This window comes from Pseudomonas sp. 18.1.10 (genome assembly GCF_024655625.1).
Taxonomy (GTDB): Bacteria; Pseudomonadota; Gammaproteobacteria; order Pseudomonadales; family Pseudomonadaceae; genus Aquipseudomonas.
On sequence record NZ_JANLGL010000023.1, the window covers coordinates 1 to 48,617 of the forward strand.

At 61.3% G+C, this 48,617-nt stretch carries 46 protein-coding genes, 1 other RNA gene and 1 riboswitch; of the genes, 13 read left to right on the forward strand and 34 right to left on the reverse strand.

Features of this window, described 5'->3' with window-relative positions; all coding sequences use genetic code 11:
• Nucleotides 1-147: 147 nt before the first annotated feature.
• From lpxC to rsmI, 18 genes are all read right to left on the reverse strand, one after another.
• A complete protein-coding gene (gene lpxC / locus NUV89_RS06360) occupies nt 148-1,059 on the reverse strand; it encodes a UDP-3-O-acyl-N-acetylglucosamine deacetylase (protein ID WP_003171886.1) in 912 nt (303 codons plus the stop codon).
• A 112-nt stretch (nt 1,060-1,171) separates the two neighbouring features.
• Complete coding sequence (ftsZ, locus tag NUV89_RS06365; RefSeq protein WP_017738690.1) at nt 1,172-2,368, reverse strand: cell division protein FtsZ; 1,197 nt, start codon at nt 2,366-2,368, stop codon at nt 1,172-1,174.
• A gap of 66 nt (nt 2,369-2,434) precedes the next feature.
• Nucleotides 2,435-3,697, reverse strand: a complete 1,263-nt coding sequence (gene ftsA, locus NUV89_RS06370) for a cell division protein FtsA (protein ID WP_017738691.1) — start codon at nt 3,695-3,697, stop codon at nt 2,435-2,437.
• A gap of 15 nt (nt 3,698-3,712) precedes the next feature.
• A complete protein-coding gene (locus tag NUV89_RS06375; protein ID WP_257780665.1) occupies nt 3,713-4,582 on the reverse strand; it encodes a cell division protein FtsQ/DivIB in 870 nt (289 codons plus the stop codon).
• A gap of 5 nt (nt 4,583-4,587) precedes the next feature.
• Nucleotides 4,588-5,544 (reverse strand): D-alanine--D-alanine ligase, encoded by a 957-nt coding sequence (locus tag NUV89_RS06380; protein ID WP_257780666.1) that lies wholly within the window; start codon nt 5,542-5,544, stop codon nt 4,588-4,590.
• The gene (murC, locus tag NUV89_RS06385) at nt 5,541-6,989 is read right to left on the reverse strand and encodes a UDP-N-acetylmuramate--L-alanine ligase (RefSeq protein WP_257780667.1); all 1,449 of its coding nucleotides are present in this window, start codon (nt 6,987-6,989) and stop codon (nt 5,541-5,543) included. Before murC ends, NUV89_RS06380 begins: the two co-directional genes overlap by 4 nt.
• Nucleotides 6,982-8,052: an undecaprenyldiphospho-muramoylpentapeptide beta-N-acetylglucosaminyltransferase gene (gene murG, locus NUV89_RS06390; protein ID WP_257780668.1), complete on the reverse strand. Its 1,071-nt coding sequence runs from the start codon at nt 8,050-8,052 to the stop codon at nt 6,982-6,984. The genes murC and murG overlap by 8 nt, the downstream gene beginning before the upstream one ends.
• On the reverse strand, nt 8,042-9,265 hold the full coding sequence (gene ftsW / locus NUV89_RS06395) for a putative lipid II flippase FtsW (protein WP_122487584.1): 1,224 nt from the start codon (nt 9,263-9,265) through the stop codon (nt 8,042-8,044). Before ftsW ends, murG begins: the two co-directional genes overlap by 11 nt.
• The gene (gene murD, locus NUV89_RS06400; RefSeq protein WP_257780669.1) at nt 9,262-10,608 is read right to left on the reverse strand and encodes a UDP-N-acetylmuramoyl-L-alanine--D-glutamate ligase; all 1,347 of its coding nucleotides are present in this window, start codon (nt 10,606-10,608) and stop codon (nt 9,262-9,264) included. Before murD ends, ftsW begins: the two co-directional genes overlap by 4 nt.
• A gap of 6 nt (nt 10,609-10,614) precedes the next feature.
• Complete coding sequence (gene mraY / locus NUV89_RS06405) at nt 10,615-11,697, reverse strand: phospho-N-acetylmuramoyl-pentapeptide-transferase (protein ID WP_017738698.1); 1,083 nt, start codon at nt 11,695-11,697, stop codon at nt 10,615-10,617.
• Nucleotides 11,697-13,067, reverse strand: a complete 1,371-nt coding sequence (murF, locus tag NUV89_RS06410) for a UDP-N-acetylmuramoyl-tripeptide--D-alanyl-D-alanine ligase (RefSeq protein ID WP_257780670.1) — start codon at nt 13,065-13,067, stop codon at nt 11,697-11,699. Before murF ends, mraY begins: the two co-directional genes overlap by 1 nt.
• A complete protein-coding gene (locus NUV89_RS06415) occupies nt 13,060-14,523 on the reverse strand; it encodes a UDP-N-acetylmuramoyl-L-alanyl-D-glutamate--2,6-diaminopimelate ligase (protein ID WP_257780671.1) in 1,464 nt (487 codons plus the stop codon). The genes murF and NUV89_RS06415 overlap by 8 nt, the downstream gene beginning before the upstream one ends.
• On the reverse strand, nt 14,523-16,265 hold the full coding sequence (locus tag NUV89_RS06420; RefSeq protein WP_257780693.1) for a penicillin-binding protein 2: 1,743 nt from the start codon (nt 16,263-16,265) through the stop codon (nt 14,523-14,525). Before NUV89_RS06420 ends, NUV89_RS06415 begins: the two co-directional genes overlap by 1 nt.
• Nucleotides 16,265-16,558: a cell division protein FtsL gene (gene ftsL / locus NUV89_RS06425; protein WP_017738702.1), complete on the reverse strand. Its 294-nt coding sequence runs from the start codon at nt 16,556-16,558 to the stop codon at nt 16,265-16,267. Before ftsL ends, NUV89_RS06420 begins: the two co-directional genes overlap by 1 nt.
• Nucleotides 16,555-17,502, reverse strand: a complete 948-nt coding sequence (rsmH, locus tag NUV89_RS06430) for a 16S rRNA (cytosine(1402)-N(4))-methyltransferase RsmH (protein WP_026137039.1) — start codon at nt 17,500-17,502, stop codon at nt 16,555-16,557. The genes ftsL and rsmH overlap by 4 nt, the downstream gene beginning before the upstream one ends.
• Nucleotides 17,499-17,954, reverse strand: a complete 456-nt coding sequence (gene mraZ, locus NUV89_RS06435) for a division/cell wall cluster transcriptional repressor MraZ (protein WP_003171868.1) — start codon at nt 17,952-17,954, stop codon at nt 17,499-17,501. Before mraZ ends, rsmH begins: the two co-directional genes overlap by 4 nt.
• Before the next feature lie 355 nt (nt 17,955-18,309).
• Nucleotides 18,310-18,663, reverse strand: an RNA gene (rnpB, locus tag NUV89_RS06440) — RNase P RNA component class A.
• Nucleotides 18,664-18,759: 96 nt separating this feature from the next.
• On the reverse strand, nt 18,760-19,665 hold the full coding sequence (gene rsmI, locus NUV89_RS06445; RefSeq protein ID WP_257780672.1) for a 16S rRNA (cytidine(1402)-2'-O)-methyltransferase: 906 nt from the start codon (nt 19,663-19,665) through the stop codon (nt 18,760-18,762).
• Nucleotides 19,666-19,830: 165 nt separating this feature from the next.
• Here rsmI and NUV89_RS06450 point away from each other — a divergent pair, with 165 nt between their 5' ends.
• The 4 genes from NUV89_RS06450 (at nt 19,831) to NUV89_RS06465 (ending at nt 23,277) form a co-directional block, all read left to right on the forward strand.
• Nucleotides 19,831-21,642 carry a penicillin-binding protein activator gene (locus tag NUV89_RS06450; protein ID WP_257780673.1) on the forward strand — a complete coding sequence of 604 codons (1,812 nt, stop codon included), beginning with the start codon at nt 19,831-19,833 and terminating at the stop codon, nt 21,640-21,642.
• A complete protein-coding gene (locus NUV89_RS06455; protein ID WP_257780674.1) occupies nt 21,642-22,013 on the forward strand; it encodes a YraN family protein in 372 nt (123 codons plus the stop codon). Before NUV89_RS06450 ends, NUV89_RS06455 begins: the two co-directional genes overlap by 1 nt.
• Before the next feature lie 92 nt (nt 22,014-22,105).
• On the forward strand, nt 22,106-22,699 hold the full coding sequence (locus tag NUV89_RS06460) for a phosphoheptose isomerase (protein ID WP_017738708.1): 594 nt from the start codon (nt 22,106-22,108) through the stop codon (nt 22,697-22,699).
• Nucleotides 22,696-23,277, forward strand: a complete 582-nt coding sequence (locus NUV89_RS06465; RefSeq protein ID WP_257780675.1) for a BON domain-containing protein — start codon at nt 22,696-22,698, stop codon at nt 23,275-23,277. Before NUV89_RS06460 ends, NUV89_RS06465 begins: the two co-directional genes overlap by 4 nt.
• Nucleotides 23,278-23,345: 68 nt before the next feature.
• On the opposite strand, the gene NUV89_RS06470 is transcribed toward NUV89_RS06465, so the two are convergent.
• The 7 genes from NUV89_RS06470 to NUV89_RS06500 form a co-directional block, all read right to left on the reverse strand.
• The gene (locus NUV89_RS06470) at nt 23,346-24,113 is read right to left on the reverse strand and encodes an OmpA family lipoprotein (RefSeq protein WP_026137042.1); all 768 of its coding nucleotides are present in this window, start codon (nt 24,111-24,113) and stop codon (nt 23,346-23,348) included.
• Nucleotides 24,114-24,344: 231 nt separating this feature from the next.
• Nucleotides 24,345-24,989: an MBL fold metallo-hydrolase gene (locus NUV89_RS06475; protein ID WP_257780676.1), complete on the reverse strand. Its 645-nt coding sequence runs from the start codon at nt 24,987-24,989 to the stop codon at nt 24,345-24,347.
• Nucleotides 24,990-25,076: 87 nt separating this feature from the next.
• Nucleotides 25,077-27,806 (reverse strand): LuxR C-terminal-related transcriptional regulator, encoded by a 2,730-nt coding sequence (locus NUV89_RS06480; protein ID WP_257780677.1) that lies wholly within the window; start codon nt 27,804-27,806, stop codon nt 25,077-25,079.
• Between the two features lie 255 nt (nt 27,807-28,061).
• Nucleotides 28,062-29,426, reverse strand: a complete 1,365-nt coding sequence (locus NUV89_RS06485; RefSeq protein ID WP_257780678.1) for a DUF1329 domain-containing protein — start codon at nt 29,424-29,426, stop codon at nt 28,062-28,064.
• Between the two features lie 28 nt (nt 29,427-29,454).
• A complete protein-coding gene (locus NUV89_RS06490) occupies nt 29,455-31,395 on the reverse strand; it encodes a DUF1302 domain-containing protein (protein ID WP_257780679.1) in 1,941 nt (646 codons plus the stop codon).
• A 332-nt stretch (nt 31,396-31,727) separates the two neighbouring features.
• On the reverse strand, nt 31,728-33,410 hold the full coding sequence (locus NUV89_RS06495) for a fatty acid--CoA ligase (protein ID WP_257780680.1): 1,683 nt from the start codon (nt 33,408-33,410) through the stop codon (nt 31,728-31,730).
• A 259-nt stretch (nt 33,411-33,669) separates the two neighbouring features.
• Nucleotides 33,670-34,302, reverse strand: coding sequence for a LysE family translocator (locus tag NUV89_RS06500; RefSeq protein WP_124527445.1), 633 nt, complete (start codon nt 34,300-34,302; stop codon nt 33,670-33,672).
• An 86-nt stretch (nt 34,303-34,388) separates the two neighbouring features.
• Between NUV89_RS06500 and NUV89_RS06505 the strand changes: the two genes are divergently transcribed.
• The 3 genes from NUV89_RS06505 to NUV89_RS06515 all read left to right on the forward strand — a co-directional run bounded on the left by NUV89_RS06505 (nt 34,389) and on the right by NUV89_RS06515 (nt 37,228).
• Complete coding sequence (locus tag NUV89_RS06505; RefSeq protein WP_257780681.1) at nt 34,389-35,354, forward strand: 2-hydroxyacid dehydrogenase; 966 nt, start codon at nt 34,389-34,391, stop codon at nt 35,352-35,354.
• A gap of 30 nt (nt 35,355-35,384) precedes the next feature.
• A complete protein-coding gene (locus NUV89_RS06510; RefSeq protein ID WP_257780682.1) occupies nt 35,385-36,383 on the forward strand; it encodes a class I SAM-dependent methyltransferase in 999 nt (332 codons plus the stop codon).
• Nucleotides 36,384-36,434: 51 nt separating this feature from the next.
• Nucleotides 36,435-36,554: riboswitch (yybP-ykoY riboswitch) on the forward strand.
• 89 nt (nt 36,555-36,643) lie between these two features.
• Nucleotides 36,644-37,228: a TMEM165/GDT1 family protein gene (locus NUV89_RS06515; RefSeq protein WP_016974259.1), complete on the forward strand. Its 585-nt coding sequence runs from the start codon at nt 36,644-36,646 to the stop codon at nt 37,226-37,228.
• 141 nt (nt 37,229-37,369) lie between these two features.
• Here NUV89_RS06515 and NUV89_RS06520 read toward each other — a convergent pair whose 3' ends face one another.
• The 4 genes from NUV89_RS06520 to NUV89_RS06535 form a co-directional block, all read right to left on the reverse strand.
• Nucleotides 37,370-38,188 (reverse strand): M48 family metallopeptidase, encoded by an 819-nt coding sequence (locus NUV89_RS06520; protein WP_257780683.1) that lies wholly within the window; start codon nt 38,186-38,188, stop codon nt 37,370-37,372.
• A gap of 106 nt (nt 38,189-38,294) precedes the next feature.
• Nucleotides 38,295-38,915: an SOS response-associated peptidase gene (locus NUV89_RS06525; RefSeq protein ID WP_257780684.1), complete on the reverse strand. Its 621-nt coding sequence runs from the start codon at nt 38,913-38,915 to the stop codon at nt 38,295-38,297.
• Nucleotides 38,916-38,951: 36 nt separating this feature from the next.
• Complete coding sequence (locus tag NUV89_RS06530) at nt 38,952-39,212, reverse strand: putative signal transducing protein (RefSeq protein WP_124527451.1); 261 nt, start codon at nt 39,210-39,212, stop codon at nt 38,952-38,954.
• Between the two features lie 11 nt (nt 39,213-39,223).
• Nucleotides 39,224-39,406, reverse strand: a complete 183-nt coding sequence (locus NUV89_RS06535; RefSeq protein ID WP_257780685.1) for a CPXCG motif-containing cysteine-rich protein — start codon at nt 39,404-39,406, stop codon at nt 39,224-39,226.
• A gap of 132 nt (nt 39,407-39,538) precedes the next feature.
• Here NUV89_RS06535 and NUV89_RS06540 point away from each other — a divergent pair, with 132 nt between their 5' ends.
• Complete coding sequence (locus NUV89_RS06540) at nt 39,539-40,702, forward strand: 1-acyl-sn-glycerol-3-phosphate acyltransferase (RefSeq protein WP_257780686.1); 1,164 nt, start codon at nt 39,539-39,541, stop codon at nt 40,700-40,702.
• Nucleotides 40,703-40,841: 139 nt separating this feature from the next.
• On the opposite strand, the gene NUV89_RS06545 is transcribed toward NUV89_RS06540, so the two are convergent.
• Nucleotides 40,842-41,099 (reverse strand): hypothetical protein, encoded by a 258-nt coding sequence (locus NUV89_RS06545; RefSeq protein ID WP_257780687.1) that lies wholly within the window; start codon nt 41,097-41,099, stop codon nt 40,842-40,844.
• A gap of 183 nt (nt 41,100-41,282) precedes the next feature.
• Here NUV89_RS06545 and NUV89_RS06550 point away from each other — a divergent pair, with 183 nt between their 5' ends.
• Entirely contained in the window at nt 41,283-41,492 is a 210-nt protein-coding gene (locus NUV89_RS06550) for a hypothetical protein (protein ID WP_017738736.1), read from the forward strand.
• A gap of 56 nt (nt 41,493-41,548) precedes the next feature.
• Here the strand turns inward: NUV89_RS06550 and NUV89_RS06555 are convergent, their stop codons facing one another.
• Nucleotides 41,549-42,133, reverse strand: a complete 585-nt coding sequence (locus tag NUV89_RS06555; protein ID WP_257780688.1) for a YajG family lipoprotein — start codon at nt 42,131-42,133, stop codon at nt 41,549-41,551.
• A 193-nt stretch (nt 42,134-42,326) separates the two neighbouring features.
• Here NUV89_RS06555 and NUV89_RS06560 point away from each other — a divergent pair, with 193 nt between their 5' ends.
• Both NUV89_RS06560 and mqo read left to right on the forward strand, forming a co-directional pair.
• Entirely contained in the window at nt 42,327-42,560 is a 234-nt protein-coding gene (locus NUV89_RS06560) for a hypothetical protein (RefSeq protein WP_257780689.1), read from the forward strand.
• 727 nt (nt 42,561-43,287) lie between these two features.
• Nucleotides 43,288-44,796: a malate dehydrogenase (quinone) gene (mqo, locus tag NUV89_RS06565; protein ID WP_257780690.1), complete on the forward strand. Its 1,509-nt coding sequence runs from the start codon at nt 43,288-43,290 to the stop codon at nt 44,794-44,796.
• A gap of 69 nt (nt 44,797-44,865) precedes the next feature.
• Here the strand turns inward: mqo and NUV89_RS06570 are convergent, their stop codons facing one another.
• The 3 genes from NUV89_RS06570 to NUV89_RS06580 all read right to left on the reverse strand — a co-directional run bounded on the left by NUV89_RS06570 (nt 44,866) and on the right by NUV89_RS06580 (nt 46,446).
• The gene (locus NUV89_RS06570) at nt 44,866-45,153 is read right to left on the reverse strand and encodes a PA4642 family protein (RefSeq protein WP_257780691.1); all 288 of its coding nucleotides are present in this window, start codon (nt 45,151-45,153) and stop codon (nt 44,866-44,868) included.
• A gap of 192 nt (nt 45,154-45,345) precedes the next feature.
• Nucleotides 45,346-45,825 carry a hypothetical protein gene (locus NUV89_RS06575; protein WP_257780692.1) on the reverse strand — a complete coding sequence of 160 codons (480 nt, stop codon included), beginning with the start codon at nt 45,823-45,825 and terminating at the stop codon, nt 45,346-45,348.
• A gap of 63 nt (nt 45,826-45,888) precedes the next feature.
• A complete protein-coding gene (locus NUV89_RS06580) occupies nt 45,889-46,446 on the reverse strand; it encodes a hypoxanthine-guanine phosphoribosyltransferase (RefSeq protein ID WP_017738742.1) in 558 nt (185 codons plus the stop codon).
• A gap of 164 nt (nt 46,447-46,610) precedes the next feature.
• Between NUV89_RS06580 and upp the strand changes: the two genes are divergently transcribed.
• On the forward strand, nt 46,611-47,249 hold the full coding sequence (gene upp / locus NUV89_RS06585) for a uracil phosphoribosyltransferase (protein WP_017738743.1): 639 nt from the start codon (nt 46,611-46,613) through the stop codon (nt 47,247-47,249).
• Between the two features lie 2 nt (nt 47,250-47,251).
• Entirely contained in the window at nt 47,252-48,526 is a 1,275-nt protein-coding gene (locus NUV89_RS06590; protein WP_017738744.1) for a uracil-xanthine permease family protein, read from the forward strand.
• Nucleotides 48,527-48,617 lie beyond the last annotated feature (91 nt).

A 48,617-nucleotide genomic window follows, 5' to 3' on the forward strand; every position in this document is an offset into this window, starting at 1 on the left:
TGGTGACTGATCCACCGCATTCGCGAGCAAGCCCGCTCCCACACAAGCCCGCTCCCACATTTTTTGATCTTCATAGGCCTGAACCGCAGGCATAAAAAAAGGCCACCCGAAGGCAGCCTTTCAAAACTAAAGAAAGAGAGTTGTTACTTACACCGCCGCAACGGGACGCATGTAAGAGATCGGTGCGGTGCTGGCATCTTCGAAGGTCACGACTTCCCAAGCGTCTGTCTGCTCAATCAACTTGCGCAGCAGCTGGTTGTTAAGGGCGTGGCCCGACTTGAAGCCTTTGAACTCGCCTATCAGGCTATTGCCCAGCAGGTAGAGGTCACCGATTGCATCGAGGATCTTGTGCTTCACGAATTCGTCTTCATAGCGAAGGCCGTCTTCGTTCAGTACACCATCCGCGTCGACCACAATGGCATTTTCAACGCTGCCGCCGAGTGCGAGGTTGTGCTTGCGCAGGTACTCGATGTCACTCATGAAACCAAAGGTACGGGCGCGGCTGACTTCTTTTACGAACGAAGTGCTGGAAAAATCCACGCTTGCACTTTGGGTGCGGTCACGGAATACCGGGTGATCGAAATCGATCTCAAAGCTCACTTTAAAGCCTTCGAACGGGACGAAGGTGGCGCGCTTGTCGCCGTCTTCTACTGTCACTTCCCGCAGAATGCGAATGAACTTCTTGGCTGCGTCCTGTTCTTCCAGGCCGGCAGATTGAATCAGGAATACGAAAGGTCCAGCGCTACCATCCATGATCGGGACTTCAGACGCGGAGAGCTCGACGTAGGCGTTATCGATGCCCAGGCCAGCCATGGCCGAGAGCAAGTGCTCCACCGTGTCCACTTTGACGTCACCGTTGACCAATGTGGTCGACATGGTGGTTTCGCCAACGTTTTCCGCGCGAGCAGGAATCTGCACCACAGGGTCCAGGTCGGCACGAACAAACACGATGCCGGTGTCGACAGGTGCAGGTTTGAGGGTCAGGTATACCTTCTCCCCGGAGTGCAGACCTACACCTGTGGCACGGATAATATTCTTCAGGGTGCGTTGTTTAATCATGGCTTGGACCGCTTGAGCGCAAATTGCGAACTGGTATCAACAAAGGCTGGCGATAATAGCAGACCAGACCTTTGCTGAACACCAATCACCTTCATAGCCCTGATACATTCCATCAATCGGCCTGACGACGCAGGAATGCCGGGATGTCCAGGTAGTCCAGATCATCTTGCGGATTCGGGCTACGGGACGCCGCAGCACCGGCCTGAGCCTGGTTGCGCATCACGGTCGGACGGTCCAGGTCACGGTAGTTCACCGACGGCAGTTCCTGGCGCGAAGGCGCTGGAGCCGCAGCCGCTTGGCTGACCTGGCTGGTGTGCAGGGTGTTGTCGATGACCTTCACAGGTTTCTCGATCTTGGCACCCAGGCCGGTGGCAACCACGGTCACGTGCAGTTCGTCGCGCATGTCCGGGTCGATAACGGTGCCGACCTTGACCATGGCGTGCTCGGACGCGAAGGCTTCGATGATGCTACCCACGTCGGAGTACTCACCCAGGGACAGGTCAGGACCGGCGGTGATGTTCACCAGGATGCCGCGAGCGCCTTGCAGGTTCACGTCTTCCAGCAACGGGTTGCGGATGGCCGCTTCAGTGGCTTCACGTGCACGGTTCGGACCGCTGGCGCAGCCAGTGCCCATCATCGCCATGCCCATTTCGCTCATCACGGTACGTACGTCGGCAAAGTCGACGTTGATCATGCCCGGGCGCTTGATGATGTCGGAGATACCGCGAACGGCACCGGCCAGTACATCGTCAGCCTTGGCGAATGCGGACAGCAGGCTCGCGTCCTTGCCCAGGATGGTCAGCAGCTTCTCGTTGGGAATGGTGATCAACGAGTCGACGCTTTCAGACAGCAGACGGATGCCTTCGTCGGCGATCTGCATGCGCTTGCGACCTTCGAACGGGAACGGACGGGTCACGACAGCGACCGTCAGAATGCCCATTTCCTTGGCCACTTCGGCAATGATCGGCGCTGCACCGGTACCGGTACCGCCGCCCATGCCCGTGGTGATGAACACCATGTTGGTGCCTTGCAGCACTTCGGCAATACGCTCGCGGTCTTCCAGGGCGGCTTGACGGCCGACTTCCGGGTTGGCGCCAGCGCCGAGGCCTTTGGTCACCGCGGTGCCCAATTGCAGGATGGTCCGCGCGCCGATGCTTTTCAGCGCCTGGGCATCAGTGTTGGCGCAGATGAATTCAACGCCTTCAATGTTGCTCTTGACCATATGGTTGACAGCGTTGCCGCCGCCACCGCCGACACCGATCACTTTGATGACCGGGCTTGCGGGGATGTTGTCTACGAGTTCGAACATGTTCCCTCTCCTTTCGTTTTCTCTAGTTTTTTCGCCTACTGCTTCCAGCGGTGTTGCGGTAAAGCTTTAAAAATTGCCTTTGACCCACGCCTGCAACCGCTCGAACAACGGCGCTTTCGCTTCGTCGTCACTGCGGTAGCTGTCGCGGATGCTCGGGCCCGACAGGGAAATGCCGTCGGTCTGCTTTTGCAGGCCGTACAACAGCAAGCCCACGCCAGTCGAATAAATCGGGTTGCGCACCACGTCGCCCAGGCCTTTGACGCCATGGGGCACGCCCAGGCGCACCGGCATGTGGAAGATTTCCTCGGCCAGTTCGACCGCGCCTTCCATCTTCGAGGTGCCACCGGTCAGCACGATGCCGGCCGGGATCAAATCTTCGTAGCCGCTGCGACGCAGCTCAGCCTGGATCAGGGTGAACAGCTCGTCGTAGCGCGGCTCGACCACTTCGGCCAGGGCCTGGCGCGACAGCTCGCGCGGTGGACGGTCGCCCACGCTCGGCACCTTGATGGTCTCGCCGGCGCCGGCCAGTTTGGCCAGGGCGCAGGCGTAGCGGATCTTGATTTCTTCGGCGTACTGGGTCGGTGTGCGCAGCGCCATGGCGATGTCGTTGGTCACCTGGTCACCGGCAATCGGGATCACGGCGGTGTGACGGATCGCACCTTCGGTGAAGATCGCGATGTCAGTGGTGCCGCCGCCGATATCCACCAGGCACACGCCCAGTTCTTTTTCGTCGTCAGTCAGCACGGAGTAAGCCGATGCCAGCTGCTCCAGGATGATGTCGTCGATTTCCAGGCCGCAGCGGCGCACGCATTTTTCAATGTTCTGTGCGGCGTTGACGGCGCAGGTCACCACGTGAACCTTGGCTTCCAGACGTACGCCCGACATGCCCAGGGGTTCGCGGACGCCTTCCTGGTTATCGATCACGTAGTCCTGCGGCAGGGTGTGCAGCACGCGCTGGTCAGCCGGGATCGCCACGGCCTGGGCTGCGTCGAGTACACGTTCAAGGTCGGCGGCGCTGACTTCACGGTCGCGGATCGCCACGATGCCGTGGGAGTTCAGGCTGCGGATATGGTTGCCCGCCACGCCGACGAACGCCGAGTGGATCCGGCAACCGGCCATCAGCTGCGCTTCTTCGATGGCGCGCTGGATCGATTGCACGGTGGACTCGATGTTCACCACCACGCCCTTCTTCAGGCCCCGGGACGGATGCGTGCCGATACCGACGATCTCGATTACGCCGTCTTCTCCGACCTCGCCGACCAGCGCCACCACCTTGGAGGTGCCGATATCGAGACCGACGATCATTTTGCCGCTTTGCACGTTTGCCATGGGTCCTGCCTCTTCTTAATTCTTCGCGACAGCGGGTTGCGCTGCCGTGGGCGCAGCCGGTTCACGCCAGCCGACGGCAAGGCCGTTGGCGTAACGCAGGTCGACGCTCGCAATGTTCGTAATCTGTTCTTTCAAGGTCTTGTCATAGATGGCAATAAAGCGGCGCATCTTTTCCACCAAGCGGTCGCGTCCGAGCAACAACTGGATGCCCGGGCCGGAACTGCCGGCCCCGGTGGTCAAAAACCAGCTGCCCCGTTCACGCAGTTCCAGGCGTGCAATGGAGAAGCCCATGGGCCGCAGCATCTGGCTCAAGGCCTGGTACTGCTGCATCACTTGCTGCTGCGCCCGCTGCGGCCCGAACAACTGCGGCAGGTGCTCGTAGTTGGCCAGTTCACGCGGGGTGAACGCCTGCCCCTGGTTGTTCAACAGCGCTTCGTCGCCCCAACGGGCCACGGGCAGTTGTTCTTCCAGGCGGATCGTCACCTGGTCCGGCCAGACGCGGCGGACTTCGGCGTGGGCGATCCACGGCATCTGTTCCAGCTCACCGCGCATCCCGGCCAGGTCGATGGTAAAGAAGCTCGCCGCCAGGTACGGGCCGATGCGCTGCTGTACCGCCTGCTGGCTGATGTAGCTCAAGTCGCCCTGCACGCTGATCTTGGTGATCGGCCGGTCGGCATACGGCAACAGGCGCTGCGCGCCCTCGTAGGTACCGAAGCCCAGCACCACCAGCAACACCGGCCAGAACAGCGCCTTGAGAAAACCAAAGTTGGCTTTCGGCAGGCGCGCCGACATCGGCTCTTTAGCCACCATGCGGCTGGCACCCCGTGGCACCGGCTTGCGGCCGGGTGCTGGGGGTTGCGGATGTCGAAGCGATGCGCCGTTCATGTCTGTCAGCCTCTAGGCTCAATGCTTGCTGCAAGGATCGCCAGCACCAACTGCTGGAAGTCCAGGCCCGCTGCACGAGCAGCCATGGGGACCAGGCTGTGATCGGTCATGCCGGGAGCGGTGTTGACTTCCAGGAACCAGAAATTCCCTTGGTCATCCTGCATCACGTCTGCCCGCGCCCAACCGGCGATACCCAGCGCCTCACAGGCTTTCGCCGTGAGGTCCATCAATTCCTGTTCCTTGGTTGCGTCGAGGCCGCACGGGATCCGGTACTGGGTATCGGAAGCCACGTACTTGGCGTCGTAGTCGTAAAAGGTGTGGGGCGTGCCCAATGCGATAGGCGGCAACACCTGGCCACGCAGGGTGGCGATGGTGAACTCGGGACCTTGAATCCACTGTTCCACCAACACTTGTGAGTCGTAGGTACTTGCCGCTTTCCATGCGTCGATCAATTCGGCGGCCGAGTTCACTTTGGCCATGCCGATACTGGAGCCTTCATGGGCAGGTTTGACGATCAAAGGCAGGCCCAGTTCCTTGGCTGCAGAAATACAATCGTCTTCGCTGCACAAAACGCTGTGACGCGGGGTTGGAATGCCCAGGCTGTGCCACACCTGCTTGGTGCGCAACTTGTCCATGGCCAGCGCGGAAGCGAGGATGCCACTGCCGGTGTACGGGATGCCGGCGCACTCCAGCAGGCCCTGCATGCTGCCGTCTTCACCGCCACGACCGTGGAGGATGATGAAGGCGCGGTCGATCTTCTCGGCCTGCAGGCGGGCGAGGAAATCATCGCCCACGTCGATGCCGAACGCGTTCACACCGGCACTTTGCAGGGCTTCAAGCACGGCATTGCCGGACTTGAGCGACACTTCGCGTTCAGCGCTTTTGCCGCCGAACAATACGGCGACGCGACCGAAGTCAGCCGGTGCGATTGTGGAAAACAGGGAGGCGTAGTCAGTGGTCATTTCGACTTCCCCTTTTCGGCAGCGGCAAACAATGGGCTCGCCAGCAATTTCGGGGCAAGGCCGCCAATGTCACCAGCGCCCTGGCACAGCAGGATGTCACCGGCACGCAGCAGCGGCTTGACGATCGGCGCCAGGTCTATGCCACGCTCAATGTAGATCGGGTCCAACTGGCCACGCTGACGGATGCTGTTGCACAGCTTGCGGCTGTCGGCCCCCGGGATCGGTTCTTCACCGGCCGGGTACACCTCCATCAGCAGCAGCACGTTGGCATCGGCCAATACATTGACGAAGTCGTCGTACAGATCGCGGGTACGGCTGTAGCGGTGCGGCTGGTAGACCATCACCAGGCGGCGCTCCGGCCAGCCACCGCGTACGGCCTTGATAACGGCCGCGACTTCGGTCGGGTGGTGACCGTAGTCGTCCACCAGCATCACGTCGCCGCCGTCTACCGGCAGTTGGCCGTAGACCTGGAAGCGCCGGCCCACACCGGCAAAGCGCGACAGGCCTTCGACGATGGCTTCATCGCTGACGCCTTCGTCGCTGGCGATGCAGATGGTCGCCAGGGAGTTCAGCACGTTGTGGTTGCCCGGCATGTTCACCGACACATCCAGCGGCTCGCGATCAGGACGCAGCACGGTAAAGAAGGTTTGCATGCCTTCCTGGCGCACATTGATCGCGCGCACGTCGGCGTCTTCGCTGAAGCCGTACGTCACGGTCGGGCGCTTGACCTGGGGCAGGATTTCACGCACCACCGGGTCGTCCAGGCACACCACGGCCAAACCGTAGAACGGCAGGTTGTGCAGGAACTCGACGAAGGTTTTCTTCAACTTGTTGAAGTCACCGTCGTAGGTGGCCATGTGGTCTTCGTCGATGTTGGTAACGACGGCGACCAGCGGCTGCAGGTGCAGGAAGCTCGCGTCACTTTCATCGGCTTCGGCGATCAGGTAACGGCTGGTGCCCAGTTGTGCATTGGTGCCGGCTGCATTCAGGCGGCCACCGATGACGAAGGTCGGGTCCAGGCCACCGGCGGCGAACACCGAGGCGATCAGGCTGGTGGTGGTGGTCTTGCCGTGGGTACCGGCGACGGCGATGCCGTGGCGATAACGCATCAGCTCGGCCAGCATCTCGGCACGTGGCACCACCGGAATGCGGCGCTCAAGGGCGGTGGCCACTTCCGGGTTGGAGGTGTTCACGGCGCTGGACACCACCAGCACATCGGCTTCGGCGGCGTTCTCGGCACGGTGGCCGATAAAGATCTGGGCGCCAAAGCTTTTCAGGCGATCGGTGACCGGCGACTCTTTCAAGTCCGAGCCGGACACCTGGTAGCCCAGGTTCAGCAACACTTCGGCAATGCCGCACATGCCCACGCCGCCGATACCGACGAAGTGGATGCGACGGATGCGGCGCATCTCCGGTTGTGGCATGGCTTTTTGATTCTCAACCATGGGCCACCTCCAGGCAGATATCGACCACGGTGCGGGTTGCGTCAGGTTTGGCCAGGCGGCTTGCGGTGCTCGCCATGCTGTTGAGTCGTTCCGGTTGCATCAAAACCTCGGTCAGGCGTGCGGCCAAATCGGCGGCGCCAGTCGTTCTTTGCGGCAGCAGGAAGGCAGCGCCCTCCCCGGCCAAATATTCGGCGTTGCGGGTCTGGTGATCGTCGATTGCGTGGGGCAAAGGCACCAGCAAGGACGGCAGACCGGCGGCGGCCAGTTCACTGACGGTCAGCGCGCCGGAGCGGCAGACCACCAGGTCGGCCCAGCCATAGGCTTGGGCCATGTCTTTGATGAAGGGCTGTACGTTCGCCTCGACACCGGCTTCGCGATAACGCTCGGCGGTGACTTCACCGTGATCCTTGCCGGCCTGGTGGAAGACCTCCGGGCGCAATTCCACAGGGAGTTGCGCCAGGGCTTGCGGCAGCAGTTTATTCAAGGGCTCGGAGCCCAGGCTGCCGCCCATAATCAGCAGGTGCGCCTTGCGCCCGCTCAGTGCTTCGCGCGCAATGTCCATGAACAGTTCGGTGCGCACCGGGTTGCCGGTGGTGCGCAGCTTGTCCGATGCATCGAACGTCTTCGGGAAGGCCTCGCACACCCGTGCAGCCAAAGGCACCAACAGGCGGTTGGCGGTCCCGGCCACGGCGTTCTGCTCGTGCACGATCACCGGCACGCCGGCGAGCTTGGCGGCGACGCCACCCGGGCCGGTCACATAACCACCAAAGCCCAGCACACACACCGGCTGCAATTCGCGAATCACCTTGCGCGCCTGCCACACCGCCTTGAGCAACACGAACGGCGCCTTGAGCAGGGACAACTTGCCCTTGCCACGCAGGCCGCTGACGTTAATCAGGTGCAACGGCAAACCGGCATTCGGCACCAAGTCGTTTTCGATACCGCGCGGCGTGCCGAGCCAGTGCACGCTGTAGCCACGGCTCTGGAACTCACGCGCACAGGCCAAGGCCGGGAACACATGGCCCCCGGTGCCGCCCGCCATAATCAGCACGTTAGCGTCCATGGGTTGGCTCCTCGGCAAAATCGCTTTCACTGAATTCCATCTCTTCGCTGCCCAAGTGGGTTCGACTCTCCCACTCGATGCGCAGCAACAAGCCCAGGCAGATACAGCAAATGACCAATGAACTGCCGCCGTAACTGAGGAACGGCAGGGTCAGGCCCTTGGTCGGCAGCCGCCCGATATTCACCCCGACATTAATCAGGAACTGGCCGATCCAAAGAAACGCCAACCCATAAGCAACGTACGCGGCGAAGAACTGCTTGGCTTTCTCGGCCCACAGGCCTATGTACAGCGCACGCACGCAGACAAATACAAACAGCGCGACCGTGCATAACGAACCCACTACGCCAAGCTCTTCGGCAAGTACCGAGAATACGAAGTCAGTGTGAGCTTCCGGCAGGTAAAACTGCTTCTGCACACTGTTGCCCAGCCCTACCCCCAACCAACCGCCTCGACCAAAGGCGATCAGCGCCTGGGTCAATTGGTAGCCGGAGCCGAACTGGTCGGACCAGGGGTCGGTAAAGGTAATCAGACGGGCCATTCGATAGGGTTGCGCCAGTACCAGCAGGTAAACCGCCACCACCGCCAGCACAACCATCAAGGCAAACCTCAGCAGCCCAACACCACCGAGAAACAACATCGCCGCCGCCGCGCCCATCATTACAACCGTGGCACCGAAGTCGGGCTCCATCAGCAACAGGCCGGCCATGGGCAGCAGCACGATGAACGGTTTGAAGAAGCCCATCCAGCTTTCGCGGACTTCTTTCTGGCGGCGCACCAGGTAACCGGCGAGGTAAATCACCACGAACACCTTGGCAATTTCCGACGGCTGCACGTTGAACGCGCCGAAGCCGATCCAGCGCATCGAACCGTTCACCTCACGGCCGATGCCGGGCAGGATCACCATTATCAGCAAGCCGAACGCGCCGATCAGCATCAGCCAACCCAAGCGCTGCCAGGTGGCGATGGGGATCATCATGGTGACGACGCACGCACCAAGGCCGATCACCAGGTACACCAGGTGACGGATCATCATGTACAGGGTGTTGCCCGACTGCACGGCGGCCACTTCGGACGATGCCGACGTAATCATCACCAGGCCCAGGCCCAGCAGCGCGAGGCAACCGGCGAGCATCGGGAAATCGAGGTCGATACCGCGCCCGGTGATGATCGGCGACGGGTACGGCTTGATGATGTTTCTCAGACCGAGGCTCATACCAACGCCTCCACGGCGCGGGCGAACAACTGGCCGCGCTCTTCGTAGTTCTTGAACATGTCGAAGCTGGCGCACGCCGGCGACAGCAACACCGCGTCGCCCGGCTGGGCCAGGGCCTTGCACTGGGCAATCGCGTCGTCCAGGGACGTGGCGCGCACTTGCGGCACCGCGTCACCGAGGGCGGCGGCAATCAGGTCGGAATCGCGCCCCATCAACACCACGGCACGGCAATGTGCAGCGACCGGGCCTTTAAGGTCCTTGAAGTCGGCACCCTTGCCGTCGCCACCGGCAATCAGCACCAGCTTGCCGTCGATATCGGCACCCAGGCCCTCGATGGCAGCCAGGGCCGCACCGACGTTGGTGGCCTTGGAATCGTTGTAGTAGTTGACGCCATCGAGGTCGCGCACCCACTGGCAGCGGTGCTCAAGGCCACCGAAGCTGCGCAGGGCCGACAACATGGCATCGAACGGCAAGCCCACGGCATGCCCGAGTGCCAGCGCCGCAAGGGCATTGGACTGGTTATGGGCGCCACGGATTTTCAGCTCGCGCACCGGCATCAGGTTCTGGAATTCGAAGGCCAGGTATTTCTCGCCATTCTCTTCACGAATGCCAAAGGCCTTGAAGTCGGGTTTGCCGAGGCCAAAGGTCCAGCAAGGCATGCCCTCGCCCATCAGCGGACGGCTCAGGGCGTCCTGGCGGTTGACCACAAATTGCCTGGCGCCACGGAAGATCCGGTGCTTGGCCAGGTGATAGGCCGGCAGGCCGCTGTAGCGGTCCATGTGGTCTTCACTCACGTTCAACACGGTAGCCACTTCGGCGCCGAGGTCGTGGGTGGTTTCCAGCTGGAAGCTCGACAGTTCCATGACGTACAACTCGACATCGTCGCTGAGCAGGTCCAGCGCCGGCACACCGAGGTTGCCGCCCACGGCGACGCGCTTGCCGGCCGCAGCCGCCATCTCGCCGACCAGGGTGGTCACGGTGCTTTTTGCATTGGAGCCGCTGATGGCCACGATCGGCGCCTTCGCGTTACGCGCGAACAGGTCGATGTCACCGGACAGCTTCACGCCACGGGCGGCGGCAGCTTGCAAAGCCGGTGTCGCCAGGGCCAGGCCGGGGCTCACGTAGAGCTCGTCGGCGCGGCACAGAAACTCGACATCCAACTCGCCACAACGCACTTCCACGTGCGGGTAGTCACGGCGCAGCGTGACCAGCTCCGGTGGATTTTCCCGCGTATCGGCGACGGCAAACGACGTGCCCCGGTTCGCCAGGAAGCGAACCAGGGACATGCCGCTCTTGCCGAGGCCGACAACGATGCGGAAGTGGTCTGAAGCGATCAGGGACACTCGTTTCTACCTCAGTTTCAGGGTGGCAAGGCCGACCAGCACGAGAATCACAGTGATGATCCAGAAACGGACAATCACACGCGGCTCAGGCCAGCCCTTGAGTTCAAAGTGGTGGTGAATCGGCGCCATGCGGAACACGCGGCGCCCGGTCAACTTGAAGGAGGCCACCTGGATGACCACCGACAGGGTTTCCATCACGAACACACCGCCCATGATGAACAGCACGATTTCCTGGCGCACGATCACGGCGATGGTGCCCAGGGCTGCGCCCAGCGCCAGTGCGCCGACGTCGCCCATGAACACTTGTGCGGGGTAGGTGTTAAACCACAGGAAGCCCAGGCCGGCACCGATCAGCGCACCGCAGAACACAATCAGCTCGCCCGCGCCCGGCACGTATGGGATCAGCAGGTATTCCGCGAACTTCACGTTACCCGACAGGTAGCAGAAGATGCCAAGCGCGCCGCCCACCATCACCGTCGGCATGATCGCCAGGCCGTCGAGGCCGTCGGTGAGGTTCACCGCGTTGCTGGAGCCGACGATCACGAAATAGGTCAGCACCACGAAACCGACGCCCAGGGGAATGCTGGCGTCCTTGAGCATCGGGATTATCAGGGTGGTTTCCACCGCACTTGGCGCGGTCATGAACAGGAAAATCGCTGCGCCCAGGCCAAACACCGACTGCCAGAAATACTTCCAGCGGCTTGGCAGGCCTTTCGAGTTTTTCTCGATCACCTTGCGGTAGTCATCGACCCAGCCAATGGCGCCGAACAACAGGGTCACCAGCAACACCGTCCACACGTAGCGGTTGTGCAGGTCGGCCCAGAGCAAGGTGCTGATGCCGATGGACGACAGGATCAACGCGCCGCCCATGGTCGGGGTGCCGGATTTGGACAGGTGCGACTGCGGGCCGTCATTACGAACCGATTGACCAATTTGCAGGTTCTGCAGGGTGCGGATCATCCACGGCCCCAAAAACAGCGACAGCGACAGCGCGGTCAGCACGCCCAGGATCCCGCGCAGGGTCAGGTACTGAAAGACCGCGAAGCCTTTGTGGAACTGTTGCAGATACTCAGCCAGCAGCAGCAGCATTAATGTTTCTCCGTACTTGAGCCACACAAGGCCGCGACGACGTTTTCCATCACCGCGCTGCGCGATCCCTTGATCAAAATAGTGGTTTGTTTGTCTTGTTCGGCCGCCGCCAGCGCCTGGATCAGCTCGGCCTGGGTGGCGAAATGCCGCGCGCCCGGGCCGAAGGCGTCGACCGCGTGGGCCATGTTCGTCCCCACGGCGTACAGTGCGTCGACCTTGCCAGCGGCATAGGCGCCGACTTCACGATGGCCTTGTTCAGCCCAGTCGCCCAGCTCGCCGATATCGCCCAGCACCAGCACCTTGCGCCCGGCAAAGCCCTTCAGCAGATCGACCGCGGCATTAATGGAGGACGGGTTGGCGTTGTAGGTGTCATCGATCACACGCATGCCATTGGTCGCCAACTGCGCCACGGTGCGGCCCTTGACCGGCTGCACCGCCCCCAGGCCGGTAGCGATACCAAACAGCGACACGCCCAGGGCGTGAGCGGCGGCGGCGGCGGCCAGTGCATTGGCGACGTTGTGGTTGCCCAGCAGGTTCAACTGCACCTGCTCGCTGCCTTGTGGCGTGTGCAAGGTGAAGGACGGGCAACCACGGGCATCAACGGTGATGTTGGAAGCATGGAAATCAGCCGCGGCATTGAGCACGGCAAACGTCAGCACCTTGCGACCGGCGGCGCGTACACGCCAGGTCTCGAAGGCCTTGTCGTCCAGATTCAATACAGCAGTGCCCGATGCATCGAGGCCTTCAAGGATCTCGCCCTTGGCTTCGACGATCTTCTCCGGGCCGCCGAACTCGCCGACATGGGCGGTACCGGCGTTGTTGATGATCGCCACGTGGGGCTTGGTCAGCGCCACGGTGTAGGCGATCTCGCCAATGCGCGACGCGCCCAGCTCGATGACGGCCGCCGTGTGTTCCGGGGCCAGTTCGAGCAGGGTCAGCGGTGCGCCGAAATCATTGTTCAGGTTGCCACGGGTGGCGAGCACCGGGCCGCGCGTGCGCAGGATACCGGCCAGCAGCTCCTTGACCGTGGTCTTGCCGCTGGAGCCGGTGATGGCTGCCACGGGCTTATCAAATGCGGCACGGTTCAGCGCGCCCAACTGGCCGAGGGCCAGGCGGGTATCGGCGACCAGCAATTGCGGCAACGTGGACTCTGCCACTTCGCGTTGCACCAAGGCGCCCACGGCACCTTTGGCTGCGACGTCATTCAGGTAGTCGTGTCCATCGAAACGCGGGCCCGCCAAGGCGACGAACAATTGGCCCGGTTTAATGTTGCGACTGTCGATACTGACACCGTCGAAGCGGCAATCGCTCGACAGCACACGGGCCGCCAGGGCCTGGGTCAGTTCGCTGAATGTCATCGCCTTAAGCATGGGCGACCTCCCAGGCGGTCAAGGCGTGATCGGCCTCGACCAGATCGGAGAAGGCATGGCGTTCGCCGTTGATTTCCTGGTAGTCCTCGTGGCCTTTACCGGCCAGCACCACCACATCGTCAGCACTGGCGCTGGCAATCAATTGGGCAATGGCAGCGCCACGGCCGGCGACGAAGGTCGCCTTGGACGCATCGCTGAAGCCCGCGCGAATGTCGTCGAAAATCTGCTGCGGGTCTTCGCTGCGCGGGTTGTCGTCGGTGACGAGCACGCCATCGGCCAGACGTTCGACGATCTCGGCCATCAACGGACGCTTGCCGCGATCACGGTCGCCGCCGCAGCCGAACAGGCAGAGCAATTTGCCCTTGGCATGGGGACGCAGGGCAACCAGGACTTTTTCCAGGGCATCCGGGGTGTGGGCGTAGTCGACCACCACCAGCGGCTGCGAACCGCCACCCAAGCGCTGCATGCGCCCGACCGGGCCTTCCAGCTTGGGCAGCACCCGCAAGATTTCGTCGAGGGCGTAATCCAGGCCGAGCAACGCGCCAACGGCGGCGAGGACGTTGCTCAGGTTGAAGCGACCGAGCAGGCTGCTCCGCAGATGGTGCTCGCCTTGTGGCGTCACCAGCGTAGCGCGCACGCCCTCGTCATTAAATTGGGCATCACGGCAATACAGGTACGCACTGGAATCTTCGAGGCTGTAGCTAATCAGGCGCGACTCATGCTCTTGTGCCGCCAATTGGCGACCGAATTCGTCGTCCAGGTTCACCACCCGGCATTTCAGGTCGTTCCAGGCAAACAGCTTGGCCTTTTCGGCTGCGTAAGCCTCCATGGTGCCGTGGTAGTCCAGGTGATCGCGGGACAGGTTGGTCATCACCGCCACGTCAAAGGCCAGCGCAGCAACGCGGCCCTGGTGCAAACCGTGGGACGAGACTTCCATGGCAACCGCCTTGGCACCGGCCTTTTTCAGGTCGGCCAGGGTCGCTTGCACGGCGATAGGGTTCGGCGTGGTGTGCAGCCCGCTGTGCAGCGCGCCATAAAAGCCGGTGCCAAGGGTGCCGATAATGCCGCAGTGCTGACCGAGCAGATCCAGGGCCTGGGCGACCAACTGGGTCACGCTGGTCTTGCCGTTGGTGCCCGTGACACCCACCAGATTGACGTGACGGCTCGGGTCGCCATAAAAACGCCCGGCGATATCCGACAACTGTTTGGCCAGGCCCTTGACCGGAATCAGCGGCACGTCGGTGATCGGCAGCACGGTAGCGCCTTCCACTTCATACGCCACCGCCGCCGCACCGCGCTGCAAGGCATCGGCGATATGGTCACGACCATCGACCTTGCCGCCCGGCACGGCCAGGAACAGGTCACCGGCACGTACATTGCGGCTGTCCAGGCTCAGCTCGCGGATCAGCAGATCGCGGCCAGCGTGGGCAAAAATCTTGTTCAGGCTCAGAGACATCAGCCGCGCCCTCCATTGGCTTTTACGGCAGCGGCCGGTGGTCCGGCGTTCGCTTGTTGGGTCGGCGGCAGGTTGTCCGGCGTGATGTTCATCAGGCGCAGGGTGCCGGACATCACTTTGCTGAACACCGGCGCCGATACCAGGCCACCGAAGTAGCCTGCTTTACTCGGTTCATCGATCACTACGACGATGGCGTAGCGCGGGTCGCTCATCGGGCCAAAGCCGGCGAACAGCGAGCGGTAGGAGTTTTCGGCATAGCCCTTGGTGCCCACCGACGTTTTCCGCGCGGTACCGGACTTGCCTGCCACGTGATACGCCGGCACCTGGGCACGGAACACGCCGCGCGGGGCTTCGATCACTTGTTGCAGCATGCCTTGCATGGTCTTGGCGACGTTTTCCGGGATCACCTGGGTGGCTTTCGGCGCTTCGTCGACACGGATCAGGCTCAAGGGAACCATGCGGCCATTGTTGGCCAATACAGAGAAAGCGTGGGCCAGTTGGATCGCGGTCACCGACAGGCCGTAGCCGTAGGACAGCGTGGCGGTCTCGGCTTTTTTCCAGTCGCGGTAGTTCGGCAGGTTGCCCACGCGCTCGCCCGGGAAGTCGAGGCCGGTGGGCTGGCCCAGGCCGATTTTCTGCGCAAGGTGGTAGATGGTTTCACCGCCAATATCGAAGGCGACCTTGCTCATGCCCACGTTACTGGAGTTAATCAGGATACCTGTCAGATCCAGCACCGGACCTTCGGTGCGGGACACGTCGCGAATGGTGTATTTGCCCAACTGCAGGGTACCCGGATACACCTCGACCTTGTCGCTGGGCTTCCAGCGTCCGGTTTCGAGGGCGGCACTCATGGAGATGGCTTTCATGGTCGAACCCGGTTCGAACACGTCGATCATCGCGCGGTTACGCATCATCGCCGGTTGCAGGTTGCGACGGTTGTTCGGGTTGTAGGTCGGCTGGTTGACCATGGCGAGGATCTCGCCGGTCTTCACGTCCATTATCACCAGGCTGCCGGCCTTGGCGCCGTTCTCGATGATCGCGTTACGCAGCTCGCGGTTGGCCAGGTATTGCAGGCGCAGGTCAATCGACAACGCCAAGGGCTTACCGGCCTTGGCGTTTTTGGTGACCTGGACATCCTTAATCAGTCTGCCGCGCCGATCCTTGATGACTTGTCGTTTGCCGGGAACCCCGGCCAGCCATTCATCGTAGGCCAGCTCCACGCCTTCACGGCCGTGGTCGTCGATGTCGGTAAAACCGACCATATGGGCGGTGGTTTCACCGGCCGGGTAGAAACGACGGAATTCCTCGATGCCATAGACACCGGGGACTTTAAGGTCGAGCACTTGCTGACCTTGTTCAGGGGTCAGGCCGCGAACAAGGTAGATGAATTCTTTGTTGGCCTGGGCATCAAGGCGCTCGGACAGAGCCTTCGGATCTTGTCCAAGGGCCGCGGCCAGTGCCGGCCAACGGTCCTTGGACACCTGCAATTCCTTGGCATTTGCCCACAGCGTGGTCACTGGCGTGCTGACAGCCAACGGTTCCGCATTGCGGTCAGTGATAAGGCCGCGGTGTGCCGGAATCGGGATATGCCGCAGGCTGCGGGCGTTGCCCTCGCCGATCAGGAAGTCGCGATCGACCACCTGCAGGTCGATGATCCGCCAGGCAATCGCGCCCACCATCAATGCCAGCAAGCCGAGCATCAGGCGGAAGCGCCATGGGTAGAGTGCGCCTTCGAGTTTCATCATGGCGCCACCATGCGGACTTCGGCCGCGCCAGGGATGTGCATTTTCAGCTGTTCGGTGGCCAGCACTTCGATACGGCTATGGGCCGTCCAGGTGCTTTGTTCCAGGATCAGCCGGCCCCACTCCGCTTGCGCCTTGTCGCGCACACTCAGCTCCCCGTACAGGGTGTTGAGCAATTGGCGGTTGTAGTGGGCGCTGTAGGACACCGCAATCGCGGACACCAGCACGCCGACGTACAGCAGCATCATGAAGAAGCTGCCGCCCGGGAGGGGCTTGGCAAAAAGCTTGCTCACCGCAGCTTCTCGGCAACGCGCATGACAGCGCTGCGGGAGCGTGGGTTGGCCTTGAGTTCGGCTTCGGAAGCGAACTGCGCTTTGCCATGGATTTTGATTTTCGGCACAAAGGCTTCGAAACGTACCGGCAGGTTGCGCGGCAGGTTGTCGGACTCACCCTTGACCAGGCGACGCATGAACAGCTTGACGATACGGTCTTCGAGGGAATGGAAGCTGATGACCACCAGGCGACCGCCCACTTCCAAGGCATCCAGCGCGGCTTCGAGGCCCGCTTCCAGGTCGCCCAATTCGTTGTTGACGTGAATGCGCAGGCCCTGGAACGCACGGGTTGCCGGGTTCTTGCCCTTTTCCCACGCCGGGTTGGCGACTTTCAGCACTTCGGCCAGGTCGGCGGTGCGCTCGAACGGCTGGATTTCACGACGTTCGACCACGGCACGGGCCATGCGGCCGGCGAAGCGCTCCTCACCGTATTCCTTGAAGACGCGGGTGATTTCTTCATGGGGCGCGGTGGCGATGAACTGCGCAGCGCTGATACCCCGGGTAGGATCCATGCGCATGTCGAGGGGGCCATCGTTCATGAAACTGAAGCCGCGCTCCGGGTCGTCGAGCTGTGGCGAAGACACGCCCAAGTCCAGCAAAACCCCGGCCACCTTGCCTGCCATGCCGCGTTCGGCCACTTCGGCACCCAGCTCGGCAAAGCTGCGCTGCACAACGACAAAGCGGCCGTCTTCGGCCGCTAGCGCTTGCCCGGTGGCAATCGCTTGGGGGTCTTTGTCGAACCCGAGGAGTTTGCCGTCGGACCCGAGCTGGCTGAGTATCAACCGGCTGTGCCCGCCCCTGCCGAATGTGCCATCCAGATAGCAACCATCCGCGCGCACGGCGAGAGCCTCAACGGCTTCGTCAAGCAATACGGTGATGTGGTTAAAGCCGCTATCAATAGTCACAGGATCAAATCACGCAGTTCATCAGGCATGGCGCCCGGTTGTTGAATAGCAGCCAGGTCAGCTGCAGAAACAGCATCCCAGGCATCTTCGTCCCACAATTGGAACTTGTTCAGTTGGCCCACCAGCATTGCGCGCTTGTCCAGCTTGGCGTACTCGCGCAAACGCGGTGGCACCAGGAAACGACCGCTGCCATCGAGCTCAAGGTCGACGGCGTTGCCAATCAGCAAACGCTGCAGGCGGCGGTTTTCTTCACGCAATGAAGGCAGGGCACGCAACTTGGTTTCAATCAGCTCCCACTCATCGAGGGGGTAAACACACAAACAAGGGTCAACGGCATCGATCGTGATAATCAACTGCCCGGAACTTCGCGAAATCAGCTCGTCACGATACCGGCTCGGCATAGCGAGACGGCCTTTTGCATCGAGACTGATAGCGTTAGCTCCGCGAAACACAGATGCGTTTCTCCAAATTTTAGCGTTTTACGTTCAAAAAACCCACTTTGTGCCACTTTCCGCCACTTGCGCACACTATAGGAATGCGCCCACCACACCGTCAAGGCGCGGATTCAAGGAAAAGCCTTACAGAACGGAGATTTAGGAGCGTAAAGGGAGGAGAAACGAGAGTTTGGCGATGTTTTTGACCCGACAAGCACAAACAGCTCAAAGAGCTATGGCTCGAAGTTAAAGTAATTTATTAAGAGTAAGATTTTTTTGGTATTACGAAGATGCATCTGCCAATGATTCGGCAGGGAGGGATTCTTGCGTTACTACCGGGTTTCTGCCCGAGATTCGGACAGAAGGAAAAAAGGTGGAGAGTCGATCTGTAAGCCGGGTTCTGTCTTGAACAGTCATTCGTCTACGATGGCCATCACTGGACACCTTTAGCAACCTACCCGGTCCCAGCGCGGGCCACGCCTTGGGACCCTATTTGGTCTTGCTCCAAGTGGGGTTTACCTAGCCACGAACTGTTGCCAGTCGTGCGGTGCGCTCTTACCGCACCTTTTCACCCTTACCGGCACCGAAGTGCTTAGGCGGTTATTTTCTGTGGCACTTTCCGTAGGCTCACGCCTCCCAGGCATTACCTGGCACTTCGCCCTATGGAGCCCGGACTTTCCTCCCCCCCCTAATTTTCATAGAGGGCAGCGACTGTCCAATCGACTCTCCGCCGCGCAGGTTAACGGCACGGCGGACTTAGGACAAGTAATAAAAGTTCAGAATTGCCATCACGTTCAGACGAAATACAGCTTTCGCCCCTGAACTATTCGGCTTTCTGTTTATCCAGCGCAACTTGATACAGCACATTCTTGCGCAGGCCGGTAATTTCCGCGGCCAACGCAGCGGCACGCTTGAGGGGCATTTCCTTGAGCAACAGATCAAGGATGCGCATGGCCTCGCTGCCAACCGCGTCTTCGCTCTCCGGCGCCGTCCAGCCCGCAACCAGCACCACACACTCGCCGCGCTGCTGGTTGCTGTCACCCTCGACAAAGGCGCGCAACTCTTCCAGAGGCAGGCCCTTGAGGGTTTCGAAGGTCTTGGTCAGCTCGCGGGCCAGCAGCGCCAGGCGCTCGCCGCCGAATACCAGCTCCATATCCTGCAAGCATTCTAGGATGCGATGGGGCGCTTCATAGAAGATCAAGGTGCGCGGCTCTTCCTTTACCGCCTCAAGTCGCGCGCGCCGCCCCACCGCCTTGGCCGGCAGGAAACCTTCGAAAATAAAGCGGTCCGACGGCAGGCCCGCCGCCGACAATGCGGCAATCAGCGCGCACGCCCCCGGAACAGGCACTACATTGATACCAGCGGCACGCGCCTGGCGCACCAGGTGATAACCCGGGTCCGAGATCAACGGCGTGCCCGCATCGGAGATCAGTGCCACATCGTCACCCGCCAGCAGGCGCACGATAAAACGGCTGCCCTCTTCACGTTCGTTGTGTTCGTGGCAGGCCGCCAGTGGCGTGCTGATACCAAAATGCTGCATCAGGCGTTGGGAGTGCCGCGTGTCTTCGGCCGCGATCAATTTAACGTCACGCAACACTTTCAGCGCCCGGGCACTGATGTCGTCCAGGTTGCCAATGGGCGTCGCCACGACAAAAAGCGAGCCTGCAGTGGAATTCAAAGGACCTGGAGCAGTCAAAACGCACACCTCGATGGTTGGGAAAAGTCGCATTGTAGCGCGTAGGCGCCTCGATAATATGCCCTCACGCTCAGCCGCAGATGGCTGCCGGCAACATTTCCACGACCTAAATCGACGGTTTCACGCCAGTAACATCGCGCCTGGGCCAGTGCTTGGGTACAATTCCACGCTAATTTGATCGGTATCAGGAACACTTACATGATCGCTTGCCTGCGGCTGCTCTCCGCCCTCTGCCTCGCTGCCCTCCTGGCGGCTTGCGCCAGCTCGCCCTCGTCCAGCCTTGGCGACCTTCCACGGACCCCGGACGCCAGTATCGAGCAACTGCTCGAACAGGCCACCACCGCCAAGACGCCAGAAAAGGCCGCATTGCTGCGCCTGAGTGCGGCAGACATGGCCTACAAGCAGAACAACCCTGGCCGCTCGTCGCAGATTCTTGCGCAAGTGCCCCTGGATGTCCTCAAGCCCGCCGCGCAAGTCTTTGCCAGCACCCTGGCCGCCGAACTGGCCATGGCGCGCAACCAGCCCAAGGCCGCGCTGACGGCGCTGAGCCATCCCAGCCTGCAAAGCCTGAAAGACCTGCCGACCGAGCAGCAGCTGCGCACCGGCAGCGTGCATGCCCGCGCCTATGAAGCCGATGGCCAGACACTCGCCGCTGCCCGCGAGCGCGTGGCCATGGCCCCGCTGCTCAGCGGCGATGCCGCCAAAAGCAATCACGAAGCCATCTGGGCCCTGATTGCCGCAGTGCCTGCCGACCAACTGCAAGCCAGCGGCAACCCGACGCTCGACGGCTGGGTCACCCTGGCCCAGGCGGTCAAGGGCGCCGGCACCCTGGAGCAACAGCAAGCCGCCATCGACACCTGGCGCGCGCAGAACCCAGGCCATCCTGCGGCGCTGCAACTGCCGACACCGTTGACCAAGCTCAAGGAGCTGGCCAGCCAGCCCCTGACCAAGATCGCCCTGCTGTTGCCGCAGGAAGGCCCGCTGGCCTCCGTCGGCAAGGCACTGCGCGAAGGCTTCATGGCCGCGCACTACCAGGCTGAGCAAGCCGGACAGAAGCCGCCGGTCATCGAGTTCTTTGACAGCTCGCGCCTGACCTCCATCGATGACTTCTACGCCAAGGCCCAGGCTGCCGGCGTGCAACTGGTGGTCGGCCCGCTGGAAAAACCACTGGTCAAACAGCTGAGCGCACGCCCGCAATTGCCGATCACCACCCTGGCCCTGAACTACAGCGAGGCCGACCAGAACCCGGCGCAGCTGTTCCAGTTCGGCCTGGCGGCTGAAGATGAAGCCCGCGAAGTCTCGCGCCGCGCCCGCGCCGACGGCCTGCATCGCGCGGCGGCCATGGTCCCGCGCGGCGAATGGGGCGAGCGTGTCTACAAAGCCTTCCGTCAGGATTGGGAAGCCAATGGCGGCACCGTTGTCGGCGTCGAATACGTCGATCAACCGGTGGCCCTCGCCCAGCAGATCGCCGACCTGTTCCAGCTGCGCAAGAGCGAAGGCCGCGCCAAGAGCCTGCAAAGCACCGTCGGCACCGACGTAGCGGCACAACCTTCGCGCCGCCAGGACATCGAGTTCATCTTCCTGGCCGTGACCCCGCAGCTGGCCCAGCAGATCAAGCCGACCCTGAACTTCCAGTACGCCGGTGATGTACCGGTGTATGCGACGTCCCATGTCTTCAGCGCCAGCGGCGACAAGAACCAGTACCTGGACATGACCAACGTGATGTTCTGCGAAACCCCGTGGCTGCTCAACAGCACCGACCCGCTGCGCAACCAGGTTGCCGCACAATGGCCGCAAGCCAATGGCAGCCTGGGTCGCCTGTACGCGATGGGCGTTGACGCCTACCGCCTGGCGCCGCGCCTTGGCCAGCTCAAGGCACTGCCGGACACCCGCATCGACGGCCTCTCTGGCAACCTGGGCATCAGCGCCAGCCAGCGTGTTGACCGCCAGATGCCATGGGCCAAGTTCGTCGGCGGAGACATCCAGCGCCTGCCCGACACGCCGCGCTGATGCCCGAGCGGTCCAGCGCACAAACCGGCAAGGACGCCGAACTGCAAGCCCTGAATCATTTGCAACAGCAGGGTCTGCGCCTTCTGGCGCAGAACTGGTTATGTAAACGCGGTGAGCTTGATCTGGTCATGCTTGACGGCGATACAGTAGTATTCGTCGAAGTCCGCTACAGAAAACACGCACAATGGGGTGGCGCGCTCGCCAGTATCGACGAGCGCAAGCGTCAGAAGCTGATACTCGCCGCGCAGTTTTTCCTGCAAAAAGAGCATCGCTGGGCCGACGCCCCCTGCCGTTTCGATGTGGTTGCCATAGAACGCACACCGTCTGGTCAGGCTGACCTGAACTGGCTCAAAGATGCCTTCGACAGCTGATTCGCCGGACATCTTCACCACACACTTTTGCTCTTTGCTTTGCGGGCTGCACATTCCTGTGCCAAACAGCCGCGCTACTTAAGGTCACACAGATGGACATGCAATCCCGAATTCGCCAGCTTTTCCAGGCCAGCATCGACACCAAGCAACAGGCGATGGACGTACTTGCACCGCACATCGAGCAAGCCAGTCAGGTCATGGTCAACGCCTTGCTCAACGAAGGCAAAATGCTTTCGTGCGGCAACGGCGGTTCGGCGGGTGATGCCCAGCACTTCTCGTCCGAGCTGCTCAACCGCTTCGAACGCGAACGCCCGAGCCTGCCAGCCATCGCCCTGACCACCGACTCGTCGACGATCACCTCGATCGCCAACGACTACAGCTACAACGAAATCTTTTCCAAGCAGATCCGCGCCCTGGGCCAGCCCGGCGACGTGCTGCTGGCGATTTCCACCAGCGGCAACTCGGCAAACATTATTCAAGCGATCCAGGCCGCACATGATCGCGAAATGGTTGTCGTAGCATTGACCGGGCGCGATGGCGGCGGCATGGCGTCGCTGCTATTGCCAGAGGACGTGGAGATTCGCGTCCCGGCCAACGTCACCGCACGTATCCAGGAAGTCCATCTGCTGGCGATCCACTGCCTGTGCGATCTGATCGACAGCCAATTGTTTGGGAGTGAAGAATGACCGTTAACCGCCTCAGCCTATTGGCCATCACGCTGTGCCTTGCTATCACCGGTTGCAGCACCGCCATCACCGCGACACGTGACACGCCAATCCAGGACGACAAGGGCACTCGCACCTTCGGCAGCAAGATTGACGACTCGTTGATCGAAACCAAGGTTGAGGTCAACGTCGCCAAAGCCGCTCCCGACCTGGGCAACGGCGCCTCGCGCATCGTCGTCACCAGCTTCAACGGCGTGGTCCTGCTGGCCGGCCAAACCCCGCGTGCCGACCTCAAGGCCCAGGCTGAACAAGCCGCTTCGGCCGTGCAGCGCGTGAAGAAGGTCCACAACGAACTTCAGGTCATGGACCCGATCACCCTGCTGGCCATCAGCAATGATGCGTTGCTGACCACCAAGATCAAGGCCCAGATGCTGACCGACAACGCGATTCCCGGCTCGCGGATCAAAGTCGTCACCGACAACGGCATCGTTTACCTGATGGGTCTGCTGACCCAGGCGGAAGCCACCCGCGCAGCCAACCTGGTGCAAGGTGTGTCCGGTGTGCAGAAGATCGTCAAGGTGTTCGAGTACATCGACTGATGTAACCGGCAGCCACAAAAAAGGGCGCCGTGCAGTCAATGCACGGCGCCCTTTTTATTGCTGCGGCGTTATTGGTATTGCGAGTACGGGTTGCCCTGGAACTGGTTGTTCTGCTGCGGCGCCTGAGCGCCTGGCTGCCCGTACTGCTGGCCGGGGATCGGGCCGAGGTTCACTTCCACGCGACGGTTCTGGGCACGGCCGTTGACGTCAGCGTTGCTGGCAATCGGGTTATCCGGGCCGGCACCCCGCACACTCAGGTTGGCCGAACTCACACCCTGGGAAGTCAGGTAGTTGGCCACGCTCTGCGCACGGCGCTGGGACAGGTCCATGTTCAACTGGCGGCTGCCGGTGCTGTCGGTATAGCCGACGATCTGGATGGTGTTCTGGTTGAACTGCTTGAGGGAGTTGGCCAGGTTGTTCAGCGGCTGGTAAAAGCTGCTGGAGATTGCATCCGAGTTGGTGGCAAAGGTGATGTTGCCCGGCATGATGAGCTTGATCTGGTCGCCCTGGCGCTGCACTTCAACCCCGGTATTGGCCATGCTTTCACGCAGCTTCTTCTCTTGCTGGTCGGCGTAGTAGCCGTAGCCCGCAGCACCCGCACCGGCCACCACGGCACCAATCAGCGCGCCCTTGCCACGGTTGTTATGGTCGATCGCCGCACCGGCCAACGCACCGGCCAGGGCGCCCAGGCCACCATACTTGGCGGTCTTGCTCATGCCGCCGGATTCATTACTTGCCTGCCCCTGGCTGCTGCCGTCATAAGGGTTAGGCGTAGCGCAGCCGGATAACAGGGCTACGACGGTAGCGACAACAAGCAGACGACGGGAAGTGAACATGAAGGAAGCTCCTACTTTTGCATTCTGTGATGCAGAGGACATTGGCAATGGACCTGTGCCGAGCTTGGAACACGAGAAAGGGTAAAAATTCCATGGGCGGCGTGCACCCGCTCTACAACAGGTGAGCACACTAAAACCCTAGCAGACGCTGGCTGAACGGGAATTGTCTTTTTCTCTGTAAGTTGCGTCGCAAGGTTGCCAGTGGCTATCCAGAAAGTTACCGGGCGCCCCTCAGGCCCTGACAAATGGGTTCTCACGCATTTCGTCGCCCAGGCGCGTGTCCCGCCCATGGCCGGTCACGACCGTCGCGTCTTCGTCCAGGGTGTACAAGCGTTGCTTGATCGAGCGCACGATGGTTGCCTGATCCCCGCCCCACAGATCCGTACGCCCCACGCCGCGCCGAAACAGCGTATCGCCGGCAATCAGCAGCTTGGCATCGGCAAACCAGAAGCTCATCGAACCCGGCGTATGCCCCGGGGTATGCAGCGCTACGCCACAACCGCAGGCCAGTTCCTCATCATCGTCCAGCCAGCGATCCGGCGATGGCACCGGGGTGTAGGGCACGCGAAACATCTGGCACTGCATCTCAAGGTTGTCCCACAGGAATTGGTCTTCCTTGTGCAGGTGCAAGGTGGCGCCGGTCTTCTCTTTCAACTGGCCGGAAGCCAGGAAGTGGTCCAGATGGGCGTGGGTATGGATGATGCTCACCACCTTGAGGCCCAGCGCATCCAGGCGCGCGAGAATCAATTCGTGATTGCCGCCCGGATCGACCACGATGGCTTTTTTGGTGATGGGGTCGCCGATGATGGTGCAGTTGCATTGCAACGGGCCGACGGGGAAGGTTTCGCGGATAAGTGTCGGGGTCAGGGTTTCCATGAACGGTCCTCTAGTGCAAATCACATGGCGTTGTCGGGCGACTATCGCCGGAATAATTGCACTATTAAACCAGACTGGCCCCACGCGTCAGCCAATCAACCGCAACTCCTGCGCCCGCGCCACGGCCTGGGTGCGCCGCTCCACGCCCAGCTTGCTGTTGATGTGACTCGCGTGGGTCTTGACCGTATGCAACGAGATGAACAACCGGTTGCTGATCTCCTGGTTCGAACAGCCCTCGGCGATCAATTGCAGTACCGCCATCTCCCGCGCGCTCAGGGTTTCCTGCATCGGCACGGCATCCGCCACCACGACCGCCGGCAACAGCGCCAGCAGCGCCTGGCTCAATAGACCGTGGGGGTCTTTGCCCAGTTGGTCGCGCATCCACCCAGGATGGCTTTCCAGCAGGCGCTGGAAGGGTTGTAGTGCTCCGCCTGCGCCCGACTCAAGGGCCTGGGCCACGATCAGGCGTGCCTTGGCTTCGTGGCCACTTTCCAATAGCAATTGCGCCTGCTGGGTCAGGGCCATGAGGGCGATCATTTGCCGGCCGCTGTTGTGTGCCTGCTGTGCCAGCTCTTCAAGGCGATGCACGGCGGCGGCGGATTGATGGCGCGTGGCATCCAGCGCGGCCTGCTGCAAGCCGATATGTTGCGGCAGGTGCGGATGGAACTCCGGCGCGGCCGCGGCGTGTTCGCCGTTGTAGGTCTGCCCCAGCCGGGTCAACCAGGCGTCGGCCAGGTCGGTGCGGCCCTGGGCCAGCCATAGCTCGCATTTGATCAGGGTAATCATCGCCAGGTAGTAGATCGGCGGCACGTCCCAGATATGCATCAAGCGCTCCGCCTCGGCCAGTTCGGCGAACGCCTTGGGGAAGTCACCACGGCGCCCTTCGAAGTTGGCGATCACGCAATGCCCGATGAGCACGCTGATATCGCGGCAAGCGCGGGCTTCAGCCAGGCCGGCGCGCAAACGCATGATCCCCGTTTCGGGCTGGCAGCGCATCAGCAGCAGGTAGCCTTCATAAAGTGCCAGGCGTGCGCGCACTGCGTACAGCCGCTGCGGCGCAAGCCCGTGCAAACGTTGCAAGCCCTGGCGGACTTCGTCCAGGGAGCGCAGGATTTCGCCCCGGGCCTGTAGGACACGTGCGCGATCATAGTGGGCCAAGGCTTCAAACAGTGGATTGCCGACACGTTGCGCCAGCTCCAGGGATTCACGGTTCAGGCCACGCGCGCGCCACAGATCGGCATCGACGATGGCCAGGTTGGAAAGCGTCGACAGGCACATCAACCGCTGGCCGTAACGCCGCTGCGGCAGGCTTTCCAGCGCTTCAGTGCAATAACGCTGGGTCAGTTCGCGATCACCCCGGCCGCGCGCGATGATCCCGCTCAGCGCCAGCCACTGGGCCAGCATCGATTTTTGCGCGGTGGCCGACGGCGCCGGCAGGAAGCGGCTGAGGTAGCCGGACAATTCTTCCGCCGCATCCAATTGGCACGCCAGGCCCAGGGCCCAGCTGTAGAGCACGATCAAGCGCGGCGTGCTGATTAGCAGGCTGTCGGGCAAGTCCATCTTCCAGCGCAGTAGCATGCCGACATTCTGCTCGGCCAGCAGTTGCTCTTCGGACAGGTTCTGCACCAGGTTGGCCGCCACATCCAGGTGGCCGGCGCGCAGCGCTTGCTCCACCGCTTCGTCGATCAGGCCCTGGGCATTGAACCAGCGGCAGGCGCGCAAATGCAGGCTGGCGGGCGGCAGCACGTTGCTGCTGGCGCGACGGGTGCGCAGCAAGTCGGAGAACAGATGGTGATAACGGTACCAGTGGCCTTGGTCGTCCAGCGGCACCAGGAACACCTGGTGGGCTTGCAGGTAGCGCAGGATTTCGGCGCTGTCGTGGGCTTCGCGGACGGCGTCGCACAATTCGCTGCAAAACCGCTCCTGCGGCGCGGTGTCGTACAGGAACGCCTGCACTTCCGCAGGCAGGCAGTCGATGACCTCTTCCAGCAGATAGTCACGGATCAGCCCTTCACCACCATGCAGGCTTTGCGGCAACGCGCCGTCGCTGCCGGCTTCGGAAGCCGCCAGCACCCAGAAGCGCAGGCCAGCCACCCAGCCCTCGCTGCGGCGGATCAGGTTGTCGAGGGCTTCGCCGCGCAATGAACTGCTGTGGCGGTCCAGCACGGCCAGGGATTCGGCATGGGTCAGGCGCAGATCCTGCTCATGCAGCTCCAACAAGTGCCGCGACAAACGCAGTCGCGCCAGATGCCAATCGGGACGCTGGCGACTGGTGACCAATACCACCAGGCCATCAGGCAGATGATTGAGGAAAAACTGCAGGCAACGGTCGAGCACCGGACCCTGGGCCAGATGATAGTCATCCAGCACCAGCAACAGCGGCGCGCGGGTGGACAGGTGGACGGTCAACTCATCGAGCAGGCCATCGAGCCATTCTTCAAAGGCAAACGGTTGATGACGCTGGCGCATCTTCAACAGGCCCAGGGATTGGGCGCCGAGTTGCGGGAAGTAGTGCTGCAAGCCGTCGAGCAGGCGCTCCAGGAAACGGCCGGGGTCATTGTCCCGTGGGCTCAGGCCCAGCCACAGGCTTTGCCAGTGCGCGGGCAGGCTCTGGCAGAACTCCACCGCCAGCGAACTCTTGCCGAACCCCGCCGGCGCGCTGACCAGCAACAGACGCCCGTCCAGCCCGGCAGCCAGCCGTTCGCACAGCCGCGGTCGCAGCACGTAGCCGTCAGGCAGGGGGGGCCTGTAGAAGCGACCTTCCAGGGTCGGAATCACCGCACTGGCAGGCCCTTGGATTCGGGACAGATCAGTCATCGCCGGGCTCTTGTAGAAGGCTGTTGTCGGCATTGCAGATGTCCGCAGACTAGCGGTAAAAGCAGCAGGTTTGTAGATCTTTGCAACATTTGCCTGAAAAAGAACTGCGACAAAAAAATTCGACACAAGCAAATGTGGGAGCTGGGCTTGCCTGCTATAGCATCACTTCGGTCTATCAGACATACCGAGGTGATGTTATCGCAGGCAAGCCAGCTCCCACACAAGCCAGCTCCCACATGGGTGAGTTATCGCGGTTTAGCGAACACCATCCTGGCGCAGGGCCGCTGGGGTGAAGTCGCTGGTGGTAGCGGTGAAGCCGAAGTCATACGCCTTCTTCTCTTCGTTCTTCATGCCCAGGGCCAGGTAGCGACCGGATTGCAGGTCGTAGATGGCTTCCAGGGCGTACCACGGCACTTGCTTGTCGTAGTAGTTCTCGGCATGGGCTTCAGACACGCGCCACAGCTGGTTGCGACCGTCGTACTGGTCGATCACCGCTGCCTGCCAGGTGTCTTCGTCAATGTAGAAGTCACGCTTGGCGTAGATGTGACGCTGGCCTTCCTTCAAGGTGGCGACCACGTGCCAGACGCGACGCAGCTCGTAACGGGCCAGGTCCTGGTTGATGTGGCCGGCCTTGATGATGTCGGCATACTTGAGTTTCGGGTCGTCAAGCTTGTAGCTGTTGGAGGCGATGTACATCTCTTTCTTGCCTTCCAGCTTCCAGTCGTAGCGATCCGGCGCGCCGTTGTACATGTCGAGGTTGTCGGAGGTGCGCAGGCCGTCGGCGGCGGTACCCGGGCCGTCATAGGACACTTGCGGGGCCCGGCGCACACGGCGCTGGCCAGCGTTGTAGACCCACGCCGAACGTGGCTCCTTCACCTGGTCCAGGGTTTCATGCACCAGCAACACGGTACCCGCCAGGCGTGCTGGCGCGGTTACTTCCTGCTTGAAGTAGAACAGGATGTTTCCCGGATTTTTCGGATCGTAGTCCTTCATCTTGTCGCGGAAAACGAACTGATCGCGGAAATACACCAGGCTGTAGGAACCGTTCGTTTGCGGAGTAGCCTGGGTCACCAGGCGCGTCACACTGCCGCCGCGATAGCGGGTGATGTGGTTCCAGATGACTTCGACGCCGCTTTTCGGAATAGGGAACGGAATGGCGGACTCGAAGTTTTCCAGGCCGTTGCCGCCAGACACCAGGTTGGTGCTGGTGGCGTTCTTCTTGATCGAGGCAAACACATCAGCCGGCACCGTGGCGCCACGATGGGTCGGGTAGACCGGCATCTTGAACGTGTCCGGGTAGCGCTTGAACATCGCGTACTGCCCAGGTGACAACGCGTCCTTGTACTGATCGACGTTCTGCGCGGTGATAACGAACTTGGGCTGCTCGCTGGCGTAAGGGTTGGCCAGGAAACCACGGGCATCAACGGCGCCGGCGTTGGTCGCCAGCGGCTGCCAGGCGGTGATGGTGCCCGCAGCGTTGGCAGCGCGTTCAGCGCCCATCGGGGTCAGGGTTGTGTCGAGCTTGGCCGCCTCGCTCGCCGAGACTGCCGCCATGACGTTGCTCGCCAGGATCGACAGCCCAAGCACACCCACGTGCAACAGACTTTTGGTTATTTTCATATGCTGGTTCTTCCTGAAATACGGTCGCTTAGAAGTTCATGCCGAAGCTGAGCGCAACAAAATCCCGGTCATCCACCGTGGTGTACTTGCCATCAAAGAAGTTGGTGTACGACAGACCGGCGGTGTAGGTGTTCTGGTATTCCGCATCCAACCCAAGGCTGACAGCCTTGCGGCCTTCTTCGAAGTTGCCACCAGGGCCAGGCGAGTAACCGCTCACGTCATGGGACCAGGCCACGCTTGGCTTGAGGTTGATACCTGCAAACACGCTGTTGTAATCCCAGATGGCGCGAGCGCGATAGCCCCAGGAGTTGGCCGTGGTGAAGCCGTCGTTTTCGCAGTAGCGCGACAGGTTGTTCTGTGCGGCGCCAGTCAAGGTTCCGCTGTTCAAGGTCTGGCACGTGTTGTTTGGCAACGGGCCCGGGCCGTAGCTAGGGTCGCGGCCATAACGGGCCTTGGAGGTTTTTTCCAGGCCGCCCACGTGGGTGAAGCCGACTTCGCCGACAACCGTCAGTCGCTCGGCGCCCATCACCTGGTCGAAGAAGTGAGTAAACGTGGTCTGCAGTTGGGTGACTTCTTTGCGGCGATAGCCCGGCTGATCCTGGTCCGCCTTGCCTTGCAGTACGGAATAGTCGGCGGCGGCCGGGTTTACTGCGGCCAGAGGCGTCAGCCCTGAATACAGAATGTCCGTGGTGTTCAACTGAACGGGCGCATTCGGACGGTAGCTGATCTCGCCGCTCCACGCGGTACCGGTAGGCAATGTGGTGGAGAAGCTGAGGCCGTACAGGCGGATGTCCTCAGGGTATTCAACGTAGTAACTCGAATTGCCCGCAACCACGAACGGCAACAGCGATGGTGCGATCGCGCTGGCTTGCCCCTGGGACAACCCCTGCCCCATCAATGATCTAACCAGGTTGGCAGGGCTGTACTTGCTCGCCGCCGCCCCGCGCCCGCTGAAGATCGGCGCGCGGCTGTGGTAGTTCATGAAGTAAGCGCCAAACTCGGTGTCCAACGGCTCGAACATGTAGTGGGCAGCGAAACCAAACTGACCGCTGTCCCGTGCATCACGATCAGGACCACGACGCACGATGGCGCCTTCATCCGGCGATCCAAAGTTCACGCCCTGGGCTGCCAGCGCGCCGAATGCCGCATTGCGGAACGGCGCCGGCAAGGCATTGGACAGACCTTGCTTGGTTCGCAGCACCGCCAGGTTATTGTCGCAACCGTCAGCGATCACGTCAGGCTGCGAGAAGAATGTCCCGCAGTTGTCGACCACGGTCTGGTCCCATTCCAACTGGTAGAAACCATCCACCGACAGGTTGTCTGTCACGCTTTGCGACAGATAGAACATGTTGACCGGAATCAAGCCTTCCTTGATCTCGGCCCCCGGACGACGGAACGCCGACACGTCGATCGGGTTGATGGAGTTGATACCGCCGCCGATGAAGGTACTTTCACCCCAGCTGACAACTTGCTTACCGAAACGCACCGAACCCGGCAGATCGGCAATGTTGTAGTTGTGATAGATGAAGGCATCGAGGATCTGCGCGCCCGAGGACTTGGCGCCCTCTTTGCGGTTGCTGTCGCTGATGTCCTTGAACGGACGGCTTTCATCCTTGAGTTCGAAGTCGTACCAATACTTGCCACGCACAAATACACCGGTGTCGCCGTACTTCAGTTCCAGGTCATGGATACCCTTGAAGATCTTCGAGAACGTTTCGCCGCGCTTGAAGTTCAAGTGCCCGTCGTCGGAAGTCTGCGAGAGACCATGCCCGCCGTTGTTGGAGCCGATGAGGTTCTTGTTGGCTTTTTCTGTAGACCAACTGGCACCCACGGAAAGAGACGAGTCAAAACTCCCTTCGATTTCACCGACGTTGAAACTGACGCCGAATGCGGGCCCGGCGAGCGTAGAAGCGAGACTGACGGCCAGGGGCAGTCTTGCCCGGCGCCAGAACTGGTTTACTGAGGTCATCGACGCTACTCCATGTGCATTATTGTTATGGCAGTGAGTTCAATCTTGTGGATGCATGTAACGGCCGGAATACAACGATTCCAATGCCGGACGGCAACCGAGCCCCCATGGCCCGAAGCGCAACATCCTTGAAAAACTCAGGGGGGACTATAGCCAGCAGGGGGTAGTGCTTGATCCCTCTAAAGTGTGATTTGCATCACCGACCCGTCTGCCTCAACCCTTTCGCCACGTCGGCGAGGGCCGACGCGGCAAGGATGGCTGAAAATCGGCAAATCACAAGTAGAGGCGCAAGATAGAGCATTGCCGTGCCCGAACGGGCACGGCGAAGGGTGTCAGAGGGTGGACAGGAACGTGCTGTTGTTGGCCTGCCATTCAATGATGTCGATGCGGATACGCTTTTTGTCGAGCTTGCCGACACTGGTCTTGGGAATTTCCGTAACAACGGCAATCTGGCTCGGGATCGCCCACTTGCTCAAATGGCCCAATTCCACAAACGGCTTGAGGTGTTCCTTGAGCTCGCGGGCCCCTATCACATGGCCATCACGCACCACCAGCAAGGCAAACGGGCGCTCGCCCCACTGCGGATCGGCAATCCCCACCACCGCTACTTCGCGTACCGCCGGGTGACGGCTGACCAGGTCTTCGAGGGCCAGGGACGACACCCACTCGCCACCGGTCTTGATCACATCCTTGATGCGGTCACGGATATCGATCACCCCGAACGCATCTAGCGTGGCCACGTCGCCGGTGTGCATCCAACCGCCTTCCCACAGCTCGGCGCCCTTCTGCGGTTCGTTGTAATAGCCCTCGGTCAGCCACGGCGCGCGCAGTACCAATTCGCCCTGGGACTCGCCATCGGCGGGCAGGAAGTTGCCGTCACCGTCGACAATCGCCGCCTCCACCAACGGCCCGGGCACGCCGGCCTTGATGCGGTAGGTGGTGCGCTCGTCTTCGCTGCCGGCCATCAACTCTTCGTTGAGGTGCGCACAAGACACCAACGGCCCGGTCTCGGACATGCCGTACGCCGCCGTCAGCTGGATCCCACGCGCCTTGGACGCTTCATACAGCGTGCGGTTAAGCGCACTGCCGCCAATGACGATTTTCCAACCGCCAAAGTCCACGCCCTGCGCCGCCTTGGCGTTGAGCAGCATTTGCAAAATGGTCGGTACGCAGTGGGAGAAGGTGACCTTTTCCTTGCGCCACAGCTCCACCAGGTATTCCGGGTCGTAGCGCCCGGGATAGACCTGCTTGAGGCCGAGCATGGTCGCCACATACGGCAGACCCCAGGCATGTACGTGGAACATCGGCGTGATCGGCATGTACACGTCGTTGGTGCCCAGCAGGCGCACGCTGTCGACGCTGCCCATGATGGTCGCCACACCGATGGTGTGCAGCACCAGTTGGCGGTGGGTGAAGTACACGCCCTTGGGGTTGCCGGTGGTGCCGGTGGTGTAGAAGGTGGTCGCGACGGAATGCTCGTCGAAGTCCTGGAAATCGTATGTCGGGCTGGCGGCGGCCAGCAGGGTTTCGTACTCGCCGACGAGGTTGGGCAGCTCGGCGGTTTTCGATTCCCCATCGGTCAGCAGCAGGGTCTTGTCGACGGTGGTGAGCTGCCCGGCAATCGCCTGGTAGAGGCCCACGAACTCACTGTTGACCAGCACAAAGCGGTCCTCGGCGTGGTTCATGGTGTAGAGGATCTGTTCCGGCGACAGGCGCACGTTGATGGTGTGGATCACCGCGCCAATCATCGGGATGGCAAACATGCATTCCAGGTAGCGATGGCTGTCCCAATCCATCACCGCCACGGTGTCGCCAGCCTTGACCCCGGCTTCGGTCAACACATTGGCCAGGCGCGCGACGCGCTCGATCAAGGTCGGGTAGGTGTAGCGCAGCTTGTCGCGGTACACGATTTCGCGGGTTTTCTCGTAGCGGGCCCCGGACATCAACAGGCGCTTGATCAACAACGGGTATTGGTACGCGCCTTCGGCGGGCGGGATAATACGGGTCTGCAACATACGAATCCCTTTTTATGACTGCACGGTCTTGGCTGAAAGATCTGCACTGTAGAGCGCTTATGTTTCAGCCAAATCAGCCAAAGGAATGATTTGCAGAGGGGGGTGAATGCTAGCTTTGCGCCACCACCGCGTGTAGATGAAGATCAAATGTGGGAGCGGGCTTGCCCGCGAAAGCGGAGTATCAGTCGAAAAATATTGTGACTGATCTACCGCATTCGCGGGCAAGCCCGCTCCCACAGGTACTGTGCTCGCTCAGGTTTTATTTCATGCTGGTGAAGGCCAGCTTTACACCGATAGCAATCAACACCGCGCCCATCGTCCGATCAAACCAATGCCCCATCCGCGCAAACCCCGCACGCACGCGTTGCTGGCTGAACAACATCGCCACCAGGCAGAACCACACCGCCGTCGCCACCGCCAGGTACAGGCCATAACCGGCCTGGATCGCCAACGGCGTGTGCGGGTTTATCACTACGGTAAACAGCGACAGGAAGAACAACGTCGCCTTGGGGTTCAAGCCATTGGTCACGAACCCTGCGGTAAACGCCCCGCGTGGGGTGCGCTCGCCCGCTTCGCGGTGCAACTCGCCTTCGGCGGCCGGTTTGGCCGGCTGGGCACGCAAGGCCTTGAAGCCGATGTACAGCAGGTACGCGGCGGCGGCCCATTTCAGCGCGTTGAACAGCACGATGGACTGGGACACGATCAAGCCGATCCCCAGCAACGAGTACCCTACGTGCAGGAAAATCGCCGAACCGACGCCCAGCGCGGTCCAGGTTCCGGCCCGGCGGCCGTGGGTAACACTTTCGCGGACCACCACGGCGAAATCCGGGCCCGGGCTGGCCACTGCCAACAAGTGAATCAAGGCCACGGTCAAAAACTCGGCGACGTACATGCGCGCTCCAATTCAAGTAACTGATTATTTCATCTGATAGGCTCGGGAGATTACGCCTTCAAACCCTGTCGCAAAAGGTACAGTTGATGACGAACAATCGCCGCGCGGTCTTCCTCGATCACCCCTCCCTGGACCTGGGAGACCTCGACCTCAGCGAGCTGCGAGACAGCTTCAGCGACCTGCAATTATTCGAGCAGACCACGCCGCAGAATGTGATCGAACGCCTGCAGGGAGCCCAGGTGGCGATCAGTAACAAAATCGCGATCAACGCCGAAACCCTGGCGGCCTGCCCGGACCTCAAGCTGATCCTGGTGTCAGCCACCGGCACCAACAATATCGATCTGCAGGCCGCCCGCGCCCATGGCATCACCGTGAGCAACTGCCAGGGTTACGGCACGCCGTCGGTGGCGCAGCATACGATCATGCTGTTGCTGAACCTGGCGACACGCTTGCAGGACTACCAACGGGACGTCAGCGCCGGCAAATGGCAGCAAGCCAAACAGTTCTGCCTGCTGGACCATCCGATTGTCGAACTGGAAGGCAAAACCCTCGGCCTGCTCGGCCACGGTGAGTTGGGCAGCGCCGTGGCGCGCCTGGCCGAAGCCTTTGGCATGCGCGTGCTGCTCGGCGCGATTCCCGGCCGCCCTGCCCGCGCGGATCGCGTGCCGCTGGATGAACTGCTGGCCCAGGTGGATGCCCTGACCTTGCACTGCCCCCTCAACGAACACACCCGTGACCTTATCGGCGCCCGCGAACTGGCGCTGCTCAAGCCGGGCGCGTTTATCGTCAATACCGCACGCGGTGGCCTGATTAACGAACAGGCCCTGGCCGATGCGTTGCGCAACGGCCATCTGGGCGGCGCGGCGACCGACGTGCTCAGCGTGGAGCCACCGGTCAACGGCAATCCGCTGCTGGCCGGCGACATCCCTCGGCTGATCGTCACCCCCCACAACGCTTGGGGCAGTCGTGAAGCGCGCCAGCGCATCGTCGGTCAGCTGGCGGAAAACGCCCGGGGCTTTTTCAGCGGCGCCCCGCTGCGTGTCGTGAGTTGATAAACTGCGCCCCTTTTCAAGGAGCAGACCATGGATCCGCGCAGTGAAGTACTGCTTCGTCAGGCCGAACTTTTTCAAGGCAACCTGCTGCTGGTAGGTTTGCCCGCCGACGACCTGCTCGGTCGCCTGCCCAACGCCCATGGCTGGTGCTGGCACGCCGGCGACCAGGCGGCACTCGATGCACGCTTCCCCGAGCGCAGCCAGTTCGGGGTCAATGTGCCTGAGCGTGCGTTTGATGCGGCGGTGATTTTCCTGCCCAAATCCAAGGACCTCACCGACTACCTGCTCAACGCAGTGGCCGCGCGCCTGCCCGGCGCCGAGCTGTTTCTGGTGGGGGAGAAAAAAGGCGGTATCGAAAGTGCTGCCAAGCAGATGATCCCCTTCGGCAAGCCGCGCAAGCTGGACAACGCGCGGCATTGCCAACTGTGGCAAGTCACCGTGGCCAACGCACCGCAGGCGGTCGAACTGGAGAGCCTGGCTCAGGTCTTCGAAGTACCGTTGCCTGAAGGTCCGCTCAAGGTCGTGAGCCTGCCGGGGGTGTTCAGCCACGGTCGCCTGGATCGCGGTACTCAACTGCTGCTGGACCATTTGGACAAACTGCCCAGCGGTCACCTGCTGGACTTCGGTTGCGGCGCGGGCGTGTTGGGCGCTGCAGTCAAACGTCGTTACCCACACAACACAGTGACGATGCTCGACGTGGATGCCTTCGCCGCCGCCAGCAGCCGCCTGACCCTGGCGGCCAATGGTCTGGAAGCCGAGGTGCTGACCGGCGACGGGATCGACGCGGCACCGATGGGTTTGAACACGATTCTGAGCAACCCGCCGTTCCACGTCGGCGTACACACGGATTATTTCGCTACGGAGAACCTGCTGCGAAAAGCGGCGAAACACCTGGCAAAAGGCGGCGAACTGCGCTTGGTTGCCAATAGTTTCCTGAAGTACCAACCGTTGATCGAAGAGCATCTGGGCGTGTGCGCAATCAAGGCCGAAGGCAATGGTTTCCGCATCTACCGTGCCAAGCGCGGTTGACGGGCGTTTGAAAAAGAAGGCTTGCCGAATGGGTTTTGCCTAGGCAGAATCCGCTCCGTCCTAGGGGAGTAGTCTCCCACGAGCGCCACGCTCGTCCGGCATACGTCAACATACTTGGTCAACAGACCATGGCGTATGCGACCCAGGTGTCCGCACAGACGGACCGGGGTTTGACAAGACCTATGACACGCACACCTTACCCGGGGCGGGAAGGCTGTACGTGTCATAGCCGTGTCGACCCGCCCCTGGAAACCTACCTGATGCTGGATTCATTACTCGTTCCTACCGCAATCGTTGCCTTGGCCGAAATCGGCGACAAGACGCAACTGCTCGCGCTCATCCTTGCCGCACGCTTTCGCAAACCCTGGCCGATCATCGCCGGCATCGTCGCCGCGACCCTGGCCAACCACGCGGCCGCCGGTGCCGTGGGCGCATGGTTTGGCAGCTTCTTCTCGGATGCGGTGTTGCACTGGATCCTCGCGGCAAGCTTCTGCGCCACCGCATTGTGGACCCTGGTGCCAGATAAACTCGATGACGACGAAGCCAGCACCACCCGCAAGTTCGGGCCGTTCCTGACCACGCTGATCGCGTTCTTCCTCGCCGAAATCGGTGACAAGACCCAGATCGCCACAGTGATGCTGGCGGCACAGTATCCCGAGTTGTGGCTGGTGATTATCGGCACCACCCTGGGCATGTTGATTGCCAACGTACCGGTGGTTCTGGCGGGGAATTTTGCCGCGGAGAAGCTGCCGTTGACCTTGATTCGTCGATTGGCGGCTACGGCGTTCTTTGTGCTGGCGGTGGTTGCGGTGTACAAGGCGATGCAGAGCAGCGGGTGGATCTAGATTTGTAAACCCAATCCCATGTGGGAGCGGGCTTGTGTGGGAGCGGGCTTGCTCGCGAAAGCAGTGGGTCAGTCAATACACTTTTAATTGATCCACCGCATTCGCGAGCAAGCCCGCTCCCACACTTGGATCTTCACAGGATCAAGATTTCTTGGCCTGCTGATACAACGGCATCACCTTCGGAATCGCCGCCTGCAACGAGGCGATCCGGCTGTCCGACGCCGGGTGAGTGCTCATGAACTCCGGTGGCGCCCCTTCCGAAGCCTTGGCCATCTTGTTCCACAGGGTGATCGCCGCATTCGGGTTGTAACCCGCACGGGCCGACAGCTCCAGGCCGATCAGGTCTGCCTCGTTTTCATTGGCCCGGCTGTTGGGCAAGGTCATGCCGTAGTTGGCCACGGTATCGGCCAATGCCAGGCTGTCCTGACCCAGGCCGAACAGCGCGCCCGCTCCCTGCTTCGCCATCTGGATACCATAGGCCTTGGACATGGCTTCGCGGCCGTGCTCGCGCAAGGCGTGGGCGATTTCATGGCCCATCACCGCTGCCAGTTCGTCATCCGTCAGCTTGAGATTGTCGATCAACGCGCTGTACACGAAGATCTTGCCGCCAGGCCCGCAGTTGGCGTTCATCTCGTCGCTTTTGATCAGGTTCACTTCCCACTTCCACTGCGCCGCATCGGGGCGGAAGGTCGGTGCCTGGGCGATCAAGCGGTTGGCGATGGCCTGCACACGCTTGGCATTGGCGCTGGTCTTGTCCAACTGGCCCTTGCTGCTGGCCTCGCCCAACGTCTGCTGGTAGGACTGGGCATACATCTGGTCGACTTCCTGGCTCGACAGCATGCTGAACATGTACTGCTTGCGCTCAACCCCGACGGCGCCGCCGCTGGTGGTGTTGACCGACTGGCAACCAGCCAGCAGCAGCGCGGCTGCCAAAACGTTTATCGCCAATGATTTCTTCATGACACTCTCCCTGAAAACATGGCGCGTATCCTAGGCGCTCATGTGTATCGGCGCCAGATACAACAGACGTGTAACCGCAGAATTTCAGATACATCCCACGCAGCGCTCAACCTGGCGTCAAACACTCCGGCCCGTTCAGCTTCGGGTCATTGACCATATTGGCCAGCACGCGCTCGCGCAACGCAGCCGGTTCGCTGGCCAGCAACGCCTGGAGAGTGTGCAACGGCGTCTCGGGATCAAGCCAGGCCGCCTGCCCCGCCGCATCCAGGATCAGTGGCCGGCGCTGGCTCTGCGCCGGCTGGGTGACCACCGCCGTGCTCAGCCAGACTTGCTCCTGCACCGGATAGGCTTCCCAGATCGCCGCAAAAAACAGCGTGGAGCCCTCCCCCGGCGTCAACCAGTACGGGCGCTTGCGTTGAGTGCCGCGCCATTCGTAGAAACCATTGGCAGGCAGCAGGCAACGGCGCTGGCGAAACGCTTCACGAAACATCGGCTGCTCGGCCAGGGTTTCGGCGCGGGCGTGGGCGGGTGTGCGCGAAAGGTCGGTCAGCCAGGGCGGCGTCAGGCCCCAGCGCGCACGGGCCAGGGTGCGCTGGCCGGCGTCGGCGCGCTGGATCAGCACCGAGTCATTCGGCGAGATGTTCCACTGCGCCTGCTGGTCGGCCGGAAAGCCCGGCAAGGCAGCAAAGGAGGGATTCCAGCGAAACAGGGCATAACGTCCACACATGGGGCAACACGACTCTTGGGTAAACCGACCGACAGCCTAACAGACCAACACGTCGGGGAAGCTGTCGGGTTCATCGCCCGGCATGGGTTGCGCGCCGATGTAGGCGGTAATCAACTCACGGGCACACGCCGCCTGGTCGTTATCCACCTCCAGGCCCAGCAGGCCGAAAATCGGCAGCTCGCCAGTGCCACCCAGCAGATGGCGCCCCACCAGGTGCGCCTCGATCCCCTCGCTGGCGAGCATCTGTTGCAACAACTCGCCTTCCATCAGGTTTTCCGGTTCGTAGATTCGCTGCATGGGCGGTCCTGTCATTCGTTTTCGCTGCGGGTTTCAAGCATCCACTCGTCGCCATGGACCTGAAGATCGAAAATGATCGGGCGGCAACACACCTGGCAGTCCTCTATATAGTTCTGGTCACCGCCAGACAAATCCACCGTTGTCTCAACCTCTTCACCACAATAAGGACAATCGTACGTCGCGGATTCCAGCATCGCAGCCTCCAGAGTGACTTGTGCGTATAATCGCCGGTCTATTTACAGGGCTATTTCCGGCCGGGGCCATTTCCCGGACCGCTCCCTGGCATTTCCTTTACTTACCCTAGCCGTTTCTAACAAGAGAGCATGATGGGCCAATTCGATACCATCCGACCTTACAACGACAGCGAAGTCCCGGCAGTGCTGGACCGGCTGTTCAGTGACAAGGCCTTTCTGGACATCCTGACCCACTTCCGCTTTCCGCGCTTCGCCGGCGCCCTGGGCTGGTTGCTCAAGCCGATGATCGCCCGCAAGCTACGCCGTGAATTCGCCGGCGTCACCACCGTGGCGACGCTGCAGGACAAAGTCGAGTACTACGTCGACCACACCATCGACCGCGCGACCGACGGCGTGACCTACACCGGCGTCGAGCAGCTCAAGTCTGGCACCGCCTACCTGTTCCTGGCCAACCACCGCGACATCGTGATGGACCCGGCCTTCGTCAACTATGCCGTGTACCACGCCGGCCTGCCGACGCCGCGCATCGCCATCGGCGACAACCTGCTGCAAAAGCCGTTTGTCAGCGACCTGATGCGCCTGAACAAGAGCTTTATCGTGCACCGCTCGATCACCGGGCGAAAAGAAAAGATGGCCGCATTCAACTTGCTGTCGGCCTATATCAACCATTCGATCCGCAACGACTGCGAGTCGATCTGGATCGCCCAGGCCGAAGGCCGCGCCAAGGATGGGGACGACCGCACCGAGTCGGCGATCCTCAAGATGTTCCACGTCAGCCGCAAGGATGAGCCGTTTGCCGAGGTGATCCAGTCGCTGAACCTGACGCCGGTGTCCATCAGCTATGAGTATGATCCGTGCGATTCGGCCAAGGCCCGCGAGCTGTACATCCGCGCCACCACCGGCACCTACTGCAAGGCGCCGGGCGAAGATGACGTGAGCATTGCCCTGGGCATCACCGGCTACAAGGGCCGGGTGCATGTGAACTTCGCCCCGCCGATCACCGAGCGCTTCGAAGACACCAAAGTGCTGGCGATGGAAATGGACCGGCAGATCCTCGGCGGTTATCGCTTGTTCCCCGTGCATTACCTGGCGTATGCGCAGTGGAGCGAGGCTGACCCGCAATTGCAGGTGCCGACGGCAGCCGAGGTATTCCCGGCGGATGAACTGGCCAAGGCGAAGGCGGAGTGGGAGCGACGCTTGAACGAATGCCCGGTTGAGCATCGGCCGTTTCTGGTGGTGCAGTATGCGACGCCGGTGCGCAATCAGTACCGCGTGAAGGCTGGCATCCCGCTGTAAACACCGACGCAAAAATATGTGGGAGCGGGCTTGTGTGGGAGCGGGCTTGCTCGCGAAGGCGGAGTGTCAGTCACTAGATTTTTTACTGACCCACCGCATTCGCGAGCAAGCCCGCTCCCACATTTGTTTTAGGGTGTTTCTAAAGGTGGGTGCTGATCCAAGAAACAAGCAGCGCCAACCCCAGGCAGGCGAACCCGATGCGGTACGCCAAGCGATGCGCCCGTTCGGTGCGCACATCCAGAAACAGCATCGGCTGGTCAATCGCGCGCGCTTCACTTTGCGCGGTCAGGTCAGCCATCGCGCGTTGCTCGCGCAGGCGAGTGATCGCCAGCAGCGCCGCCCCCGGGAAGGCCACCGTTAAAGCCACAGCATTGATAAATAGTGCGGGCAGCGCCATCGCAAACCTCGGTAACACAGTGTCTGGGTATCGGTTCTGATACATAGCGGGACGTAGCAGCCTCGTCAGCCACCACTCTTGCATCCCAACATGAACGGCTAATGTATCCAGTAATTTACGGCGTCACCTGAACGTCACCTTAACAAGCCACTCTGTTGCCCTTCGAACGTTCGGGAGCTTGTCATGCTGCACGCGCACAACCAGGATCGGCTGTATCTGATCGCCCCCAGCGATGAACAAGAGGCGCTGGTCGGCGGCCTCGCGTTCAACGTGCAGGACCGCCACTGGCTGGTGTATTGCGCCCTCGGCGGGCACCAGCATGCGGACTTGCCGGAAGCGGATTTACTGACCGGCGTGAGCCTGCTGGACTTCTGTATCGACACGGCCGCGTGAAACTCAAGGCACAAAAAAACCGGGCTCATCGCTGAGCCCGGTTTTTTATGCAGCGGTTATTGCGAGCTGAGCAACGAACCGATGCTTGGGTCTTTGAACAGGCGGGTCAAGGCGTCGCTCAACACGTCGCTGACCAGCTTGGTGTTGGTTTCCTGGTTCGGCGACATGCCGAAGCGCTGGTTCAGCGATGCGCCGTAGCGGCCGCTGTAGCGACGGGTGCCTGCCGTGACGTCGGACTTGAACGTCGCGCCGATGGCGGCTTCGGTCACGTACAGACCTTCTTTAGGCGACTGATACTTCAGCTCTGCCAGGGTGATGGTCAACTGCGGCGCGCCCGGGGAGTTGGCCGGGGTGAAGCCCAGCAGGCGCACGGCGGCTTCGGCCTGGGCTTGCAGCTTGGGCAACACGTCCTGGCCAGTGACCGAAATCAGCGCGGTCTCCGGGTACAGGCCACCACGGGAACCCAACGTTGGCGACGGACGGCCATCCACCACACGCACCGACACCGGCTGGCCGTGACCCACTGGCGCCAGCTGCGTGGTGAGCTTCGGTTGCGGGCTGAGTTGTTGCGGGCTGTTGGCGCAGCCAACCAGGGCCAAACTGGTCACAGTGATCAAACCGAACAACAGGCGTTGCAACATGCGCTTCTCTCCAGAAATCAGGTACCGACAGGCGGGCAGTATAGCGGTGCGCCACTGCCGGGAACTAGCATCAGTTACATCCTGTGACCGGCGCCGGTCGTTGCGGTTCGATGTCACCGAGATGTCACAGCCGATACATGCGCTCGTCATCCCGGGCTGGCAAGCTTTGCCTCAATCTCAGGAGGCTATCACCATGAATTTTCTCTGGTCGCTGTTCATGCGCAAACCCGCCCTGCGCCAGTTCGCCCTGCTCGATGCACAAGGCCGCTGCCAGGCTTTTAAAGAGTGCAGCCAGCCGCCCGTGGGCAATGGCTGGGTGGAAATCGACGAGATTCGCCTGAGCTGGATGCACCGCCCACTGCCGGCCCGTGCCCGCGTAAGCCCGCGTACAGCGCAGTCGTCCCGGCACCAGCCGTTGGCCGCCTGACCGAACGCCTAATAAAAGTCATAAAACACGCCCATTTCCTTGGCGTTCTTCGCTACAATCTCCCCCCGATTATAAGGACGTCTCCTGATCGGGCCCCGCAGCATCGTTAATGCCTCGGTATTAACCCCCCAATCGCCCACAGAGAGCCGCCCACACAGATCGAATAGAGCTGGCGTGCTTGCTGTTTTCGTTGCAAACCACCCCTCTTTATATCGCATCTGCCAGAGCTGCCATTGCGCTCGGCCACTTGAGTTGTTTGCCCGTTTTGCCGCGTGTCGGCAAGGTATCCGGGCCAGGTGCCAGGCTGAGGCAGCCCTTTTTTGAGGTTCACGTCTTCAAAAGAGCGTGAAAAAAACGGGTTTTCACAACTTCACAAGAGTGTGGCGAGCAAATGAATAGTTTGGCGTTTGTACCAGCACCATCAGCGTCTTTAACAGCCCAACCACACAGGACCGAGCCCTCCTCAAAAACCGGAGCTTGAGCCTGTCCGCTACGGATTGGTTGCACGAATCGCACGCTTTGACCATAAGTCGAATTGCCACAGGCGCCCATGAATGCGTTCATAGGCAGATTAGCCCGGCAGGAAGCGTGTGCTGAACTTGCAAAGAATTGCGAAACGGACATGGCGATCCTGGCCATGGGTAACCTGGGGCAACACGTGAACCGCCCCGTCACTCCTGGCAGCCATGCCGTCAATTTGGTGCTGCAGATTTTGGAGACGCGTTAAATGGCGCATAACGAAGCAGTCGACGTAGTACTGGTAGGGGCCGGCATCATGAGTGCCACCCTGGCCGTGCTGCTCAAGGAGCTCGACCCCGGCCTCAAGCTGGAAGTCGTTGAGCTGATGGATTCGGGTGCCGCGGAAAGTTCCAACCCGTGGAACAACGCCGGTACCGGCCACGCCGGGCTGTGTGAGCTGAACTACACGCCGCAGGCCGCCGATGGCTCCATCGACATCAAGAAAGCCGTGCACATCAACACCCAGTTCGAGGTGTCGAAGCAGTTCTGGGCGTACCTGACCCAAAAGGGCACCTTTGGCTCGTCCAAGTCCTTTATCAGCCCGGTGCCGCACCTGAGCTTCGTACAGGGCGAAAAAGGCGTGGACTTCCTCAAGAAGCGCTTTGAATCCCTCAGCCAGCACCACGCGTTTTCGGACATGCACTACACCGAAGACCGCAATGAGATGGCCGAGTGGATGCCGCTGATGATGCCGGGCCGCCCGCTCGACGAAAAAATCGCCGCCACCCGTGTGCTCAACGGCACCGACGTCAACTTCGGCGCCCTGACCAACCAGCTGCTGGGGCACCTGACCAGTTCGCCGGATGCCCAGGTCAAGTACTGCAAGCGCGTCACTGGCCTCAAGCGCAACGGCACCGGCTGGACCGTGAGCATCAAGGACGTCAACAGCGGCAACAGCCGTGAAGTGGACGCCAAGTTCGTCTTCCTTGGCGCCGGTGGCGCGGCCCTGCCGCTGCTGCAAGCCTCGGGCATCGAAGAAAGCAAAGGCTTTGGCGGTTTCCCGGTCAGCGGCCAGTGGCTGCGTTGCGACAACCCGGACGTGGTCAAGCACCACCAGGCCAAGGTCTACAGCCAGGCCGCCGTGGGTTCGCCGCCGATGTCCGTGCCGCATTTGGACACCCGTGTGGTCGATGGCAAGAAATCCCTGCTGTTCGGGCCATACGCCGGCTTCACCACCAAGTTCCTCAAGCACGGCTCGTTCCTCGACCTGCCGCTGTCGATCCGCGCCGGCAACATCGGCCCGATGCTGGCCGTGGCCCGCGACAACATGGACCTGACCAAGTACCTGGTCAGCGAAGTGCGCCAGTCCATGGAACAGCGCCTCGAATCCCTACGCCGCTTCTACCCTGAAGCGAAAGCCGAAGACTGGCGCCTGGAAGTGGCCGGCCAACGGGTGCAGATCATCAAGAAAGACCCGAAGAAAGGCGGCGTGCTGCAATTCGGCACCGAGCTGGTCGCGGCCAAGGACGGCTCGCTGGCCGCACTGCTGGGCGCGTCCCCGGGTGCTTCGGTGACGGTTTCGATCATGCTGGAACTGATCGAGAAGTGCTTCCCGCAGAAAGCGGCGGGTGAATGGGCAGCCAAGCTGCACGAGATCTTCCCGGCACGGGAAAAGGTTCTGGAAACGGATGCCGACCTGTACCGCAAGATCAACACGCAGAACAACATCAGCCTGGAACTGGTTGAGCCTGCCGCCGAGACCGAGAGCTACGCTTGAAGCCTTGAAGCCATAAAAAACGCCCCGCACTCTGCATGAGAACGGGGCGTTTTTTTATGTTTCGAAAAATCAGCCGCGAGCTTTTTCGATCAGTTCGATGTACTCGTCCGCGTTGCGCTGGTCCTTGATCAGGTCAACGAAGGTCTGGCCATGCTCGTCCTTGCCGTCGAGGTCCAGGCCGGCCTCCTTGAAAAAGCCCAGGAAACGCTCGAAGTCGTCGATACGCAGGCCACGGTAAGCCTTGATCAGTTTGTGCAGGGACGGGGAAGTCGCATCAACCGGCTCGAAGTCCAGGAACAACTTGATTTGATCGTCGCCGATCTCGTCACCAATCAACTGCTTCTTATCTTTACGCATTACCGACTCCAGCCTGCTGACATTTACACGGGGGTTGAAGTCTACCTGCGAGACGCCGCCTTCGAAAGCGCTGGAGATCCAATGTGGGAGCGGGCTTGCTCGCGAATGCGGTGTGTCAGCCAACTTTTCTCTAACTGACATTGCGCATTCGCGAGCAAGCCCGCTCTCACATTTGGATCATCTGTGTTCTGGCTATTTAGTACGGACTGCACCGGTGTGCAAGTCAGCCCAGATGTGGCCGTTGGCGTAGCTGAGGAATTGCACATACAGGGTGTCGTTACGCAGCAAGTCGACAATGACGCGGTACTGCGCCACCGGATAGGACAAGGTCAGGGTCTTGCTCTTGTCGTCATACGCCGGCTTTTTCAGGCTTTTGCTTTCAGCATCGAAATTGAGCACTACCTGATTGATAGTCGCGCCCTTGTTCAAGGACTTGCCCTTGAGGCGGATCATCAGCGGCGACGTCACCGGAATCGGTTGCTGGCTGGATTGACGCTGATTCCCCACCACCACCGCGTACTCGGTGACTTGCAGCAATTGCTGCTGGTCGGGCGCTTCGGCGCGCAGGGTCAGGTCGTCTGGCGGCAGGAATTGGCTGTGCAGGGGCGCTGCAGCCAGGGGCAAACTGAGGGTCAGCGCCAGGGCGGCGCACGTGCGGATCAACAGGCTCATGGAAAGCTCCAGACGCAGGGCCAGGCACTCTAGCATGCCGGCCCCACACCTGATGACGCGCGTTTACATGCCTTTGACGGCGTAGATGCCATTGGCATTGCGCCAGTAGCCCTTGTAGTCCATGCCGTAACCGAAGATGTAGCGGTCAACGCACGGCAGGCCGACGAAATCCGCTTTCAACTCAGGACGCGCCTTGCGGTCGTGGTCTTTGTCGATCAGCACGGCGGTGTGCACTTTGCGCGCGCCGGCGTGTTTGCAGAAGTCGATGATCGCGCCCAGGGTGTGACCTTCGTCGAGGATGTCGTCGATAATCAGCACGTCGCGGTCGATGAACGAGACTTCCGGCTTGGCTTTCCAGAACAGGTCGCCGCCGCTGGTTTCGTTGCGATAACGGGTGGCGTGCAGGTAAGAAGCTTCCAGCGGGAATTGCAGGTGCGTGAGCAATTTGCCGGCGAAAATCAGGCCGCCGTTCATCACACAGAACACCACCGGGTTGGTGTCGGCCATTTCGCGGCTGATATGGGCGCCGACCTTGGCGATCGCCTCTTCGACTTGCGCTTCGGTGTACAGGCAGTCAGCCTCGCGCATGATTTGACGGATATGCTCGAGATCAGCGGACATGGCGCTCTCCAAGGGGGTGCTGTGGCAAGAAAAGCGGGCGAAGGTACGCCTCTAGCGCGCTCCGATCAAGCCTTAATGGACTAACGTACTAGATGTCTATAGGACAACACCCTCGGATAGATTAATCTAGGCCGGTTTTTTTGCCCGCCGCCGGAGCCTTTCCCATGCCCACTCGCGAGATCCGCCACCCGCTGATCCAACACAAACTCGGCCTTATGCGCCGCGCCGACATCAGCACGAAGAATTTCCGTGAGCTTGCTCAGGAAGTCGGAGCGTTGCTCACTTACGAAGCCACCAAGGATCTGCCGCTGGAAACCTACGAGATCCCCGGTTGGGCCGGTCCCGTCCAGGTCGAGAAAATCGCCGGCAAGAAGATCACCGTGGTGCCGATCCTGCGCGCCGGTATCGGCATGCTCGAAGGCGTGCTCAGCCTGATCCCGGGCGCCAAGGTTAGCGCTGTGGGCGTCGCCCGCAATGAAGAAACCCTGGAAGCCCACACCTACCTGGAAAAACTCGTCCCGGAAATCGACGAGCGCCTGGCCATGATTATCGACCCGATGCTCGCCACCGGCAGCTCCATGGTTGCCACCATCGACCTGCTGAAAAAAGCCGGTTGCAAGGACATCCGCGCCATGGTGCTGGTGGCCGCTCCCGAAGGCATCGCCGCCGTCGAGAAAGCCCACCCGGATGTGCAGATCTACACCGCGTCCATCGATCAGTGCCTGAACGAACACGGCTACATCATCCCAGGCCTGGGCGATGCCGGTGACAAGATCTTCGGCACCAAGCAGAAGGACGCGTGAGCATGCAGGATGAATTCAACGACCCGCTTTGGCGCCAGATCCTGTCTGGCGCACAAATGCTCTTCGTGGCATTTGGCGCGCTGGTGTTGATGCCGCTGATCACAGGTCTTGATCCAAACGTTGCACTGTTCACCGCAGGCCTGGGCACGCTGTTGTTCCAGGTCGTGACGGGGCGGCAGGTGCCGGTGTTCCTGGCGTCGAGCTTTGCCTTTATCACGCCGATCATTCTCGCCAAGCAGCAATTCGGCCTCGCGGCGACCATGGGCGGAGTGATGGCCGCCGGTTTCGTCTACACCTTCCTCGGCGCTGCCGTGAAGATCAAGGGCACTGGCTTCATCGACCGGCTGCTGCCTCCGGTGGTGATCGGTCCGGTGATTATCTCCATCGGCCTGGCCATGGCGCCGATTGCCGCCAATATGGCCATGGGCAAAGCCGGTGATGGCAGCGAGCTGATCCACTACCAGACGGCAATGATGATCTCGATGCCGGCGCTGCTGACCACGTTGATCGTGGCGGTGTTCGGCAAGGGCATTTTCCGCCTGGTGCCGATCATCTCCGGGGTGCTGGTGGGCTTTGCGATGGCGTTCTACTTTGACGTGGTCGACACGGCGAAGATCGCCGCCGCGCCCTGGTTCGCCCTGCCCCACTTCACCGCGCCGGAGTTCAACTGGCAGGCGATCCTGTTCATCGTCCCCGTGGCCCTGGCCCCGGCGATCGAACATATCGGTGGTGTGATTGCGGTGGGCAGCGTGACCGGTCGCGACTACCTGAAGAAGCCGGGCCTGCATCGCACCCTGCTGGGTGACGGCATCGCCACCACGGCTGCCGGGATGTTTGGCGGCCCGCCGAACACCACCTACGCCGAAGTCACCGGCGCGGTGATGCTGACCAAGAACTACAACCCGAAAATCATGACCTGGGCGGCAGTGTTTGCCATCAGCCTGGCGTTTATCGGTAAGTTCGGCGCACTGCTGCAAAGCATCCCGGTGCCGGTGATGGGCGGGATTCTGTGCCTGTTGTTCGGTTCGATTGCTGCGGTGGGGATGAACACGCTGATTCGCCACAAGATCGACCTGGGCGAGGCGCGCAACCTGGTGATTGTCTCGGTGACCCTGGTGTTCGGGATTGGCGGTGTGCTGGTCGGCACCGGTACCGGCCCGAATGACTTCGGCCTGAAGGGCATTGCCCTGTGTGCGGTGGTGGCGATTGCGTTGAATCTGCTGCTGCCGGGCAATGATGGCTGGAAGAACAAGAAGCCGGATGAGCCACTGCTGTAACTAACACCACAAAACCAGATGTGAGAGCGGGCCTGTGTGGGAGCGGGCTTGCTCGCGAATGCGGAGTGTCAGTCAATAGATGTTTGACTGA

Coding starts and splice junctions, on each gene's coding strand:
- lpxC (WP_003171886.1), bottom strand. CDS start 1,059: ATGATTAAACAACGCACCCTGAAGAATATTATCCGTGCCACAGGTGTA.
- ftsZ (WP_017738690.1), bottom strand. CDS start 2,368: ATGTTCGAACTCGTAGACAACATCCCCGCAAGCCCGGTCATCAAAGTG.
- ftsA (WP_017738691.1), bottom strand. CDS start 3,697: ATGGCAAACGTGCAAAGCGGCAAAATGATCGTCGGTCTCGATATCGGC.
- NUV89_RS06375 (WP_257780665.1), bottom strand. CDS start 4,582: ATGAACGGCGCATCGCTTCGACATCCGCAACCCCCAGCACCCGGCCGC.
- NUV89_RS06380 (WP_257780666.1), bottom strand. CDS start 5,544: ATGACCACTGACTACGCCTCCCTGTTTTCCACAATCGCACCGGCTGAC.
- murC (WP_257780667.1), bottom strand. CDS start 6,989: ATGGTTGAGAATCAAAAAGCCATGCCACAACCGGAGATGCGCCGCATC.
- murG (WP_257780668.1), bottom strand. CDS start 8,052: ATGGACGCTAACGTGCTGATTATGGCGGGCGGCACCGGGGGCCATGTG.
- ftsW (WP_122487584.1), bottom strand. CDS start 9,265: ATGAGCCTCGGTCTGAGAAACATCATCAAGCCGTACCCGTCGCCGATC.
- mraY (WP_017738698.1), bottom strand. CDS start 11,697: ATGCTGCTGCTGCTGGCTGAGTATCTGCAACAGTTCCACAAAGGCTTC.
- murF (WP_257780670.1), bottom strand. CDS start 13,067: ATGCTTAAGGCGATGACATTCAGCGAACTGACCCAGGCCCTGGCGGCC.
- NUV89_RS06415 (WP_257780671.1), bottom strand. CDS start 14,523: ATGTCTCTGAGCCTGAACAAGATTTTTGCCCACGCTGGCCGCGATCTG.
- NUV89_RS06420 (WP_257780693.1), bottom strand. CDS start 16,265: ATGAAACTCGAAGGCGCACTCTACCCATGGCGCTTCCGCCTGATGCTC.
- rsmI (WP_257780672.1), bottom strand. CDS start 19,665: ATGCGACTTTTCCCAACCATCGAGGTGTGCGTTTTGACTGCTCCAGGT.
- NUV89_RS06450 (WP_257780673.1), top strand. CDS start 19,831: ATGATCGCTTGCCTGCGGCTGCTCTCCGCCCTCTGCCTCGCTGCCCTC.
- NUV89_RS06455 (WP_257780674.1), top strand. CDS start 21,642: ATGCCCGAGCGGTCCAGCGCACAAACCGGCAAGGACGCCGAACTGCAA.
- NUV89_RS06460 (WP_017738708.1), top strand. CDS start 22,106: ATGGACATGCAATCCCGAATTCGCCAGCTTTTCCAGGCCAGCATCGAC.
- NUV89_RS06465 (WP_257780675.1), top strand. CDS start 22,696: ATGACCGTTAACCGCCTCAGCCTATTGGCCATCACGCTGTGCCTTGCT.
- NUV89_RS06470 (WP_026137042.1), bottom strand. CDS start 24,113: ATGTTCACTTCCCGTCGTCTGCTTGTTGTCGCTACCGTCGTAGCCCTG.
- NUV89_RS06475 (WP_257780676.1), bottom strand. CDS start 24,989: ATGGAAACCCTGACCCCGACACTTATCCGCGAAACCTTCCCCGTCGGC.
- NUV89_RS06480 (WP_257780677.1), bottom strand. CDS start 27,806: ATGACTGATCTGTCCCGAATCCAAGGGCCTGCCAGTGCGGTGATTCCG.
- NUV89_RS06485 (WP_257780678.1), bottom strand. CDS start 29,426: ATGAAAATAACCAAAAGTCTGTTGCACGTGGGTGTGCTTGGGCTGTCG.
- NUV89_RS06490 (WP_257780679.1), bottom strand. CDS start 31,395: ATGACCTCAGTAAACCAGTTCTGGCGCCGGGCAAGACTGCCCCTGGCC.
- NUV89_RS06495 (WP_257780680.1), bottom strand. CDS start 33,410: ATGTTGCAGACCCGTATTATCCCGCCCGCCGAAGGCGCGTACCAATAC.
- NUV89_RS06500 (WP_124527445.1), bottom strand. CDS start 34,302: ATGTACGTCGCCGAGTTTTTGACCGTGGCCTTGATTCACTTGTTGGCA.
- NUV89_RS06505 (WP_257780681.1), top strand. CDS start 34,389: ATGACGAACAATCGCCGCGCGGTCTTCCTCGATCACCCCTCCCTGGAC.
- NUV89_RS06510 (WP_257780682.1), top strand. CDS start 35,385: ATGGATCCGCGCAGTGAAGTACTGCTTCGTCAGGCCGAACTTTTTCAA.
- NUV89_RS06515 (WP_016974259.1), top strand. CDS start 36,644: ATGCTGGATTCATTACTCGTTCCTACCGCAATCGTTGCCTTGGCCGAA.
- NUV89_RS06520 (WP_257780683.1), bottom strand. CDS start 38,188: ATGAAGAAATCATTGGCGATAAACGTTTTGGCAGCCGCGCTGCTGCTG.
- NUV89_RS06525 (WP_257780684.1), bottom strand. CDS start 38,915: ATGTGTGGACGTTATGCCCTGTTTCGCTGGAATCCCTCCTTTGCTGCC.
- NUV89_RS06530 (WP_124527451.1), bottom strand. CDS start 39,212: ATGCAGCGAATCTACGAACCGGAAAACCTGATGGAAGGCGAGTTGTTG.
- NUV89_RS06535 (WP_257780685.1), bottom strand. CDS start 39,406: ATGCTGGAATCCGCGACGTACGATTGTCCTTATTGTGGTGAAGAGGTT.
- NUV89_RS06540 (WP_257780686.1), top strand. CDS start 39,539: ATGGGCCAATTCGATACCATCCGACCTTACAACGACAGCGAAGTCCCG.
- NUV89_RS06545 (WP_257780687.1), bottom strand. CDS start 41,099: ATGGCGCTGCCCGCACTATTTATCAATGCTGTGGCTTTAACGGTGGCC.
- NUV89_RS06550 (WP_017738736.1), top strand. CDS start 41,283: ATGCTGCACGCGCACAACCAGGATCGGCTGTATCTGATCGCCCCCAGC.
- NUV89_RS06555 (WP_257780688.1), bottom strand. CDS start 42,133: ATGTTGCAACGCCTGTTGTTCGGTTTGATCACTGTGACCAGTTTGGCC.
- NUV89_RS06560 (WP_257780689.1), top strand. CDS start 42,327: ATGAATTTTCTCTGGTCGCTGTTCATGCGCAAACCCGCCCTGCGCCAG.
- mqo (WP_257780690.1), top strand. CDS start 43,288: ATGGCGCATAACGAAGCAGTCGACGTAGTACTGGTAGGGGCCGGCATC.
- NUV89_RS06570 (WP_257780691.1), bottom strand. CDS start 45,153: ATGCGTAAAGATAAGAAGCAGTTGATTGGTGACGAGATCGGCGACGAT.
- NUV89_RS06575 (WP_257780692.1), bottom strand. CDS start 45,825: ATGAGCCTGTTGATCCGCACGTGCGCCGCCCTGGCGCTGACCCTCAGT.
- NUV89_RS06580 (WP_017738742.1), bottom strand. CDS start 46,446: ATGTCCGCTGATCTCGAGCATATCCGTCAAATCATGCGCGAGGCTGAC.
- upp (WP_017738743.1), top strand. CDS start 46,611: ATGCCCACTCGCGAGATCCGCCACCCGCTGATCCAACACAAACTCGGC.
- NUV89_RS06590 (WP_017738744.1), top strand. CDS start 47,252: ATGCAGGATGAATTCAACGACCCGCTTTGGCGCCAGATCCTGTCTGGC.